General features: G+C 47.5%; 47 protein-coding genes. 38 read left to right on the forward strand and 9 right to left on the reverse strand.

Annotation, left to right across the window (positions count from 1 at the left end; all coding sequences use genetic code 11):
- Nucleotides 1-98: 98 nt before the first annotated feature.
- Nucleotides 99-1,019: an allose kinase gene (gene alsK / locus ABC831_RS07915; protein WP_343247672.1), complete on the reverse strand. Its 921-nt coding sequence runs from the start codon at nt 1,017-1,019 to the stop codon at nt 99-101.
- A gap of 340 nt (nt 1,020-1,359) precedes the next feature.
- Here alsK and ABC831_RS07920 point away from each other — a divergent pair, with 340 nt between their 5' ends.
- The 13 genes from ABC831_RS07920 (at nt 1,360) to ABC831_RS07980 (ending at nt 15,318) form a co-directional block, all read left to right on the forward strand.
- Nucleotides 1,360-2,340 (forward strand): 1-phosphofructokinase family hexose kinase, encoded by a 981-nt coding sequence (locus ABC831_RS07920; protein ID WP_343247673.1) that lies wholly within the window; start codon nt 1,360-1,362, stop codon nt 2,338-2,340.
- Between the two features lie 24 nt (nt 2,341-2,364).
- A complete protein-coding gene (locus ABC831_RS07925) occupies nt 2,365-3,426 on the forward strand; it encodes a sugar ABC transporter substrate-binding protein (protein WP_343247674.1) in 1,062 nt (353 codons plus the stop codon).
- A 154-nt stretch (nt 3,427-3,580) separates the two neighbouring features.
- Nucleotides 3,581-4,549 (forward strand): ABC transporter permease, encoded by a 969-nt coding sequence (locus tag ABC831_RS07930; protein ID WP_343247675.1) that lies wholly within the window; start codon nt 3,581-3,583, stop codon nt 4,547-4,549.
- A 22-nt stretch (nt 4,550-4,571) separates the two neighbouring features.
- Nucleotides 4,572-6,092, forward strand: a complete 1,521-nt coding sequence (locus ABC831_RS07935) for a sugar ABC transporter ATP-binding protein (protein ID WP_343247676.1) — start codon at nt 4,572-4,574, stop codon at nt 6,090-6,092.
- A complete protein-coding gene (locus tag ABC831_RS07940) occupies nt 6,092-7,072 on the forward strand; it encodes an ABC transporter permease (RefSeq protein ID WP_343247677.1) in 981 nt (326 codons plus the stop codon). The genes ABC831_RS07935 and ABC831_RS07940 overlap by 1 nt, the downstream gene beginning before the upstream one ends.
- Nucleotides 7,073-7,128: 56 nt before the next feature.
- Nucleotides 7,129-7,923 carry a DeoR/GlpR family DNA-binding transcription regulator gene (locus ABC831_RS07945; protein ID WP_343247678.1) on the forward strand — a complete coding sequence of 265 codons (795 nt, stop codon included), beginning with the start codon at nt 7,129-7,131 and terminating at the stop codon, nt 7,921-7,923.
- Nucleotides 7,924-7,957: 34 nt separating this feature from the next.
- The gene (locus tag ABC831_RS07950) at nt 7,958-9,436 is read left to right on the forward strand and encodes a rhamnulokinase (RefSeq protein ID WP_343247679.1); all 1,479 of its coding nucleotides are present in this window, start codon (nt 7,958-7,960) and stop codon (nt 9,434-9,436) included.
- Nucleotides 9,437-9,730: 294 nt separating this feature from the next.
- Nucleotides 9,731-10,705: a sugar phosphate isomerase/epimerase family protein gene (locus ABC831_RS07955; protein ID WP_343247680.1), complete on the forward strand. Its 975-nt coding sequence runs from the start codon at nt 9,731-9,733 to the stop codon at nt 10,703-10,705.
- A 20-nt stretch (nt 10,706-10,725) separates the two neighbouring features.
- Nucleotides 10,726-11,811 carry a M24 family metallopeptidase gene (locus ABC831_RS07960; protein ID WP_343247681.1) on the forward strand — a complete coding sequence of 362 codons (1,086 nt, stop codon included), beginning with the start codon at nt 10,726-10,728 and terminating at the stop codon, nt 11,809-11,811.
- A 48-nt stretch (nt 11,812-11,859) separates the two neighbouring features.
- Nucleotides 11,860-12,720: a shikimate dehydrogenase gene (gene aroE, locus ABC831_RS07965; protein WP_343247682.1), complete on the forward strand. Its 861-nt coding sequence runs from the start codon at nt 11,860-11,862 to the stop codon at nt 12,718-12,720.
- A gap of 20 nt (nt 12,721-12,740) precedes the next feature.
- Nucleotides 12,741-13,199, forward strand: a complete 459-nt coding sequence (gene rpiB / locus ABC831_RS07970; protein ID WP_343247683.1) for a ribose 5-phosphate isomerase B — start codon at nt 12,741-12,743, stop codon at nt 13,197-13,199.
- A gap of 102 nt (nt 13,200-13,301) precedes the next feature.
- Nucleotides 13,302-13,979, forward strand: a complete 678-nt coding sequence (locus ABC831_RS07975) for a class II aldolase/adducin family protein (protein WP_343247684.1) — start codon at nt 13,302-13,304, stop codon at nt 13,977-13,979.
- A gap of 85 nt (nt 13,980-14,064) precedes the next feature.
- The gene (locus ABC831_RS07980; protein ID WP_343247685.1) at nt 14,065-15,318 is read left to right on the forward strand and encodes an L-rhamnose isomerase; all 1,254 of its coding nucleotides are present in this window, start codon (nt 14,065-14,067) and stop codon (nt 15,316-15,318) included.
- A 175-nt stretch (nt 15,319-15,493) separates the two neighbouring features.
- On the opposite strand, the gene ABC831_RS07985 is transcribed toward ABC831_RS07980, so the two are convergent.
- On the reverse strand, nt 15,494-15,733 hold the full coding sequence (locus tag ABC831_RS07985; RefSeq protein ID WP_343247686.1) for a hypothetical protein: 240 nt from the start codon (nt 15,731-15,733) through the stop codon (nt 15,494-15,496).
- Nucleotides 15,734-16,201: 468 nt separating this feature from the next.
- Between ABC831_RS07985 and ABC831_RS07990 the strand changes: the two genes are divergently transcribed.
- A complete protein-coding gene (locus tag ABC831_RS07990; RefSeq protein WP_343247687.1) occupies nt 16,202-17,029 on the forward strand; it encodes an aldo/keto reductase in 828 nt (275 codons plus the stop codon).
- Between the two features lie 90 nt (nt 17,030-17,119).
- Here the strand turns inward: ABC831_RS07990 and ABC831_RS07995 are convergent, their stop codons facing one another.
- Nucleotides 17,120-17,743 (reverse strand): thiamine diphosphokinase, encoded by a 624-nt coding sequence (locus tag ABC831_RS07995; protein ID WP_343247688.1) that lies wholly within the window; start codon nt 17,741-17,743, stop codon nt 17,120-17,122.
- Nucleotides 17,744-18,420: 677 nt separating this feature from the next.
- Here ABC831_RS07995 and ABC831_RS08000 point away from each other — a divergent pair.
- The 4 genes from ABC831_RS08000 to ABC831_RS08015 all read left to right on the forward strand — a co-directional run bounded on the left by ABC831_RS08000 (nt 18,421) and on the right by ABC831_RS08015 (nt 23,343).
- On the forward strand, nt 18,421-19,230 hold the full coding sequence (locus ABC831_RS08000; RefSeq protein WP_343247689.1) for an AAA family ATPase: 810 nt from the start codon (nt 18,421-18,423) through the stop codon (nt 19,228-19,230).
- Nucleotides 19,231-19,410: 180 nt separating this feature from the next.
- Nucleotides 19,411-20,583, forward strand: a complete 1,173-nt coding sequence (locus tag ABC831_RS08005) for an iron-containing alcohol dehydrogenase (protein ID WP_343247690.1) — start codon at nt 19,411-19,413, stop codon at nt 20,581-20,583.
- A gap of 55 nt (nt 20,584-20,638) precedes the next feature.
- On the forward strand, nt 20,639-21,391 hold the full coding sequence (yaaA, locus tag ABC831_RS08010) for a peroxide stress protein YaaA (protein ID WP_343247691.1): 753 nt from the start codon (nt 20,639-20,641) through the stop codon (nt 21,389-21,391).
- Nucleotides 21,392-21,615: 224 nt separating this feature from the next.
- Nucleotides 21,616-23,343: a glycoside hydrolase family 35 protein gene (locus tag ABC831_RS08015; protein ID WP_343247692.1), complete on the forward strand. Its 1,728-nt coding sequence runs from the start codon at nt 21,616-21,618 to the stop codon at nt 23,341-23,343.
- 134 nt (nt 23,344-23,477) lie between these two features.
- Here the strand turns inward: ABC831_RS08015 and ABC831_RS08020 are convergent, their stop codons facing one another.
- Both ABC831_RS08020 and ABC831_RS08025 read right to left on the reverse strand, forming a co-directional pair.
- Complete coding sequence (locus ABC831_RS08020) at nt 23,478-24,407, reverse strand: AraC family transcriptional regulator (protein ID WP_343247693.1); 930 nt, start codon at nt 24,405-24,407, stop codon at nt 23,478-23,480.
- Nucleotides 24,408-24,439: 32 nt separating this feature from the next.
- Entirely contained in the window at nt 24,440-26,338 is a 1,899-nt protein-coding gene (locus ABC831_RS08025; RefSeq protein ID WP_343247694.1) for an RICIN domain-containing protein, read from the reverse strand.
- Between the two features lie 131 nt (nt 26,339-26,469).
- Between ABC831_RS08025 and ABC831_RS08030 the strand changes: the two genes are divergently transcribed.
- The 10 genes from ABC831_RS08030 to ABC831_RS08075 all read left to right on the forward strand — a co-directional run bounded on the left by ABC831_RS08030 (nt 26,470) and on the right by ABC831_RS08075 (nt 38,776).
- Nucleotides 26,470-27,825 carry an ABC transporter substrate-binding protein gene (locus tag ABC831_RS08030; RefSeq protein ID WP_343247695.1) on the forward strand — a complete coding sequence of 452 codons (1,356 nt, stop codon included), beginning with the start codon at nt 26,470-26,472 and terminating at the stop codon, nt 27,823-27,825.
- 126 nt (nt 27,826-27,951) lie between these two features.
- Entirely contained in the window at nt 27,952-28,830 is an 879-nt protein-coding gene (locus ABC831_RS08035) for a carbohydrate ABC transporter permease (RefSeq protein ID WP_343247696.1), read from the forward strand.
- 21 nt (nt 28,831-28,851) lie between these two features.
- Nucleotides 28,852-29,694 (forward strand): carbohydrate ABC transporter permease, encoded by an 843-nt coding sequence (locus ABC831_RS08040; RefSeq protein ID WP_343247697.1) that lies wholly within the window; start codon nt 28,852-28,854, stop codon nt 29,692-29,694.
- A 9-nt stretch (nt 29,695-29,703) separates the two neighbouring features.
- Nucleotides 29,704-30,720 carry a LacI family DNA-binding transcriptional regulator gene (locus ABC831_RS08045; protein WP_343247698.1) on the forward strand — a complete coding sequence of 339 codons (1,017 nt, stop codon included), beginning with the start codon at nt 29,704-29,706 and terminating at the stop codon, nt 30,718-30,720.
- Between the two features lie 167 nt (nt 30,721-30,887).
- The gene (locus ABC831_RS08050) at nt 30,888-32,468 is read left to right on the forward strand and encodes a GH35 family beta-galactosidase (RefSeq protein WP_343247699.1); all 1,581 of its coding nucleotides are present in this window, start codon (nt 30,888-30,890) and stop codon (nt 32,466-32,468) included.
- A gap of 343 nt (nt 32,469-32,811) precedes the next feature.
- Nucleotides 32,812-34,074 (forward strand): NEW3 domain-containing protein, encoded by a 1,263-nt coding sequence (locus ABC831_RS08055; protein ID WP_343247700.1) that lies wholly within the window; start codon nt 32,812-32,814, stop codon nt 34,072-34,074.
- 2 nt (nt 34,075-34,076) lie between these two features.
- Nucleotides 34,077-35,093: an ATP-binding cassette domain-containing protein gene (locus tag ABC831_RS08060; protein ID WP_343247701.1), complete on the forward strand. Its 1,017-nt coding sequence runs from the start codon at nt 34,077-34,079 to the stop codon at nt 35,091-35,093.
- Entirely contained in the window at nt 35,083-36,066 is a 984-nt protein-coding gene (locus ABC831_RS08065) for an ABC transporter permease (protein ID WP_343247702.1), read from the forward strand. The genes ABC831_RS08060 and ABC831_RS08065 overlap by 11 nt, the downstream gene beginning before the upstream one ends.
- A gap of 324 nt (nt 36,067-36,390) precedes the next feature.
- The gene (locus tag ABC831_RS08070; RefSeq protein ID WP_343247703.1) at nt 36,391-37,395 is read left to right on the forward strand and encodes an MBL fold metallo-hydrolase; all 1,005 of its coding nucleotides are present in this window, start codon (nt 36,391-36,393) and stop codon (nt 37,393-37,395) included.
- A gap of 10 nt (nt 37,396-37,405) precedes the next feature.
- Nucleotides 37,406-38,776 carry an MATE family efflux transporter gene (locus ABC831_RS08075; RefSeq protein ID WP_343247704.1) on the forward strand — a complete coding sequence of 457 codons (1,371 nt, stop codon included), beginning with the start codon at nt 37,406-37,408 and terminating at the stop codon, nt 38,774-38,776.
- A 148-nt stretch (nt 38,777-38,924) separates the two neighbouring features.
- On the opposite strand, the gene ABC831_RS08080 is transcribed toward ABC831_RS08075, so the two are convergent.
- Complete coding sequence (locus ABC831_RS08080) at nt 38,925-39,704, reverse strand: GntR family transcriptional regulator (protein ID WP_343247705.1); 780 nt, start codon at nt 39,702-39,704, stop codon at nt 38,925-38,927.
- Between the two features lie 790 nt (nt 39,705-40,494).
- Here ABC831_RS08080 and ABC831_RS08085 point away from each other — a divergent pair.
- The 10 genes from ABC831_RS08085 to ABC831_RS08130 all read left to right on the forward strand — a co-directional run bounded on the left by ABC831_RS08085 (nt 40,495) and on the right by ABC831_RS08130 (nt 50,815).
- A complete protein-coding gene (locus ABC831_RS08085) occupies nt 40,495-42,093 on the forward strand; it encodes an ABC transporter substrate-binding protein (RefSeq protein ID WP_343247706.1) in 1,599 nt (532 codons plus the stop codon).
- Between the two features lie 61 nt (nt 42,094-42,154).
- On the forward strand, nt 42,155-43,075 hold the full coding sequence (locus ABC831_RS08090) for an ABC transporter permease (protein ID WP_158348684.1): 921 nt from the start codon (nt 42,155-42,157) through the stop codon (nt 43,073-43,075).
- Nucleotides 43,076-43,094: 19 nt separating this feature from the next.
- Nucleotides 43,095-43,949, forward strand: a complete 855-nt coding sequence (locus tag ABC831_RS08095) for an ABC transporter permease (RefSeq protein ID WP_343247707.1) — start codon at nt 43,095-43,097, stop codon at nt 43,947-43,949.
- A gap of 38 nt (nt 43,950-43,987) precedes the next feature.
- Entirely contained in the window at nt 43,988-44,956 is a 969-nt protein-coding gene (locus tag ABC831_RS08100) for an ABC transporter ATP-binding protein (RefSeq protein ID WP_343247708.1), read from the forward strand.
- A complete protein-coding gene (locus ABC831_RS08105; RefSeq protein WP_343247709.1) occupies nt 44,953-45,996 on the forward strand; it encodes an ABC transporter ATP-binding protein in 1,044 nt (347 codons plus the stop codon). The genes ABC831_RS08100 and ABC831_RS08105 overlap by 4 nt, the downstream gene beginning before the upstream one ends.
- An 80-nt stretch (nt 45,997-46,076) precedes the next feature.
- Nucleotides 46,077-47,867, forward strand: a complete 1,791-nt coding sequence (locus tag ABC831_RS08110) for a hypothetical protein (protein ID WP_343247710.1) — start codon at nt 46,077-46,079, stop codon at nt 47,865-47,867.
- Between the two features lie 73 nt (nt 47,868-47,940).
- A complete protein-coding gene (locus tag ABC831_RS08115) occupies nt 47,941-48,570 on the forward strand; it encodes a hypothetical protein (RefSeq protein WP_343247711.1) in 630 nt (209 codons plus the stop codon).
- Between the two features lie 36 nt (nt 48,571-48,606).
- On the forward strand, nt 48,607-49,140 hold the full coding sequence (locus ABC831_RS08120; protein ID WP_343247712.1) for a hypothetical protein: 534 nt from the start codon (nt 48,607-48,609) through the stop codon (nt 49,138-49,140).
- 138 nt (nt 49,141-49,278) lie between these two features.
- Nucleotides 49,279-50,496, forward strand: coding sequence for an MFS transporter (locus ABC831_RS08125; protein ID WP_343247713.1), 1,218 nt, complete (start codon nt 49,279-49,281; stop codon nt 50,494-50,496).
- Entirely contained in the window at nt 50,489-50,815 is a 327-nt protein-coding gene (locus ABC831_RS08130) for a hypothetical protein (protein WP_343247714.1), read from the forward strand. Before ABC831_RS08125 ends, ABC831_RS08130 begins: the two co-directional genes overlap by 8 nt.
- 20 nt (nt 50,816-50,835) lie before the next feature.
- On the opposite strand, the gene ABC831_RS08135 is transcribed toward ABC831_RS08130, so the two are convergent.
- The 3 genes from ABC831_RS08135 to ABC831_RS08145 are packed head-to-tail and all read right to left on the reverse strand — an operon-like array spanning nt 50,836 to nt 52,833.
- Nucleotides 50,836-51,375: a hypothetical protein gene (locus ABC831_RS08135; RefSeq protein WP_343247715.1), complete on the reverse strand. Its 540-nt coding sequence runs from the start codon at nt 51,373-51,375 to the stop codon at nt 50,836-50,838.
- The gene (locus ABC831_RS08140) at nt 51,366-51,995 is read right to left on the reverse strand and encodes a J domain-containing protein (RefSeq protein ID WP_343247716.1); all 630 of its coding nucleotides are present in this window, start codon (nt 51,993-51,995) and stop codon (nt 51,366-51,368) included. Before ABC831_RS08140 ends, ABC831_RS08135 begins: the two co-directional genes overlap by 10 nt.
- Entirely contained in the window at nt 51,976-52,833 is an 858-nt protein-coding gene (locus ABC831_RS08145; protein ID WP_343247717.1) for a DUF5685 family protein, read from the reverse strand. The genes ABC831_RS08140 and ABC831_RS08145 overlap by 20 nt, the downstream gene beginning before the upstream one ends.
- Nucleotides 52,834-53,147: the final 314 nt, after the last annotated feature.

Raw genomic sequence — 53,147 nt, forward strand, 5'->3', positions numbered from 1 at the left:
CTCATTATGGCATAGAAGAATACGTGTGTCAAGAAATAAATGACCGAATAATATTAAAAACAACATAAAATGTGACCGATTATGTGCAATTGGAAAAATTATGAAATGAGATTCCACATGTAAATTCCGGCGCCGGATACACCGCTGAACGGGTCATCCATTCCGCGGATAAATTGGAGGTTTTGTTCCGGGTAAGGTTTGCGGGTATGAAAATGAATCCGGTCCAAAAGCTGCTCGTAGGGAAAATTTTTCATGCGGATTACGCCGCCGGATAACAGGATTTGATCAGGGTCCAGGATGTTGATTTCCGTTGCGGCGGCGATGGCAATATTGTCCACATATTCTTTTAACAGATCGGAATCCGGGTAGTATCCGAAAAGATCTTCCATGTCTGCTTCAGGATAGTGTTCCCGGTGTATTTGCTCCAGCCTTTTGCCGGCACAGTAGAGTTCCATGCATCCCTGGTTCCCGCACGGGCAGGGATCTTTTTTGGCCATCACCGGAATGTGGCCCAGTTCTCCGGACACTCCGTTTTTTCCATCGAGAAATCGGCCGTGGATATAGAGTGCGTTTCCGAGGCCGGTGCCGACATAGAGCGCGATCACGCAGTCAGAGCCAAAGAGATCAAAGGCCTGCATGTCGTTTGCCAGCAGCAGGATAACGTCATGCTCTACTATGACAGGGATCTGGAACTGTCTTTTTAGTGCTGCGCCGATATTCTGATTGGTGATCACCGGCAGATTCGGACAGGAGAAAACAGTCTGCTTCGACTTGTCGACGGTTCCGGGAAATCCCAGACAGATCCCTCTGCATTTGCCCGCCGGTATTGTTTCCATATAGGAGGAGAGAAAGGAAGATATGGTATCGGCCGGCTGGCCGGAGCCGAATAATTTCCGGCTGCTTTCCCGCCTGCAGTTGCTTAACTTGAAATCTTTCGTAATAGTTCCGATCCGGAAATTCGTGCCGCCGATGTCGATGCCGATTACATAATCAAAACTGGAAAATGAAGAAATTTTCACTGGAAATACCTCCTTTAAATGTAACGTTTGACTTGAAGCATAGCACGTAAAAATCTGAAAAACAATGCAATCAAATACATTTGACAAAGTTCGTGAAATATGATAAATTTAAGAAAAGCGTAAACGTTAACGCAAAGATCGTGGAAATAACAAATTTATTAAAAATGCACAAAAACGGGCATAGCGCCATAGGAAAAACGGGCTTAAATTGCGTAAAATGACCGAATCAACAGAAAATGCAAAATAAATATTGATTTTTAACCCAATATGCGCTACAATAACCACACAAACAAAAAACAAAAATGTGGATTTAGTTGTTTGGTAAGGAGAGAGCGCAACCGTGATTTGTACATTAACAATCAACCCGGCTATTGATAAGCTGCTGTTTGTATCCAGGTTTCAACGGGATAATACGAACAGAATCGTACGCTCCATGGATGTTCTGGGCGGGAAAGGTACTCATGTTTCAACCAACCTTCGTATTCTGAACTGCGATAACCGGGCTTACGGGATCGGCTTCGGAAAAACCGGCCATAAGATTGAGGACATGTTAAAAAGCCAGGGCGTGGATGTGCGTTTCCTGCACTACGAGACCGGGGAATCCAGAACCAATTATGCACTGATCGAGGAGAACCATAAGTGCAGCCTGATCACCGAGCGGGGAGCTATTATCAGTTCCGGAATATGTGAGAAGCTTCTGAATATCCTGGAAGAATCTCTGGAGGACGGTGATGATCTGGTTTTGTCCGGGGATGCTTCCAACACGGAGATACCGTACATATATAATGTGATTATGGAGCGGCTGGCCGCAGGCGGAAAGAAAATACGGATTTATCTGGATACCAGTTCCGGGAATCTGATCCGGGGGATCGAGAAGAAACCGTTTCTGGTAAAACCAAATGTGGATGAATTGTCCCAGGTCGTTGGAAAGGCTATTACATCGGAAGCGGATATCCTGGATGGGATATTTCAGATCGCTTCGAAGGGGATCGAATGCGTCGCGGTATCCAGAGGCGGGGACGGCTCCATTGTAAAGTACAGGGATCTCATCTATCAGGTGGATGCTCTTAAGGTGGATGTGAAGAATACCATCGGCTGCGGGGACGCGTTCCTGAGCGGAATGGTGTACGGATTTTCCCGGGAAATGGAATTTGAAGAGATACTTAAGCTGGCTACCGGAGTCTCTGCGGCCACCGCGGAATCCGAGCTCACAGTGGGGTTTGATTATGAGCGGGCTATGGAGCTGAAAGGGCAGGTCCGGATGAAACGGCTTACGGTACACAGAAACGATGGAAAAGAACAATTACGTTCTTTTTTATAAAAATCAGGAAAAGGAGAAATAGGTATGAGAAAGAGAATGGTAAGTATCCTGTTGGCATGTACGATGGTACTCACTATGGTGGGATGTGGCACGAAGGAAGCGGCGGCTCCGGAGCCGGCAGCAGAACCTGCAGCCAGCGAGGCTCCCGCGAAAGCGGCGGAAGATGACGCTCAGGCGGCTAAGGACGCTGCGGGGAGCGGTGAAGACATCATGATCGGTATTTCCATGTGTGCGATCGAATCTCAGATGTGGGCGGAGTACCAGACTGCTATGCACAAAAAATGTGACGAACTGGGCGTAAAATACACGGAAGTTATTGCAGAAAACGACGTTCAGAAACAGAACCAGCAGATTGAGAACCTGATTTCCAGCGGCGCCAATGCGATTATCATTGCTCCGGCAGACGGCGAGGCCGTAGTTTCCGCGATCAAGAAATGTAATGAAGCAAATGTACCGGTTATCATGGCAAACCGGGCAGCCGGTGAAGGCGCAGAAGTTGCCGGAACGGTTACCTCGGATAATATAGCTATGGTAGAAAGAGAAATGAACTATGTCATGGATCAGGCGAAAAAAGACGGCAAGACTTACAAGGTGATCAAGCTTGTAGGCAGCCTTACCGACGTAAATGCCATCGCCCGTGACACCGGATTCAAAAATGTGGCGGACGCCAATAAGGACATCTTCGACGTGGTAGCTGAAGTTCCCACTGAGTGGAAGGGTGAACTGGCCCTGTCAGGAGTCTTGAGCGCATTTGAAGCAAACCCGGATATCAACATGATTTTCAGTCCTTCCGATGCATTGCTGCCTTCGATTATCTCCGCGTTACAGCAGATCGATAAATTCTATCCGATCGGCGATGAGAAACATGTGACCATCGTAACCTTCGACGGTGCGAAAGACGCAGTGGATCAGATTAAAGCAGGCTATGTGGATATCGTTTCCGTTCAGGATGCCACGAATCAGGGTACTCTGTGTGTGGAAGCTGCTGTAGCGGCTGCCAAGGGGGAACCGGTGGAAGGTCTGGTAGATCCCGGATTTGAAGTAACTCCCGAAAATGTAGACACCGTAGGATTTGCAGGCTATTAATGTCCTCCTTTTAGAAACGGATATCAGATAGAAAAGGGCTGCTGCGGGGAGGCTTTCCTCGGACAAGTGCGTGGGAAGCTTTTCCGCAGCAGGTTTTTTATTTGTTTCCGAAGTAAGCGGACGGAAATCCTAAGTCAGATAGCGAGGTTTGATTATGGAACGGGTGAAAAAGATTTATGAATCGGTAGATGCGATTGTCTGGTTCATTGTGGTTTTTGTCATTGTGGCATTGATCTTTGTACCAAATTTTGCTACCGAGAGTAATATTACGAATATATTCAGCCAGGCCTGCGTTTTGCTGACCGTTGCCTGCGGGGTTCATTTCTCTGTGCTGAACGGAGGAGTGGATTTTTCTTCTACCTCTATTATCGCTTTAACCTGTGTGGTGGGCGCTTCTATTATGAGCACTACTTCCGGCCTGCTGGCCGGCAGATGGTATGCGATACCGGTAGCTTTGCTGGCAATGTTGCTGATCGGCCTGATTTTTGGTGTTATTAATGGATTTGCGGTGACCAGATTTAAAATGCCGTCTTTTATTGTGACGATGGCGACACAGATGATCGGCAGCGGACTGGCCGTGGTCTACACCGGGGGAAGCACGATCTCCGGACTGCCGGATAGTTTTACGATACTGGGAAACGGTAAGATATTTGTGATTCCCTTCGCGTTAATACTGGCGCTGCTGGTGGCGGTGGTGACCCACCTGGTGTGCAGCAAGACTTTATATGGCAGGCAGCTCTATGCGACAGGGACGAACCCCAAGGCTTCCGTTATATCGGGCGTGCCTGTGAAGAAAACGATCTTTAAGATCTTTATTTTCAGCGGTGTCTGTTCCGCGGTTGCCGGTATTATCATGATGGCTCAGATGGAATCCGGCGCGTCCAGTTACGGAAGTACGCTGTTTATTGATATCATGGGCAGTATCATCGTCGGCGGAACCAGCCCGGCAGGCGGCGTGGGCAAGATCCCGAATACGGTGATGGGTGCGTTTCTGATCATTTTAATTAATGTGACTTTAAACTTGTTAAATACTCCATACTTTATCATTACGATCATAAAAGGCGCCATTATCCTGGTGGCCGGCGGTGTGGCGATATTAAAGAAGCGGAACGAAAAGGCGTAAACAAGTATATCATAGATTGGAAGTGAACAAGTTGGCTGAAAACCAGAACTACATACTGCAATTGAAGCAAGTTACCAAATCTTTTGCTTCGGTACAGGTGCTAAAAGATATCACCATTAACCTGAGAAAGGGAGAAATCCTCGGGCTGGTCGGTGAAAACGGAGCGGGAAAATCTACACTGATGAATATTCTGGGCGGAATCTATCAACGGGACAGCGGAGAGATATACTTAAATGAAGCAAAGTTCGAACCGGTTAACCCAAAAGTTTCTCAGAATGCGGGTATCGCTTTTGTACATCAGGAATTGAATCTTTTTACGAATCTGACGGTATTTGAGAATCTGTTTATTACGGACATGGTCAAGAGCAAGGCGCATACCATCGATAAGAAAGCCATGAAAAAGATCGCGGCGGAGAAGCTTTCGGAACTGGGGATCGAAGATTTCGGTGTGGATGAGATCGTAGGGAACCTGCCTATGGGACAGCGGCAGCTGATCGAGATCACCAAGGCGATTATGAAGGATGCGCAGATTATTATCCTGGATGAACCCACCACCTCCTTATCCAACAAGGAGAAGGTAAAACTGTTTGATATCATGCATCTGCTCCAGAAACAAAATAAATCGATTATCTTTATTTCCCATATTCTGGAAGATGTGTTTGAGCACTGCGACGAGATCTCCGTGCTGCGGGACGGAGAGATCATCTCTCAGAACCGTACATCGGACATCAGCACCAACGAGGTCATTAAGCAGATGGTGGGACGGGAACTGAATAAGATCTATCCGACCGTGGAAAAGGAAATCGGCGGGGTGGCTTTTGAGGTTAAGAATATCTGCCAGGAAGGGCGGTTCGAAAATATCAACCTTCAGATCAGGGAGGGAGAGATCGTAGGACTGTTCGGACTGATGGGAGCGGGACGGACGGAACTGCTGCGCTGCCTGTTCGGAATCGATCCGATCACGGACGGCGCCCTGATCTATAAGGGGCAGGAGATCAAACCGATCACTCCGGAGAACTGTATTAAAAACGGGATGGCGTTTATCACGGAGAACCGCAGAGAAGAGGGGCTCCTGATGACCAAGACCGTGAAAGAGAATATCGTGCTGGCGAACTTAAAGGAGATCGCGGCATCCTTAAGCTTTATCAACCGAAAAGAGGAGCAGCGGGAGACCGAGGAGATGGTGAAGGAGCTGAATATCAAAACCTTCGATCCGGCCCGTCAGACGGTGATCAATCTCTCCGGCGGCAATCAGCAGAAGGTGGTATTCGGGAAATGGGTATTGCGGAAACCTCAGATCTTCCTGCTGGATGAACCTACCAGAGGCGTGGATGTGGGTGCGAAATACGAGATTTACAGTATTATCAATGATCTGGCGAAAAACAAATCAACCGTACTGTTAGTTTCCTCTGAGATGGAGGAGCTGATGGGGATGTGTGACCGGATTCTGGTCATGAGCCATAACGTGCTTACCGGCGAGCTTCACAGAGAGGAATATACACAGGAACTTATTATGGAAGCCGCGATCGGAGGTGGGAATTAATGGAAAATTCACAGTCAAGAAAAGGAAAAGTTTTAAGAGGAAAGTTTGTGGACCTGTTTTGTTCCTACGGCTTGTGGATCATCTTTATTATACTGCTGGCTTATTTTGCCATTCAGTCGCCCAAGTTTTTGACACTCAGCAACGCGGTCAATGTCCTGCGCCTGTCCTCCACACTGGGAGTCGCGGTGGTCGGTATGTTCTTCGTACTGATTACCGGCGGAATTGATATTTCGGTTTCCGCCAACATGTATTTTTCAGCCGTGGTGGGAACGACACTGTTGAATAACCTGGGAGTGCCGCTGCCGCTGTGTTTTGCGGGGGCCTGTATAAGCGGCCTGCTGATCGGGTCGATCAACGGATTCTTCGTGGCGAAGCTTAAGATGGTCCCGTTTATCACCACGCTGGCAACCTACAGTGTGGCCAGGGGTTTAGGACTTATGTTTACGAACCAGCAGATGCTCTTCCTGGACAGCGTGGTTATGAAATTTTCGGGGGCAAAATTATTTGGAATCCCGCTGATCGTCTATATGTTCCTGATCGTTGTGCTGCTGGGACATTTTATCCTGACCAGAACCCAGTACGGGCGGCAGCTGTTTGCCTGCGGGAACAACCTGGCCGGTGCGAATAAGCTGGGGATTAACGGAACGAAAACCGTATTTATAGCCTATCTGATCTGCGGCGGACTGGCCGGTATCGCTGGAATGATGAATGCCTGCATCTTAAGCGTAATCAATCCGAACTTTGCCATCAATGACGAATTCGTGGTTATATCTTCAGCAGTTATCGGAGGAGCCAGCCTGTTTGGAGGAAAAGGGAAAATATTGCCGGGCGCCATTATCGGTATCGTTATGGTGCAGGTAATCACCAACGGCCTGACGATTACAGGAGCTTCCGCCTATGCGTTTACGATATTCAGAGGAATTATCATTTTTATCGCTGTTATGATGGACAGTATTAAGTTCAGCGGCGAAATTCGGTAGGACAAAGTATTCGTTTTATGCTATGCTGAAAGAAAAAGCGCGGAAGGTGTTGCAGGATGTTAGAGAGAAAGTATAACATTGAACGAAAATCTGAAGTCTTGAATTTGTTGGAGGAACAGGGAAAGGTAAATGTCAATCAGCTGTCGGATCTGTTAAACGTATCCAAAGAGACGATCCGAAGGGATCTGAAGGAAATGGAGGATTCCGGCCTGATCCGCCGTACCCACGGCGGCGCGGTACTGTCCGACACTTCCAAAGGAGTGAAGGAGTATCCCTATCTGATGCGGGAAGTCCAGAATTATATGGAAAAAGACCGCATCTGCAGGGAAGCGGCCAAGACGATTCTGGACGGTGACACCATATTTATCGACAACAGTTCATCCACATTGAATATGATCCACCATATCCATAAGGATTACCAGGTGACGGTGATCACCAACTCCATCCGTCTGCTGCTGGATGCCTCTTTAATCGAGAATTCCAATCTGACGCTGATTTCCCTGGGTGGTGTGTTCCGGGCGAAGAATTTCTCGCTGACCGGTATTATGGCGAATGAGTGGATCAATAATTTCAGACCCAATAAAGTATTTCTCTCCTGTTACGGGGTATACGAGGGAGAGGGATTCACAGACAGCAGTATCTATGAGATCGATGTGAAACGGCTGATGATGGAGAAGGCCCAGAAGGTGTATGTGCTGGCGGATTCCACCAAGTTCGGGAAAAAGGGAGTGGTATTCCTTTCCGATTTTTCGAAGGTGGATTATATCGTCACAGACCGGGAGCTTTCGCCGGATAAAGCCAGGCTTATCGAATCCCAGGGAACCAGAATCGTGGTGGCCAGGGAGAATTAGAAAGCAGCCGCATCGATGAGTGCGGAGGAATGATATGAAACAGATAGCATTTGATTTGGGTGCCAGCAGCGGAAAGGTGATGCTGGGAGAATTTGATGGAACATCTCTCACCACAGAGGTCATTCATCGGTTTCCTAACCGGCAGATCTGCGTGAGTAATCATCTGTACTGGAATTTCCTGGGGATCTATCAGAACCTCACGGAGGGGCTTTGCAAAGGCTGCGCTGCGGCCGGTGAGCCGCCGGTGAGTATCGGAATCGACGCGTACTGCAACGATTTTGGGCTGATCGGCAGAAACGGGGATCTCATCACTCAGGTCAGATGCTATCGTGATTTAAGGATGGCCAGAAACGAGGACGCGATCTACCGCATCATGTCCAGGCGGGAACTTCATGATCAGAACGGGAATCAAAATGCGCTGTTTAACACGCTGATCCAGCTGGCGGCTATGCGTCTGGAAGGAGACGGGTTCCTGCTGGAGCAGTGTGAGACCCTTCTGCATATCCCGGATCTGCTCACCTATTTTCTGACGGGACAGCGGCATTCGGAATACACGCTGGCCAGTGTAAGCCAAATGTTCCGGTGGGAGACATCGGACTGGGACCCTAAGATTCTGAGCCGGTTCCAGATTCCTGCAAAGCTGCTGGCTCCCATTATTATGCCGGGGACGGTGGCCGGCGTCATGACCAAAGAAGCAGCGGATGAGATCGGAGTGCCCCGCATGAAGGTGACGGCGGTGGGAGAGCACGATACGGCTTCTGCGGTGGCTGCGCTTCCGACCAATGAACCTCATGTGGCATACATAAGCAGCGGAACCTGGTCCCTGATGGGGGTGGAGATCCCGGAACCGGTGATCAATGCGCAGACCTACCGGTACAACATCGCCGTCGAAGGCGGTGTCGGAGGGCGGTACCGGATGCTGAAGAACGTGATGGGCCTCTGGCTGATCCAGGAATGCAGGCTTGAATACCTCAAGATGGGGATTGCATATGAATTTGCGGAACTGGTGGAAATGGCCGGAAGGGAAAAGCCTTTTGTCTCCCTGATTGACCCGGACGATGAAGCCTTCTATATGCCAGGGGATATGCTTCACAAGATCCGGGATACCTGTATCAGAACCGGACAGCCGGTGCCGGAGACACCGGGACAGTTCATCCGGGTCATCGAAGAGAGCCTGGCTCTCAAATACCGCTGGGTGATGGAAACTCTGGAAAAAATACTGGGGTACCGCATCGAGTCCATTTATATTCTGGGTGGAGGCGGCAAGGATACGCTGCTAAACCAGCTCACTGCCAATGCGTGCGGACGGACCGTCTATGTAGGTCCGCAGGAGGCGGCGCTGACGGGGAATTTTCTGATGCAGCTGCAGGCGGCCGGGGCGATCGGGAATCTGGAACAGGGCCGGGAGATCATAGCCAGGTCCACACAGATCGCGGTATATGAGCCACAGGATCAGAAGGCCTGGGAGGAAGCATACGAATATTTTTTGACACTCCTGCCACGATCGGAATAGATCGAGGGTGACAGGGCGGGTAGTTATACGCTATTTTCGGGAGTTATGTAAACCTAAAAAGGGACACCAAAAGGGGACATGTCCATTTCGGTTTGGGACATGTCCAAATCACAAAATCAGTATCCAATATGGTTTCCGGCCGGCAGATCAGGATCAACAATTATTCACCTTATATATTTCGGAAGTAACTGCTAATTGAAGATCAGCTATTTGAAAGATCAGCTAATTAAAAGATTTCTATTATTGAAAGTAACTTTTTAAACCATTCTAAATACAAATCAGGAGGAAAAGAGTATGGCACTAAAATATGCTTGTATAACAGGATCATTAGGAAACCGGGTAGACCGCTTTATGTCAGGAGGCTACAAGGAAGATAACACAGCGGCCGACAGAATCGAGGGGCTGGCAAAAACAGGTGTGGTGGAAGCACTGGAGCTTTGCTACGATCCGGACGGCGATGAGAAAGACCCGGTGGAGATTCAGGCTCTGGCGGACAAATACGGATTCAAAATATCCGGTGTCAATGCACCGCTTAACGGAGATAAGCGTTTTGGTTATGGATCTCTTACGAACACGAACCCGGAATACCGGGCGCTGGCTGTTCAATATTGTAAAGACACCGTAGATTTTGCCAAAAAGGTAAACGCGGAGTTTGTAAACATCTGGATGGGAGAAGACGGTTTTGACTACGTGTTCCAGACCGATTATACCAGACAGTGGAATCTGATGGTGGAAGCGGTACGCGAGATCTGCGATTACGCACCGGATATGAAGATCGCGCTGGAATTCAAGCTTCGTGAGCCGAGGAACCGCTGTACTCTGGATACAGCCGGAAGTACTCTTCTGCTGGCAAAAGACGTGGACCGTAAAAATGTAGGGCTGACCGTGGATCTGGGCCATGTGTTCCAGGCACAGGGAAATGTGGCTCAGGTAGTGGAAATGTGCGCAAATCACGGTATGCTGTATAATCTGCACATCAATGACAATTACAGCGCGTGGGATGATGATATGATGCTGGGAAGTGTCCGCTATACAGAATATATCGAGCTGTGCTACTCCCTGAGAAAAATCGGATATGACGGCTGGACTTCCGTGGATATCTTCCCGTTCCGTGAAAATGGTTTTGCGGCTGCGGCAGAAAGTATCCGCATGATGCAGACCTTCGACCGGGCGGTGGATCTGATCGGCTATGAGAAGCTTACGGAATGTATCAACGGCACGGACGCCACCAAAGTATTCGGCATGATCCGGGAAGCGGTATTTAAATAAGGAGAGTGGTAGTTTTGAGAATGGAAATACAGGAAAAGCTGGCGCGGGTGCGGCAGTACCTGGAGGAAAATGCATACGACGGAGTATTATTTACCACCAATGAAAATTTCTGCTGGATGAGCGGAGGCAAATACGCTTACGTGGATAAAGGAACGGGAGCGGCAGCGTCAAAGCTATTGATTACCATGGACCATCAGTACGTGATCTGTAATTCCAGTGAACAATACCGGGTTACGCAGGAAGAACTGCCGCAGCAGGAATTCGGGTTAATCTCCTTTCTGTGGCATGAGTCGGAGGAAGAAGTGCTAAGACCCTACCTGGAGCAGAAGAAAATCATCAGTGACAGCGGCGCGTTCGGCACACCTGACAAAGGAGCGGAGCTTCAGAAACTGCGCTATGTACTGACCCGGGAAGAGCTGGAGCGGTATCGGATGATCGGGCCGGAGAGTGCCGGGCTGCTGGAAGAATCCTGCCGGCGTATTCAAAGAGGCGAGACGGAATCAGAAATCGCAGGACGTACAACGGGAATGCTGATGGCAGCCGGATATCAGGTACCGGTGTGCCTGGTAGCGGCGGATGACAGACTGCAAAAGTTCCGCCACCCGATCCCCACCCAGCACAGGGTGAGTCAATACGCCATGGTAGCTGTGTGCGCCCAGAAATACGGGCTGACCGTATCCATGAGCCGGATTATTTCATTCGGGACACCGGACGGGGATAAAATGAAACGGATGGATGCGGTGACAAAGATAGATGCGGCTTATATCTGCGGTACAGAACCGGGAGTCCCGGTCAGAGATGTACTGCAGGCCGGTTACGATGCTTATAAGAAACTGGGGTACGAGGAGGATTTTCATCTTCATCATCAGGGAGGCCCGCTGGGGTATCCGACCCGTGATTTCTGTACCACCTTCCGGAACCGGGAAGTGGTGCTGGACAGACAGGCATTTTCATGGAACCCCACCATCGCGGGAGTCAAGTCGGAGGATACCTTCCTGGTTACAGATGACGGCCAGGAGATTATTTCCCATACCGGCGGCTGGGTCTACCGGGAGGTTACCTGCGGCGATAGAGTCCTTCTGCGGCCGGACATTTTGGTACGGTAGTTAAAAAGGGTGAATGACGGCGCAGTAAATGCGCTACTGGAGGTAAATATGGGAAATTGTTATCGGGAAGAGTTAGTCGGCGTGTTCGGATGCCCGATCGATGAAAATCCGACCGTTGTGGTTGCACAGGCGGCCTTTGAAGATCTGGGCATCCCGTATCGGTATCTGACGATTCTGGTGCACCCGGAGGATCTGGGAACCGCCATGAGCGCGCTGAAAGCACTGAATATGAAGGGAATACATCTGACTATACCTCATAAAGTGGAAGTGCTGAAATACCTGGACCATGTGGCTGAAGATGCCCGGATTATGGGTGCAGTCAATACGGTCTATGTAAAAGACAAAGAACTGTATGGGGAAAACACGGATGGAAAAGGATTTTTGACCTCGCTGAAAGAGGAAGGTGTATCCATAGAAGGGAAAACCGCCATGCTTCTGGGGGCCGGCGGAGCATCGAGAGCAATCGCAGTAGAGCTGGCCAATGCAGGAGCAAAAAAACTTCTGATCGCAAACCGCCCCGCATCGAAACGGGGAGAAGTACTGACCGATCTGATCCGGGAAAACACAAAGGCCGAAGCGGAGTATATATGCTGGGATCACACCCTTTCGATACCGGAGGAGGTGGATATCCTGGTGAATACCACGAATATCGGGCTGTATCCGGATACGGACCAGAAGCCGGATGTGGAATATGATACGGTTACCCCGCAGATGACCGTGTGTGACGTGATACCCAATCATCCCCATACGTTGTTTTTGAAGGAAGCCGAGAAGCGTGGAGCCAAGAGCATCGACGGACTGGGTATGCTGGTAAATCAGGCGATCATCAGTTTCCGGTTCTGGACGGGCCGCACATGCAGCGCAGAGGTGATGCGTAAAGCTCTGAGCCGGGAATATGGGATCGAATAACGGAAAGGAGGCGTTCTGCGATGATCGCACTGGCGAGTGACCATGTGGGAATAGAATTGAAACGCTCCATCATGGAATATCTGGACGCGAATGGATATCCCTATGTGGATTATGGGACATATGACACCGTCCGCTGTAATTACCCGGAATATGCGCTGAAAGCGGCTAACGCAGTGGCCAGCAAAGAATGCGACCGGGGAATCTTATGCTGTGGAACCGGAGTCGGTATTTCTATAGCGGCCAACAAGGTGAAGGGAATCCGCTGCGTGGTCTGCAGTGATCCGTATTCCGCGCTTCTCTCCAGACAGCACAACGATTCGAATATGCTGGCGATGGGTTCCCGGGTGGTGGGAAAAGACCTGGCGCTGATGATTCTGGAATGCTGGCTTAACGGAGAGTACGAAGGCGGAAGACATGCGGTGAGGGTTCAGGAGATATCTCAGATCGAGACAACCGGAGAAATTAAAGAGACAGAATAAATAGAAGGAACCGGAGAAATCAAAGAAATCGGATAAATAGACGGAATCGGAGAAATCAAAGGGACCAGGGGGATTTCGCAGGAAAGACGGAACGAAACAAAGATGGTATGGAAAGGTAAGGTTGAGAACATGGAACATCTATCCTATATGGAACTAAGAGAACAGATGGCGAAGGTAGCCCACTATATGTGGGACAGGAGGCTTACAAACGCGGCCGGAGGGAATTTTGCAGTCCTGGCGGAAGAAAACCGTGTACTGATTTCTCCGTCCCTGATGTCGGAGCGGCATTTCTGTGAGATGAAACCGGAGGATTTTCTGCTGATCGATTATGACATGAACATATTGGAGGGCGCTGGAAAATTGTCCCGGGAAGGATATATGCATGTTCTCCTGCTTAAAAATTTTAAAAATATCGGCGCTACGATACATGCACATCCTCAGTATTGTATGGCTTTTGTGGCCCAGAGTAAACCAATTCCCAACATCACAGAGGCCACTATGAAGCGGGGGCCTGTGGAATGTATCCCATATACCCAGGCTTATACAACGAATCTGCATGAAGAGGTATACCGATACTTTGATGCACGCAGGGAACTGGCGGAAAAATATCCCATTGGCGCGATCATGCCGTTACACGGAGTGGTGGTATCGGGTTCGGATCTGTTCATGGCGTACAGTATGCTGGAACGGATAGAAGCCGACGCTATGTGCAATATTTTCCGGGATCAGGTCAACAGCTGTGATTGTGTTACCGGACTTAAGGTTGAGAATGCGCAGTAAATGTGCCGCTGGAGGAAAGGCTGAACCTTTAGAGTTCATCCATACCTGAATGAAAGGCGCAGTAAATGCGCCGCTGGAGGAAAATATGAACGCAGTAGAACTGGCTTATGAAGCTGCCAAAGAGCGCTACGCGCAAATTGGTGTGGATACACAAAAAGCATTGGAAATTCTGGGAAAAACCCGGATATCCTTTAACGCATGGCAATTTGACGATGTAAAGGGATTCCTGAAAAAAGATACGGCTATGAGCGGAGGGATTCTGTCTACCGGAGGCTATCCCGGCGCTGCGGCCAATCCCGATCAGCTGCGGCAGGATGCGGATATGGCGTTTTCTCTGCTGCCAGGAAAACATAAATTAAGCCTGCAGGCGACCCAGGTGGATACGACGGAACAGATCGACCTGGATGAGATTGAACCTAAGCATTATGAGGCTTATGTAGACTGGGCGAAGGAGCGGGGAATCGGTCTGGATTTTAATCCAAGCTGTTATTCCCATCCCAATTCGGAAAATGGATTTACCCTGTCCAGCCGGGACCCGGACATCCGTTCCTTCTGGATCGAGCATTGTAAGCGTTCCAGCCGCGTCGGCGCTTATTTCGGAAAAGAATTGGGGGTCCAGGCAGTTACGAATCACTGGATCTGCGATGGATACAAAGATTATCCGGTAGATCAGGAGGCCCCGAGACGCAGACTGATGGAAAGCCTGGATCAGGTATTCGCCTCCCCGGTGGACCAGAAATTAAATCTGGATACCCTGGAAAGTAAGCTCTTTGGGATCGGGGTGGAAGCCTATACGGTAGGCTCCCATGAATTTTATATGATGTACGCGGCAAAGCGGAACAGAAGCCTGTGCCTGGATGCAGGACATTTTCATCCGACCGAGGACGTGGCCAACAAGATCAGTTCCGTCATGCTGTTCTCACAGGAAATGGCATTGCATGTGACCCGGCCCATGCGTTGGGACAGCGACCATGTAGTATCCTTTGATGATGCGACCCAGGCGATGCTGACGCAGGTAGTACGCGGGGGATGGCTGGAGCGCGTACACATCGGAACAGATTATTTTGACGGCAGTATTAACAGGATTTCTGCCTGTGTGATCGGTATGCGAAACAGTATGAAAGCATTGCTGAAGGCACTGCTGGAACCGGCGGCGTTTCTGCAGGGACTGGAAGAACAGGGGGATTATACGGGACGGCTGTCCTGGCTGGAAGAACTGAAAACCTATCCCTATGCGGCTGTTTGGGACTATTACTGTTATGTGAACAATGTGCCCACCGGTATGGAGTGGATGAAAGAAATACAAAGATATGAAAAAGAAGTGCTGTCTGCAAGATAACAATAATATGGAATCTTATATCTGTCAGTTATTCGGGGACAGTGGATGATAGAACACTGGAATATTATGCTGTCTATCTGCATCTGAACAAAGGACATGGGCCATCGTACCAGCTAAAATGTGTAACTGGTATGATGGCCCTTATTGAGATGCAGTTTAGGTTTAGAAAAGGTTCTTATTCGGATTTCATTAAAATATCGGCAAGTTCGGTATCGGTAGCTTCCGGATACTCTTTCATGATACCTATTACCTTTTGAACATAATCTTCTTCACATTCCAGAAAATCTTTAATTGTGTCGGGAGAGTACCCCTTTGATATTTTCTTGCGTATTAAACCGATTCGCGCTACCTGGATACCTTTTTGCAATCCAATGGCAATGCCGTCTTTAATAAACATCTGTGCCAATACCGTCATAGATATCATCTCCTTTATCGATTCCATTTCCTGATTATTCAGGAATTTATTATAGAGGTAATAACATGCACAGACAATCATTTTCACTTATTATTTATAATTTGTATTTGGTGCATTATATCAATGGAATATATTTGCTTAGAAATAAAGCTTGATTTTATATCACTATCAGAGATATAGATTAGGGACCGGCCAAGATAGCCGGTACCAGCGGATGCATACCAATCGATACACGGCCTTTTTCGTTAATTGTCTGTGAATATATGCTAACATATCTGGAGCGATACCGCAAGAAAAGCTCTTCTTTTAAGGATGCTATTAAGTATCGATCGATTTTGATCAATTTTAGAATCGTGTTTTGATCAATTTTAGAATCGATAATCGACAAGTCAGGCTGTAAGGAGTAAAATAATTTATATCTGTTCGTTAAGATGGGGACAGCTTACATTAGGAAAGGGGATCACAAACATGATAGACCATACAGTGACACTGAATAACGGAGTGAAAATGCCGGTGCTGGGATTGGGAGTATATCTGGCGACGGATGCAAATGAGATGCAGAACGCGGTCAACTATGCCATGGAGGCCGGATACAGGAGCTTTGATACCGCCCAGATGTATCATAATGAGGAGCTGCTGGGGGAGGCGCTTGAACTTAGCGGTGTACCCAGAAAGGAATATTTTTTGACCAGCAAGGTGGATACCTGCAATATGGGGTATGAAAATACCAGACGCACCTTCCAGGAAAGCTTAAAAAAGCTCAGAACCGATTATTTTGACCTGTTCCTGATTCATTGGCCAGGGCAGCGTAAAGAGAGGCTGATCGAGTCCTGGCGGGCGCTTGAGGAATTTTACAAAGAAGGAAAGGCCAGAGCGATCGGCGTGTGTAACTGCCTGCCCCGGCATCTGAACTGGATTATGGAGGAATGCGAAGTGGTTCCGGCGCTGAATCAGATCGAGCGGCATCCGCTGTGGAACCCCACGGAACTGTTTGCGTGGTGTAAGGAGAGGGGAATTCAGCCGGAGGCCTGGGCTCCCTTGATCAGGGGAAGCTTTGATATACCGGCGATTCAGGAGCTGGCTGCGAAATACAAAAAGACAGGGGCTCAAATCATCCTGCGCTGGGACGTACAGAGCGGTTATGTAGTAATTCCAAAATCCGTGCACAAGGAACGGATTGAAGAGAATGCGGATATCTTTGATTTCGAGTTGGAGCAAGACGATATGAAACTGATAGACGGCCTTCACACAGGTTTTACGACCGGATGGGATCTGGAAACCTACGATTATGAATGAGATAGAGTTTCGTATGCGAAACACTTCTGCCTGCGGCTGGATCATCCATTTCCGGAAGTGTTTCGCTTTTGTTCTTATAGTTAGCCAGGTTCAGTCTTTAGACAGGATCAGAAGTGCTGTACCGGTGGCAAAGGTAATCTCCGCCTCCTCAGAGACAAATGCATTGCTGACACCCAGCGGAAAATCGTTTGTCAACGTGGCATTCTGGAGTGGATATTTTAAACCGGTATAATAAATTCCGGTGCAGGCCTCATTGAGGGCGAACAAAGAAAGCTTATACCCCTTTTTTTCTTTCAGATGGTAGGTTCCGGGAGAAAGTACGCGGGCCGTATTCTGAGCATCGGCCATCTCCAGCAGGATGCCACGGTTATGCGCATAGAGCAAAGTCTGAATGTTGGCGATAGTGTGGTCCAAACGCCCACCGATCCCACCGATCATAAGAAAATCCCGGTACCCCAGTTCTATCCCGTATTTCAGGCACAGCAGTGTATCGGTGTCATCCTTTTCTACAGGAACACGAATAATATCCGGGCAGGTTACCTGAGAACGGTCCATGGAATCGAAATCGCCCAATACAGCATCGGGCGTAATATCCTCCTGACGGGCCAGCAGATAGCCGGCATCTGCGCAGATAATAAAATCCTCCGGCATAGGGAGGTAAGAATCTTTTATTTTACCGGTATGATACGCTGTGATGATAATACAGCGGGCCATAAGAATCACAACCTTTATAATAGATTTGTACAATTAGTTTATAGCTTGATTATAAATATGGGTCTTAGCGGCTGTTTTATAGCCGCTTACGTGCGATGCATGAAAAATAGCCATCGAGATTTTTTAACGAGTGCTACTGTTTTTTATAGCTATGAGCACTTAGCGTCTGTTTTATGGGCGCTTACGTGCGATGCATGAAAAATAGTCAGCGAGATTTTTAACGAGTGCTACTGTTTTTTATAGCTATGAGCACTTAGCGTCTGTTTTATAGGCGCTTACGTGCGATGCATGAAAAATAGTCAGCGAGATTTTTAACGAGCGCTACTATTTTTTATTATAGTAACACAGTTTGCGTCTTACGAGAAGCGCAAGTTTATATTTGTGTAGGCGTGTAGGTGTTTCTATGTGCAGGCTTATATGTAACTGCAGTGACAAATATTCGTGAGGAGAGTAAAACTAAGCGGATAACCATATAGAAATCGAAACAATACGGATAGTAAAATATCTGTTTAATATAGGAAAGAACATAGAGAGAGTACATAGAGAGTACATAGATAGTAAATGTAAAGAGAAAACGTAAAGTCAAATCATAAAGAGAGTTCATAAAGAACGAACATAAAAAAGAGAAATTATAAAAGAACCAACAAAAAGGGCCGTTTTCAAAGGAGTAATAGAAGATGATTTATTTGAGAAGTTTTCGTCTGTCTTGTAAAACAGTGAGGGATCCCTACATATATCCGTATCACGTATTCGCAGGCAAGGCAAAGGACTGGATATTATTTGACAAAATCACAATCCTATACGGAGATAATGCTTCCGGAAAATCCACCATGCTGAATATTCTGGCGAACCAGCTGCAGATAGAAGGAAAGGAAAAAGCGACCCATAATCCCTGGGACCCCTATTTTGACCAATTTACAAAGGAATGCGGCTATGGGCTTGGGGAGGATGAATATGGCAGAACCATTACCAAGATTCCTCCCGGCAGCCGCTATATCAAAAGCGAAGATATCATGTATGAGATTAAGAAAATTCAGCAGGAGACCGTGCTTCAGGAAGGATATCTCTATGAACACGCCAAAAGAGGGTGGAGTAAAGAGCAGCGGGACGAGTATAAAAATTCCTGGAAAATGAAACGAGATATGGAAAATATGATCTATTCCCAGGAAAAATATTCAAATGGAGAAACCGCGTTACAAATCTTTGATGATTATCTGAATATGGACGCGCTGTATCTGCTGGATGAACCAGAGGTCTCCCTGTCTCCGAGAAACCAGGTGCGGCTGGCACAGCAGCTAAACGAGGCATCCCGGTTTTTAGGCTGTCAGTTCGTCATTGCAACCCATTCCCCATTCATGCTGGGAACACTGGACGCGAAAATATATAATTTGGATTCCCCGGACCTGGACACCTGCCAGTGGTACGAACTGGAAAACGTCCGGTATTTCTATGATTTTTTCAAACAACATGAACGGGAATTCCTCTGAATTTGGAGTCCGCTCGGCAGTCAGCAAAACTGGTTAGCAAAAGATCTAAGCAAAAGGTCCGGCAAAGGTTCGGCAAAAGGAAGGTTTGGCAAAAGGTTTGGCAAAAAAAGCTTGACTTTCAGTTAACTTTAACGGTTATGATAATGTTAATATAATATTTAAGAAGAGGAGAAGGTATATATGAATAATTTTACGTTTTACAGCCCGACGAAATTTGTGTTTGGTCAGGGAGAAGAAAAAAATGCAGGAAGTTATGTGAAGCAATTTGGCGGCAGCAGAGTTCTGATCCATTACGGCGGCGGTTCGGCGGTCCGTTCCGGCCTGCTGGACCGGGTCAAAGCATCCCTGGACAAGGAAGCCATCTCTTATGTCGAGCTGGGAGGTGTAAAGCCTAATCCCAGAAGCGGGCTGGTGTATGAAGGGATCGAGCTCTGCAAAAAGGAAAAGGTCGATTTCATACTGGCCGTAGGAGGCGGAAGCGTGATAGATTCCGCGAAGGCCATCGGGATTGGAACCCTCTATGATGGAGATTTCTGGGATTTTTACAGTGATAAGGCAGTCGTGGAGAGAACGCTTCCCATCGGTACCGTGCTGACCATTGCGGCAGCAGGAAGCGAAGGGTCTGACGGAAGCGTGATTACTCTGGAGGACGGTATGTTCAAGAGAGCCTGCGGCAGTGATCTGATCCGTCCGAAGTTCTCGATCCTGAATCCCGAGCTGACCGAGACGCTTCCTGCTTATCAGACGGCCTGCGGAGCAGTTGACATTATGGCGCATGTATTCGAACGCTATTTTACCAACACAAAGGATGTGGAGATCACGGACCGGCTGTGTGAGGCTGTTCTGCTGACCATGATCACGGAAGTGCCTAAGGTGATGGCGGATCCAAAGGACTACCAGGCCCGTGCGAATATTATGTGGGCCGGTATGATCGCCCACAATGATATCTGCGGCGCCGGCCGGGAACAGGACTGGGCCAGCCACAGTCTGGAGCATGAGCTGTCCGCGTTGTACGACTGCGCGCACGGAGCGGGACTGGCGGTGATCTGCCCGGCATGGCAGGAATATGTCATGGAACATAATGTAGCCAGGTTCGCACAGATCGCGGTGAGAGTCTGGGGCTGCCAGATGGATTTCGCGCATCCGGAGATTACGGCAAAAGCGGGCATCGATTCCTTAAGGGCGTTCTGGAAATCCATCGGCATGCCTGGGAACTTTGCGGATCTGGATGCCAGAGAAGAGGACATTCAGAAGCTTCTGGATACCCTTCAAATTGACGGAACCACTTTGGGGAATTTTGTAAAACTGAATAGGGATGACTGTGAAGCGATATACCGGATCGCCAGCCGATAGTTCCGTAGGCTGCTGTTAGTTGGCGGCTGCTTATGGGAAGGGAGGCGATAAAGTTGTGAAAATTATCATATCACCTGCGAAGAAGATGAATATCAATACCGATGATATGGAAGTAAAAACAAGCCCTATATTCCTGGACCGGGCGGATGAGCTTAGGAAATGGATAAGGGGCATGACCTATATGGAAGCAAAAAAGCTTTGGGGATGCAATGACAAGATTGCAGCGCTTAATTTTGAGCGGTTTCAGACGATGGATCTGACGCGGGGACTTACTCCCGCCCTTCTGGCCTATGAGGGAATCCAGTATCAGTATATGGCTCCGCAGATTTTTGAATACGATCATTGGGATTATGCAGAGGAACATCTCAGGATCTTGTCCGGATTTTATGGGATACTAAGACCGCTTGACGGGGTTGTCCCATACCGCCTGGAGATGCAGGCAAAAGGCAGTCCGTACGGCAGCCCGGACGGCCGAAACCTGTATGGATTCTGGAAGGACGACATCTACCGGGCCCTGGTTGCGGATACAGACTGTATCGTGAATCTGGCTTCCAAAGAGTATTCCAGATGTATAGAAAACTGGCTGGAGGATGGGATCACCTTCGTGACCTGTGTGTTCGGGGAGGAGAGAGACGGGAAAGTCATTCAGAAAGGGACTCAGGCCAAGATGGCCAGAGGGGAAATGGTCCGTTATATGGCGGAGAGACAGATTACGGACTGGCAGGAAGTAAAAAGCTTTGACCGGCTGGGATACCTTTACTCAGAGAGGTTTTCAAAAAAGGGACAGCTGGTGTTTCTTAAAAGATAAATGGGTAGAAGCAAAGTGGGACATGTCCAAACGAAATGGACATGTCCCCTTCTGTTCTGTCCCCTTCTGTTCTTCGATTTTAAGGTGCCGGAACATCTTGAGAATATAGTTAAACAATTAGAAAATAATTTAAAAGTAATTTAACATACGAACTGATATAATCAGGTATTAATAGCATGCTGTAATGCTGTTTTTCCAGACAAAATACGCGAAAGGACAGAATTATGTTTGAAATTAAAGATGATTTTTATTTGGACGATAATCGAATTAAAATTATATCAGGAGGTATGAATTATTTTCGGGTTCTGCCGGAGTATTGGCGTGACCGCCTTGAAAAATTAAAGGCATTGGGCTGCAATACACTGGAGACCTATATCCCCTGGAATCTTCATGAAAAACAGAAAGGGACCTTTGATTTCAGCGGAATGCTGGATATTGTCAAATATGTTAAACTGGCACAGGAGCTTGGCCTAATGGTAATTCTCAGGCCTTCTCCCTATATTTGCGGAGAATGGGAATTTGGCGGGCTTCCTTATTGGCTTTTGAAGGAAGACGGAATGAAATTAAGGTGTATGTATGAGCCGTACATCCAGCATGTCCGGGACTATTATAAGGTACTGTTTGAAGTGATAGCGCCCTTGCAGATTACCAGGGGCGGTCCGGTAATCCTCATGCAGGTGGAAAATGAATACGGATATTATGGGGATGATGCGGCCTATATGGAATGCATGAAAAATATGATGATAGAAAACGGCTGCGAAGTTCCGCTCGTAACATCAGATGGCCCATGGGGAGAGGCCTTTGATTACGGGAAAGCAGAAGGGGCCCTTCAGACGGGAAACTTTGGGTCTAAGGGGAAGGCCCAGTTTGAAGTCATGAAGAAAAAAATAGGAAATAAACCTTTGATGTGTATGGAGTTTTGGGTTGGCTGGTTTGATTTTTGGGGAGGGGAGCATCATACCGGCGATCTGGACGGACATCTTAAGGATCTGGATGATCTCCTGTCAGAAGGACATATCAATATCTATATGTTTGAAGGCGGCACGAATTTTGGATTCATGAATGGGGCAAATTATTACGATAATCTGGAACCGGATGTGACTTCATATGACTATGATGCGCTGCTGACTGAGGATGGCCGGATAACAACGAAATATAAAGAGTACCAAAAGGTCATAGGTAAGCATATTGCTCTGCCGGAGGTCAGCTTAAGCTGCAAGATAGAAAGAAGGGCGTATGGAACCTTTGAGGTTACAAGAACCGCTGATTTATTCCGGAATCTTGACAACCTGTCTGCCCCTGTGGAAAATCTTTATCCGGTATGCATGGAAAAACTGAACCAGGGATATGGTTATATTTTATATGAAAGTAATCTGCCGGAGTTAAAGAGTCTGGAAAAAGTACGTTTATGGAAAGCGAATGACAGAGCGAATATTTTTTTAGACGAAAAGCCGGTCCTCACACTTTATGACAGGGAACTTCTGGGCGGGCATGAGCTGGAGCATGCGGTGTGTTCCAATGGAAAACTGGATATTTTAATGGAAAATATGGGGCGTGTTAACTTTACGCCTATTATGGAAGAACAGAGAAAAGGCATAGATGGCGGGGTACAGTTAAATGACCGCCTGCATTTCGGATGGACGATCTATCCATTGCCTATGGAAGATTTGACAAATGTGGATTTTTCCGTTCCGGCAATAGCCGGCCTGCCTGGTTTTTATGAATTCCAATTTGAAATTGAGGACCCGGCGGATACGTTTTTGGATACAGAAGGCTGGGGAAAAGGCGTTGTTTTTGTCAATAACTTCAATATCGGGAGGTTCTGGGAGATCGGGCCGCAAAAAAGGCTTTATGTGCCGGCCCCGCTTTTAAAAAAGGGGAAAAATACTTTGGTGGTATTTGAAACGGAAGGCAGAGTATCCGGCTCCATCCAATTCTATGATAAACCTTAAAGATACGAACACTACATAATTAAAACTACATATTAAAACAGGTTCTGAACCGGGACGTATGTTCCGGTCACAAGAACAAGAAAACGCCGGCAGTATAATCGCCGGCGTTTTCTAATGGTATTACACACTAATAGTTACATATTCGCAACAGATTGCTTTAACAGTTTTTTGTATTGACTTGGAGTATAACCCATATTTTTTCGGAAAACGGTCGTGTAATAATTCACGCTGTTATACCCGACCAATCCTGCGATATCGGTTATCGAATAAGTCTTATCCCTCAAATATTCCTGACTTTTTAAAAGCCTGTAATTAGTCAGATACTCAAATGGTGTACAGGAAAAAACACGCTGAAATAGTCTGCTGCATTCGGACTTGCTGATACTGCCGCTTTTTGCGATATCATATAGAGAAATATCATATTTATAATTTGAATGGATAAACGACAATATCCGATTGGTCAGATCCTCATCCTTGGAAGAAGCCTTTGGGCTGCAATAATGGGTATCCTGCACACAGCCATAAATATTGGACCAGATATTTATAAAATGCTTATGTATATCTAATTCATATCTAAGGGAAGGCCTGGATAACAATTGGATCGCGGCTTCAAGCTCCTCCATAATATTTTTTCCATAAGGCGTATCTTTGTTCAGGATCATGAATCCATTTGTTACCGCTTTTATAACAGCGAGATAATATTTATGAAACAAGATGGATCTGTTGTCTCCATAAATGAGCTGCGGGCTGATAATAATCGTCCGATAGATCCCACACTGATCCCCATTTTTTTTAACCTGATGGAGTTTATTAGGAAATATAATATACCCTTCATTTTCGTGTACCGTGACAACATCCTTTTGCACCGTCAATTCAATGGAACCTTTTTGAACAATGGCAAACTCTAATTCAAGCTGCCAATGCCAATCCACAACATGATTGATACATTCATCGATGTTATCATAATAAAGTTCACAGGGAAATCCATATGTACCATAAGGAAAAACTGCCTGGTTGTTGGAAGTAACAGAAACATTTTTTTTGTTATTGCATTCATTTCGCATAAAATCACCCGCTGTAACGATAACTTTTTGTATTATTGGACCGCTTCAAATTTCCACTGCTGGTTGTCATAAGCATGATAATCATATTGGTCAATGTTATTGCCATTCGTCATATCACCATTTTTTACGCCTATTGCCTTGTTGCTGTTTTTGTTAACGATGCTAAAATAGCCATTATTCAGGTCAATCACCTGCCAAAGCTGATTATTATCGCCATTCGGCTGCCATAACTTCAAGCTTGTACTGTTAGCAGTGGATGCACCAGGGACATCCAGCATTTTTGCCGCGTTGGCATTCGCTATGTAATATTCACCGTTATCATTGACGATGAATTTCCAACCCTGGCTGACACTGTTGTTATCCGCATCCATAATAATAATATTCGCACTGTTATCAGGTGAAGAATTCTCTACATCGATCACTTTCGTATTATCACTTCTGTTTATAATTTTGTAAGTAGAATTTCTGTCAAAAACAGGTGCTGTATTAGCAGCAGCATTGCTGATTACATAAGTAGTAATAGATTTCGGGGCTGTGGTAACCTGTAACGTATTGTTTTGAATGCTGATATCATCCAGCTGTGCCAGATCTTCAGTGAGGGAAGTCCGATATGCTTTCGCGCTGCTGCCTACCGTTGAAAATTTGGATAAATCAACAGCATAACTGGTTTGGGAATCAGAATCATTAATGACAACCAGCGTCAGCTCGTTGGTGTTTTTGTTTAACGCGGCCAGCATATTAGAATCATTCGCACCGATGATCGTGGAATCCGGCCTGATAAACTTGGAATAATTAGCCATTCCATAGTATTGCTTTGTTATATCATAAGTCTCTTCCCCTTCGAAGCTTGCGTGGATAAAGCCCCAATTATTCACATTGAATTCTTCTTCAACAGCCTGCCAATATACCCAGGTCTCGACCTGCATTTCCCGAACATCATCCCGGATTTTATGTGCCAGCTCTAAAGCGCTTTCAATCGCGTTATGGTCATGGTCCCCTACACCCAGACCGTATTCGGATTGGGATATCCGTTTGTCATTACATAATGCGATGGTATTGAGATATAGACGTTCTGTTCCGTAATAGGAATGGGTATTGATTTTATCGATGCTGGATTTCGCAGCACTGTCATAGGAATTCCAGGATGATAACGTGGAGTTGAACTCAAATCCCTCCGGCCCGGCAAGCGTAACATTAGATAAGCCTTTCGCGTCAAAGGTCTCGGCTAACACTTTAAAGAAATCATTCTGTTCCTGCTGTGTATAATGACAACCCTCCTGCCTGTTGTTTATTTCCCACCAGGGTCCGTTCGGTTCATTAATCGGGGAAATAGAATCGAAGGTAATATTATATGTATCTTTGAATAACAGGTATACCTCCGCTAAATAATCGGCAAAGTCGTCATAATATTCAGGCTTTAAATTGCTGGCTCCATCCACATTCCCGGCAGAGCAGCCGCTATAGGTCATCCAATGAGGCGGGGTTTTTGCGAAGCCTTCCACGATGTTGACACCACGTGCAATAGCTTCGTTTAATACATAGCGCTGGGTTTCATCAGCAGTATAATCCCATACTCCAGGTTCAGGCTGATAACCTTCCAGGTTCGCGCCATTGCGCATATGGGTATGTGTCGGGTCATCGCCTCCGCCGATGTTATATCTTGCTACATTGAAGCCTAATCCGTCAGTTTCATCAAATATAAGGTCCAGAATTTCGCTTTGCTTTGTAGTATCCTGCCATCCGCCGATGGCATTTCCCCACCAGGATAGAGAAGTTCCCCAGCCTTTAAAGGTTTGAAATTCAATCTCAGGACTAATCGTTACTGTGTTCTGTGCTGAAGCACCGGAACTGGCTGCCGCACTGGAAATCATGGTAGTGGTTAACAGTACAACCATAAGCAGGAAACAAAATCCTTTTTTCACATTATGCACAATATTACCCTCCTTTTTATTAACATTACGTACATTTTGACAATCCATATTGACACCTGGAAATTTCTATGCTACAATGTAAACGTTTACAAATCCTGGTAAAATTATACTATATAATGGAGGTCATGTCAATGTCACGATTTAAGAAAATGAAAGTATTTATGATCGCGGCAGCAATGATGCTGGTGCTGTCGGCTTGTGGATCATCTTCAGATCAAACAAAAGAAACAAATGCTCCGGAGAGTAATACAGAGAACAAAGAGAGCAGTGCCAATACGGCGGAGGAGTCAGGCAGTGAAAAAGTGGAATTAAGATTTTTGTTATGGGGGAACCAGGAGGAAATTGACAGAAAAACACAGTGGACCGAGGAATTCAATGCTTCCAATGATTCGATCCATGTGAACCTGGAAGCGATTCCGGAAGGTTTCCATGAAAAATTAACGGTACAGATTTCATCCGGGACCTTAGCCGATCTGGTACAGATTGCCGGGGATTTCGGTGGTGAATACTTCAAAGACGGTATACTTGCCCCGCTGGATTCTTACATAGAAAAAGATGGGCTGCAGGACGCCTGGGTTGACAGCTTAATGACCGGATTGTCATATAATGGGAGTGTGTATGCAGCGCCCACGACCTTCTATTCCGGTTTTATTATCTATAACAAGACCATGTTCGAGGAGAACAATATCCCCCTTCCGACAAATGACTGGACAGAGGAAGAGTTCTTAGCAGCTGCGAAAGCTTTGACAAAAGGCGAGGGTGACGACAAGGTTTGGGGAGTCGATTTTTCATCCTGGTGGGCATATTCACTGGCCAGAAACCTGTATGACGGCTACAAAGCCTGGGAATGGGAAACCGGAACCATGACGGCGGATACCCAAGGATTTAGAGACGGTGTTCAGTTTATCACGGATTTATACCAAGTGCACAAAGTATCACCGACTCCGACCATGGCTGGTGATGTTGGCGGGACATTTGAAAATGGTAAATTTGCAATGACAATAGGGGCTTCCTGGGATATGGCAAGTTTCAACCAGGCAATCGGCGATAATTTCGAATGGGATATTGTAACATTTCCGACGAATTCCACCTATGGACAATGGAGGTCGCCGCTGTGGACAACCGCTATCGGTATGTCGGCAGATACGCCATATAAAGATGAGTGCTGGGAGTACATAAGCTATATGTCTGCTCAGGATAAGGTACAGGGGGAAATGGAAATCATTGGCCTGCCTGCTCTGAAATCGATCAGTGAGGACAGCGAATTTATCAACACGATACCCGAAGGCTGGAAACCGTTTAATAAATCCGTATTTTTCGATGCGCTTGATTACGCGGTAGACGGTGTGGTTCTCAATGAAATTCAGGATGAAATCATAAAATATGAATTGGAATTACTGTTTGCAGGGGAACAAGATATGGATACCACATTAGAAAATATCCAGACAAAGGGTCAATTAAAGTTAGACCGTATGAAAGAAGAATAATCGGAATTAATTTTGTACGCCGGGAGGAAGCTGCAGCGATGGCTGCAGCTTCTGCCGAGGCTTTTGTAATTTATTAACTGAGTAGCCTTTCCAGGCTACACCATTAGGATACTGGGATGGATAAGTATGAAATCTAGAAGAAAAGAAGCAAAGTATTTTTATATGTTTATTTCTCCGTGGTTAGTGGGTTTTTTCCTATTGACTCTTATACCGCTGGTATATTCTTTGTATCTGTCACTGACACAATATAATGGAAGCTCCGCGCCGAAATTTATCGGTCTGCGAAATTATGTTGACATTATATTCCACGACGATTTATTCATAAAAGGTCTGACCAATTCTTTTCAATATGCAATCATAGCAGTGCCGACAAGTTTGACGCTGGCTTTAATCATAGCAATTTTACTTTCAAAAGAATCAAAAGTAAGTAATTTCTTTCAAATCGTTTTCTATTTTCCTTCCATAGCAGCAGGCGCGGCAGTATTTACGGTCGCAAAATTCCTGCTAAAGGGTGAAGGGGGATTAATCAATTATATTTTATCGATTTTTGGAGTACAGGGGCCGTATTGGTTAACCGATTCGAAGTGGGCCATGATAGCGCTTGTACTGGTTAATCTGATCTTTTGCGGTTCCCAAATGCTGATCTTTTTAGCGGGTATCAAGCAGATACCGGTTTCCTATTATGAAGCTGCGAAAATCGATGGAGCAAGCAATACCAAGTGTTTCTTTAAGATTACATTTCCTTTAATTGCTAATGTGTTTGTATTTAATCTGGTAATGGGAATCATCAACGCTTTTCAGATCTTTGTACAGCCATTGATTATGACAGGCGGGGGACCGTTTAAAAAAACTTATATGTATGGAATGTACATATATGACAGCGGCTTTAGTTTTGGCAGATTCGGATACGCCGCGGCCCTGGCCTGGATTATGTATTTAATCATATTGTTCATCAGTATGGTGGTTTTAAAATCGCTGCAAAAGCATATGAATTACGAAGATTAAGAAGGGGGGAGTCAGGTATTTATGTTAAAAAAGAGTAGATTTGTAGCCTGGGTTATCGTATGTATCATATTGGGCACGATATTTTTACTGCCTTTCATCTGGATGTTGTCTACCTCTTTAATGAGTACGGAGCAGATAGTTAAATATCCGCCGGAATTAATTCCGTCACCGGTCACGCTTCGGTCTTTTGAATATATTTTTAAAAACAGTGATTTTTTTACATATTTTAAAAATAGTAGTATAATAACTTTGTTAAATATTTTCGGCACCTTAATCAGTACGACGCTGGTCGCTTACGGGTTTGCAAAATATGATGCCCGTCTGAAGGGCTTTTGGTTTGCGCTGTTGATGTCCACCATGATGGTGCCGTATTTTGTAACGATCATACCTTTATATAATATTTATGTGAAATTTAAAATGATCAATACTTTTGTACCGCTGATCTTACCGAACATGCTGGCGGGAAGCGCTTTTAGTATCTTTTTGTTACATCAGTTCTTTAAAACATTTCCGAAAGAAATAGAGGAGGCTTCCAGGATCGATGGATGTAGCGAATTAAAGATTTTGTTCAAAATAGTGATTCCGAATTCAAAAGCAGTATTATTTGTGGTCGCAATTTTTATGTTTGTATGGACGTGGAACGATTACTTTGGACCTGTCATATTTTTAAATGACCAATCTAAATATACATTGGCCGTGGGGTTGGTATTTTTAAATTCATCCATCAGCGGATACAAAGATGCCCTTGATCAAGGTCCGGTAATGGCAATGTCATTGCTTACGGTATTGCCGATTATTATACTATACGTATGTTTCCAAAAATATTTTATTAAAGGTATAGTGAACAGTGGATTGAAAGGATAAGATAGTTTAATGAGTGAGAAGATAACAATTGTTGAAATAGCGAAGCTGGCGAATGTTTCAACAGCTACGGTGTCCAGAATCATCAATAATACGGGAAAAGTGAATGATGACAAACGGAAAAAAGTCTTGGATTTGATTGAAAAATATGATTATAAACCTAATCTGATTGCAAAAGCATTGCAGTCCAGTAAATCAAATACAGTAGGCTTTATTGTTCCGCACATTAACAGTCCCTATTATGCTCAACTATTTTACGAGACAGAGCTTATCGCTCAAAAGCAGGGCTTTACACTGATGTTATGTAATTCAGAATCAGATAAACGCCTGGAGAGCAATATTCTCGATGCATTTATATCCGCGAATGTCCGCGCGATTGTATTTATGGGCGGACGTCTTGACGATGTGGAGAGCAGGAAAAAATATCTTTGTGAAATAGAAGAGGTGAATAAAAAGATACCGGTTATCTCATGTGTTGATGTGCCGAATTTAGGCTGCATACAAATATATCAGGAGCAGAAAAAAAGCAGTAATCAACTATTAGAACACTTATCCGGCTTAGGATACAGGGATGTTGCGTTATTGGGCGGATATTCCAACGTCAGAACTACAATAAAGAGACGGGAAGAGATCATAGATAATGCTGAGAAGTATGGAGTAACCATACGCAGGGAAATAATCGAAAGTGATTACTCGGTAGAAGGCGGGAATATCGCGATGCAGGAAATGCTGAAATGCGATAAATTACCGCAGGCTATCATATGCATCAATGATCTGGTTGCAACAGGGGTGCTGAGCGAGGCATACAAAAATAATATGAGTATTCCCAAAGATATCGCGATTGTGGGATACGATAATCTCGATATATCACAGTTTATTTATCCGGGAATTACCACAATAGCATGTAATTATAAGGAATATTCCAAGGCGATCGTGGATGCAATACAGAATGTGGATACGATGGATAACAATACGAAAATTGCAGTTCAAACAGACTTGATTGTCAGAGGTACAACACAATATAATTAGAAATGCGTAGAACGCATACCTGAATTAAGCCGCAGTAATATGCGGCATTGGAGGAAATGCGTAGAACGCATACCTGAATCAAGCCGCAGTAAATGCGGCACTGGAGGAAATGCGTAGAACGCATACCTGAATCAAGCCGCAGTAATATGCGGCACTGGAGGAAAAGTATGGAAAATTTGCCCAGAATTGATAGAAGGAACGGCGGTTTTTCTTTTCTGATAGGCGGCAGGCCTTATATCATGTTAGCGGCTGAGGTACATAACTCAGCATGTACCTCACGTACCTATATGCAGCAGGTGTGGAGAAAGGTAAGGGAATTAAATTGTAATACGGTTTTGGCTCCGGTATACTGGGAGTTCATTGAGCCACAGGAAAACCATTTTGATTTTAATCTGGTTGAACAATTAATATCAGACGCAAGACGACATAATATGAAATTAGTTTTACTATGGTTTGGAAGTTGGAAAAATGGACTTTCGACTTATGCCCCAAACTGGGTTAAGACGGATTTGACAAGATTTCCGAGAACAGAAGATGAACATGGAGTGAAAACGAAGATTCTTAGCATGTTCCAAAGTCACCTGTTAACGGCAGAACTTAATTCCTTTTCAAATTTTATAAAATATGTAAAGCAGTTCGATGCTGATGAACAGACCGTTATAGCGGTACAAGTTGAAAACGAAGTAGGCATTTTAGGTTCAGCAAGAGATTATTCATCCGGCGCGAATAAAGAATTTAGTAAAAATGTTCCGGATGAGCTACTGGAATATTTAAAGAACGTGGGAGATAATGGTTTCATCAACGGAATGTATGATTATGAAGATGCTTCGGACCGGTCATGGAGCAATGTTTTTCAAAAATATGCGGATGAAGCATTTATGTGCTGGCACTACGGATTACATATAAATAAACTGGCAAAATCCGGTAAAGAGTGCTATGCGCTGCCAATGTATACAAATGCCTGGCTGAAAGAATCTGAGGATGAAAGGCCAGGTTTTTATCCGAGCGGCGGACCGCTGCCAAAGATGCTGGATGTTTGGAAGTGCGCCGCCCCTGATTTAGATGTATTGGCTCCTGATATTTATACATTTCAATTTGTAAAAGCCGCAGATTTATATAAAAGAAGCGATAACCCCTTATTTATACCGGAAACCCGCAGGGATAAATGGGCGGCTGCTCATTTGTATACGGCCGTAGGTACCTATCATGCGTTATGCTATGCACCGTTTGGAGCGGAAAGTATTGGTGAGGATAAGTCATTTATCACGCAGATCATACATACAAATTCGGAAGATAAAAATGTATCCAGTGAAACAGTAAAGGAATTTCTGACACAAAGTTATAAATTGTTCGGAAATATGATGCCGGTTATTACAAAATGCTATGGAACAGATAAAATGATAGGATTTAACCAGGATTGCGGCCATATGACGAAACATCTGAGACTGGGCAAATATCAGATAGCCATAGAATTTTATCATCCGGTCCAAGATGATAACGGATATATCCCGGGAGCCGGAATAGTAATACAAAACAGCGAAAATGAATTAATCTTTGCAGGTTTTGGATACAGGGCTTATCCGGAAACGATAAATGCCGGTAAGCAGTTAGATTTTTTATCATTGGAAAAAGGTACGTATGATGAAAATGGCAATTGGATTAGATCTATGTATTTGAACGGGGATGAACAATATATACGGATGGAGGAAGAACCGGCAATATTAAAGGCTTTGTATTATGAATTTTAAAATTGTACTTTCTGAGGGGCTGTAAAATAAGGCCAAAATAGGGAAACGACAGTTCCGGCAAAATGCCGGTTTTGTCGTTTCCCCATTTTAATATATATAATATTTCTATGCCTTTTGTTTTGGAGTGTTGAGGGAAGAGGTCTTAATAAATCACCAACAGATTTTATATTTGAACACAAAATTTTGACAAATTAAACATAAAATGATCATAAAAAATTTGTAAAATATTGGTATCAGCTGAGGCCAACGAGATTACATAAAACGGGTAAAGCCCATATAGGTAACTGGAAACAAAAAGGAGACAGGTTCGAACCGAAAGTATCATGGATGGAGAGGAAAAGACATGTTAGAAGAATTCGGTAATCCACGTGAAAAAATATGCCCGACCGGGCATCCCTGCGCCCATGCCCAAAAGATGAATGTCCGGCAGCCGGCGTTTGAAAAGGTTTGGCTTTTTATTCTGCTCACCATGGCAGTGACTGTATTTTTGCTTGCCTCGCCTATGAAGGCCTGGGCAGCAGGCGGACTGGAGATGAGCACCAGCTACCCGGGGATCACTGCGAAACCGGGAGAAAACTTAAGTTTTTCCGTAGTGCTTGAGAATACCCTGGGTTCCCCTCTGAATGCGGATCTGAGTGTGACTTCCATCCCGGACGGATGGGAGGGATATTTTAACGGCGGAGGCAATCAGGTCAGCCGGGTTCATGTGGGCACCGGTGATGAGGGCGCCACGGTAACGTTTAACGTAAAGATACCGGATGATGTGGCGGAGGGCACGTATCCGATCAGCCTGCAGGCGGACGCAGGGGAAGGGATCGTATCCGCTATGGATCTGGTGATAAATGTAAATGAGGCGGCAGTGGGACAGAGTAGTTTTACGTCCCAGTATCCGGAACTGCAGGGATCGCCGTCGACCAGCTTCAGCTTCAATACGACTCTGGCTAATAACGGGGCCACCGATCAGTCCTACAGCCTGTCTGCGCAGGCGCCTGATGGCTGGCAGGTACAGTTTAAACCCTCCGGCGAAACGAATCAGGTAGCCAGCCTGAACGTGGAGGCAGGACAGAGCCAGGGGATCGCTATTACGGTAACTCCGGCGGCGAATGCCACAGCCGGTGACTATAAGATTTCCTGTTCCGCGGCATCAGCGGGTGAGACTCTGTCCACGGATCTGACCGTGACAATCACAGGTACCTATGATCTCAGCCTGTCCACACCCAGCGGAAGGCTCAGCCTGGATGCCTATGCAAATAAGGAAACACCGATTACCTTGTCCCTTACCAATAAAGGCAGCGCGGATCTTCAGAATGTGAGCCTGACCTCATCCGCTCCGGATGGCTGGAATGTCCGTTTTGAAACTCCGACGGTTGAGACACTGGCCGCCGGGAGCACGCAGGAGGTAACTGCCTATATTACTCCCGGCTCAGACGCCATAACTGGTGATTATGTCACTTCGATAAGCGCAGGCAGTTCTGAGACATCTGCCCAGGCCGACTTAAGAGTCTCCGTGAAGACCCATACGGTATGGGGATTCGTGGCAGTGATCATCATGATTGCCCTGGCAGGCGGCCTGGTTTATGTATTCCGTAAATATGGGAGAAGATAGCTATGGCTGATAATCATGCGATCATACAAATGAATGGTCTGACCAAAAAGTATGGCGAAAAAGCAGCGGTGAATCAATTAAACTTAAAAATCGCCCGGGGAGAAGTGTTCGGCCTGCTGGGACCAAATGGGGCAGGTAAGACGACCACTACCCTGATGCTGCTGGGGCTGACGGAGCCCAGCGGAGGCACTGCCTTTATCGACGGCAAAGACTGCACCAGGAATCCCATCGAGGTGAAACGCATCGTAGGCTATCTGCCGGATAATGTAGGCTTCTACGCGGACATGACCGGCCGGGAAAACCTGCGGTTTACGGGACGCCTGAACGGAGTTGGGGAACAGGAACTGGAAGAACGGATCGACCAGCTGCTCAAACGGGTAGGCATGACAGAAGCGGCGGATCAGAAAACGGCGACTTACTCCAAAGGGATGAAGCAGAGACTGGGAATCGCAGACGTACTGATGAAAGACCCTCAGGTGATCATACTGGATGAACCCACCAACGGCATTGATCCGGAAGGGATGCACGAACTGCTGATCCTGATACGGGAGCTGGCCGAAAAAGATAAACGTACGATTATGATATCCTCCCATCAGCTCTACCAGATTCAGCAGGTCTGTGACCGGGTTGGGATATTTGTCCAGGGTAATCTGATCGCCTGCGGGCGCATCGAAGAACTGGGGAAACAGATTCTGAAGGATGGTTACTACCGGTTGGAGATTAAGGCAGAACCTGAGGATGAACGGCTGCTGGAACTGATTCAGAGCGTGTATGGAGTGGAAGAGATCGAGAATAGTGCGGATGGACTGATCGTGCGTTCCAATCAGGATATCCGGGAACAGATCTCCAGGATAATCGTATTAAACGGCTATAAGCTGCTTCATTTACGCCAATGCGGTCAGGATCTGGATGAAATCTACAGACGCTATTTTGAGAAGGCAGGTCAAAAGAATGGAGACAATAGAAACAAAAAGAAAATTCGGAAAATTATGTCCCTGGGCCGGCAGGATGGCGAATAGAGGAAAGGACGGGGCCCATGCGGAAAGCAGGAGCAGCGGGCTTATGGTGCTCTACCGCAAAGAGATGTCGGATCACATGCACAGCAAAAGGTTCCTGATCATACTGCTGCTGATCCTGATCACGAGCCTTGCCAGTCTCTACGGCGCTTTGTCCGGCATACAGGATGCGATCAAGGACAGCAGTGATTTTATTTTCCTTAAATTATTTACAACCAGTGGAAAATCCATTCCTTCCTTCGTATCCTTTATCGCGCTGCTGGGGCCTTTCGTGGGGCTTACGCTGGGCTTCGACGCCATCAATAACGAGCGGACCAGCGGGACGCTCAACCGCCTGGTCTCCCAGCCGATCTACCGGGACGCTGTGATCAACGGAAAATTCCTGGCCGGTTATACGGTTATCGTAATTATGGTTTTCTCTATGGGAATTCTGATCGGTACTGCGGGCCTGGTCAGCACGGGAATCGCTCCCAGCGGGGAAGAACTGGTCAGGTTGTTTGTGTTCCTGATTTATACCACAGTTTATATCGCTTTTTGGCTGGCGTTAGCGATTCTGTTCTCTGTGCTGTGCAAGCATGCGGCCACGTCCGCTTTGGCAGTGATCGCGATATGGCTTTTCTTTGCTATTTTCATGAGCCTTCTGGCGGGAATTATAGCAAACGGGCTGTTCCCAACGGAGAACGCCACTTCCATGCAGACGGTTATACAAAATTATACCTGGAATCAGAATCTGAACCGGCTGTCCCCGTATTATCTCTACAGTGAAGCGGTATCCACGATCCTGAATCCCAGTGTGCGGACCGTCAGTGTCGTCACGGTCAATCAGCTGTCTGGAGCCGTGGCAGGATACCTTCCTCTGGGACAGAGCCTGCTTCTGATCTGGCCGCATCTGGTGTGGCTTCTGGCGTTGACAATGATTGTGTTCGCCATCTCTTATGTTTGCTTTATGCGGCAGGAGATCCGGTCGGGTCAGTAGAGAAGATCAATTCAAAGAATAGCATGCAAGCCTTTAAAGCTTGGATGCTATTTTTTGATGCCGGAAATGGGCTTGGATACATATTTTTTTCTTGCAATTCTTAATTTCTTGTAATATAATAATGACATGACATAGTGACAAAAGAAAAAATGTACATAATGCAGGAAAAATATTCGACAGATATTCGCAGGCATTAAAATTAGCAGCCTCGAAATGCCTTGCGGACTATTTTTACATGCTACACAGAAGCGGCAAGAAACTACCCCTAAGTACTCATAGAGATCATAATTATTGAAAAATAAAAACCCAGGAGGTAAAGAAAAAATGACAGAAAGTATAGCATCAAGAAAAGTCACCAGAATCCCGCTGAGTGTAGGTGAAGCATACTTAGACGCAGCGTGGCTCAACAATCTGCGGGAAAACAACAAGACAAAGAAAATCTACGATGTGGACCCCTTCGTGGAGGTCTACCAGTTCCGTGAGAACTTCTACGGCCTGCTGACGAATCTGCTGGATGGGCATAACAATTTCGTGTGGATGTACCTGATCATAGGTCCGGAAAAAGCCATGTTAATCGACACCAGCTTCGGCCTTGGCAACTTAAAAGGCCTGGTAGATGAGATCAGCGGAGGAAAGCCGGTGATTCTTGTGAATACCCACTGCAGCTGTGACCATTCTTATGGAAACTGTCAGTTTGACAAGGCATATGGTCATGTGGACCTGGTGGATGATATGAACTGGAAGCAGGACCCGGGCATCTGGGATTATTTGTTTGATGACAACGGAAAGAGCATCTGGGTAGATTTTGACCGCAAAGATATTATACCTTTTAAGAAATATGAATTTGTAGGCGTTCCCGACGGCTACGTGTTCAACCTGGGGGAAGACTATGACGTGGAGCTGATCTGGCTTCCGGGACATCAGCCCGGACATGCAGGCTACCTGGATAAGAAGAACCGTATCCTGATCGCAGGGGATGCAATCTGCGGCAGCGGCGTGGGCTTAAGCGGCGGCAGTGATTTCTTCGCGGATGAGCATCATGCGCGTGACCGGTTCCAGGGCAGCACGATCCCTTCCGAAGATTCCCGCAGAACCGTGACGGCATACCGGGATTCCCTGGTGAGAACGGCGAAACGTATGGATGAATTTGATTATATTTTCGGAGGCCATGGAACCAACGACCTGGATAAAAATATTCTCCTGTCTATTATCGAGGCATGTGATAAGATAATCGCTGATCCGGCCTGCTACGATTATAAGAATGGGGACCGGCTTCAGAAGATGGTCAGAGGCTGGGCTTCTATCGGGTACTATGAAAACGGGATCTGATATTAAATTTATGAAAAATCAGACAGATACAAAAAAGTGGGGCCTTGATCTTACAGAGGGCCCTATTTTTAAAAGTCTGGCCGTGTTCACCATACCGATTATAGTATCGGGCCTGATTCAGCAGCTGTATTCGGTGGTGGATCTGATTATTATCGGGATGTTTTTGGGGAACGCGGGGACTGTGGGGGTTTCGGCGGGAGGTGAGGTATCTGATCTTGTGACACCGGTGGCGCTGGCTTTTTCGAGTGCAGGACAGATCTACATTGCCCAGATCACCGGGGGAAAGATGGAAGAACGAATCAGGAGCGCGGCGGGAACGCTTTTGTCTGTGATGCTTATATTGGCATGTGGTTTTATGTTGATAAGCCTGGTTTTTCATAAGCCGATTTTGACGCTGCTGAACTGCCCGGAGGATGCAATGGGGCAGGCGGCTGCCTATATGTGGATTACAGCACTTGGGATACCATTTATTTTTGGGTATAATGCAGTCTGCGGTATTCTGCGGGGGATGGGGGAGTCGAAAAGTCCGATGTATTTTATTGTTATAGCGGCTGTTGTGAATATTCTGCTGGACGTACCTTTTGTAGCAGTTTTTCATTGGGGAGCGGCCGGGACCGCGGCGGCGACGGTTATCGCGCAGCTGCTTTCTTTTCTGGCGGCTGTTTTCTTTCTGTACCGGCACGAAGATCAGCTGGGACTGGAGCTTGATGTCTCAGCTTTTCGGATTAACCGCCGGGATCTCAAGGTTCTTCTGGCTCTGGGAATCCCTCAGGCTGTTCGCTCTTCCCTGGTACGGGTTTCCATGTTCTGGGTGAACAGGAATGTGAATGCTTATGGGGTTGTGGTGTCGGCAGCCAACAGCATCGGCAACAAACTTCTGAAATTTACGGATATATTTTCCGGAGCGCTTCAGCAGGCGGCGGCAGTCATCATAGGCCAGAATCTGGGGGCCGGAAAACAGGAGCGGGTTAAGAAGTTTGTATGGTGTACGTTTACCTCAGCATTTGGGATCGCCGCGCTGATATCCGCCGTGTTTATACTGTTACCAAAACCGATCTTCGGGATTTTTACCGGGGACAGGGAAGTGCTGGAGCTGGGTGCTGTATATTTGCGGATTATGGCAGCTCATGTTTTGTGGTCGGCGGCGATTGCCGCGTTTCAGGCGGTGGTGGTAGGAAGCGGTTTTGCTTCCCTTAATTTTATGATTGGTATATTGGACGGAGTGTTATGTAAAGTGGGGTTAAGTGTTTTGTTTGTCTATGGAATGGGACTGGGCGCTGTTGGCTTTTTTGCGGGAACCGCCTGGTCACGCGCACTGCCTACGGTTATATGTTTTCTGTATTTTTGCGGAGGACGCTGGGCACAGAGGAAGCTGTTGTGACGGAAATGGCTTGAGCCTGGTTTTTTGATGGGAGGAAAGAAAGGACTGTTCATAATGGAAAAAGGCTGTCGTGCCAGCTGAAATGTGCTGGTCGGCAGCCTTTTGGCTCAGAATGGAATAATCTTCTATAAAGGATGCGGACAGTCAGTTACGAATGTTCCGCTGAATTCTGATCCAGTATAATTTCAAAATGCAGACGGCTCTGGTCCCCGCGGCAGTAAGCGTTGGAATACTCGACCACTTCCCCGCGGCTGTTGTAGCCGATATTGGTAAAGAAATGAATGGGACTCCCCTGCTTCACCCCCAAAATCTCCACATCGGCCAGGTCGGCGGGGATGGCCTCGCAGGTCCGTGATATCCGGCAGACCCGGGTATCCTCATGCAGCGCCAGCACTTCATGCAGCCCTTCCTTCATGAAATCGTGCTCCAGAACATAGCTGCAGCTGCCGATGGGCAGGTATGTAATAACACGGACGATGGGTTTACCGTCGGCACAGCGTTTCCGGTAGAGGCATACGGCCCGGTCGCTGGAAGCAGCCGGATAGAATTTGGCGATATGCTGCGGCATCTGCACCACGCTTAAACTGATCACTTCGGTGCTGGGAACCCGGCCGCTGCGTATGATTTCTTCATTGTTGGGAGCATTGAAGGATTGGGCGCGCCGGACATAATCCTGATCAATTTTGGGTTTTGACACAAAGGTTCCCTTACTTTTAATACGGTATAATTTACCTTCCTGTACCAGTTCGGTAATAGCCTGGCGCACTGTGGTGCGGCTGATACCGAACATCTCGATCAGTTCATTTTCGGTGGGAATCATGCTGCCGACCGGAAAGGTCCCTGCTTCCATTTCTTCCAATATCATCTTCTTTAACTGGAAATAAAGTGGGACGGGAATCGATTTGTCCAGCTGTTTATCCTTTAGCATATCCAATCACTCCTGATTTAATATCGTTATTTACGATTAATATTATTATAGCGGACCGGAATAGGGTTCGCAAGTTTTTAGTTACGGGTGTGTTATGAGTATGAGTGATATGTTCTGCACATAGTAGCTCCACTATGTAAAGAACGATTTACCATTTACTATAAGGTCTTATCATACTTTGATATAATGTAATAACAAAAGACCTTAAAGTTATTTTATCACAGTTGATTTTAATGTCAAGTTTTAATATAGAAAAGCTTGAAATTCAAGTTACCATTCACCGCCATTGGGAGGGGACTGGCATCTTTCGGCAGTAAAGCCAACTTTTACAGCAGCTGCGCGGAGAAAAGGGCCTGTCCCCGGATGCCGGTCTGTTCGAGGAAAATAAGCGCCTTCTTCCCCGGATGCCTAACGATACCGGCTAACATCCGGGGACAGGCCCCTTTCTCCCCGCAGCTGCTGTAAAAGTTTTAAACATTTAGCTCTTTTGCATAAAAAGCCAAGGCCGGTTTTGTAGAAAACAGCAAAACGGATAAAAGGCATTGCATTTCCAAAAACCATATGATACAATGTCATTACATAAGAATAAAGCGATATAAATAAAGCGTTATAGGAAAGGCGTTACGATAAAAAAATCGTAACAGGTTAAGACAAAAACGCTTGTAAGGAAAGAAGAGGGAACATACTCCGGCAGGTTATACGTTAGCCGGCAGTCCCCTTGGAAATATAAGGTTCTATGAAACAAGTGCCCTGTATGGCACAATTAAATAAAAATGGGAGGTACCTTATAATGAAAATGAAACGAGTATCAAAACTGTTCACCTGCGTGCTTTCGGCAGCAATGATCCTGTCAATGTCCGCCTGCGGCAGCCCGGACAACCCTGCGAAACCGGCAGAGGGGGACCAGGCCGCGTCCGCCTCATCCAAAACCGTGGACACTTCGGGCAAAGTAACCCTGACCATAGGGAGCAATGCGGACCAGGTCAGTACCCTGGACCGTTTCGTCAATGTCGGCTATGGCTGTGATGACCTGGACTACCTGATCTTCGATCCCCTGGTAAATTCGGACCACATGGGGACCTACTCCCCCGGTCTGGCCACAGAATGGACCCAGGCTGATGACTATCTCTCCTATACCTTTACCCTGAGAGAAGGGGTAAAATTCGCGGACGGCAGTGACTTCACATCCGCAGATGTGGCAGCTACCTTTGAACGGATCCGGGATGACAAAACCCTGACGGACACCGGCGCCTGGGGGGATCTGGAATCAGTGGAAACCCCGGATGAGAAGACGGCAATCATCCATCTGGCGAATCCGATGCCTACTTTCTACGATGAATTGTATCGTGTGCCGATTATCTGTAAAGCAGCACTGGAAGCAGATCCGGAAGGATATTTCCTGGCGCCCGTCGGAACAGGAGCCTTTACCCTGGACAGCTTCGACCAGCTGACCGGACAGTGCATTATGAGCCGCAATGACAGCTGGTGGGGCTGGGATGAGATCGATAATACCAAAACCAATGTGGATATCATCGATTATCAGTTCATCGGCGAGGATACCACCCGGGCATCCGCACTGCGTTCCGGCGATATGGACATCGTATTACAGTTGAGCGCGGATTATAAGAAAGACCTGGAAGCGGAAGGATTCCCGATGCTGGAAGTGGCTTCCGACACCCACATACATATCGAGTATAACTGCGGGGAGAACTCTGCGTTTAACAATAAGGACTTAAGAATCGCACTGTCTGAAGCCATTGACCGTGAAGCGATCGTAACCAGCGTCATCGGAAACGGAAACGCGGCGACCTGGCCCTGTCCGGAAGGAAATGTAGGTTATAAAGCAGACGCGGAGGGTTACAAATATGATCCGGAACATGCGAAATCATTGGTAGAGGCTTCCGGTTATGACGGATCTGAGATCTCTATGGTGTATACCAGCTCCAGCTTTATCCGTGCGGATGAAGTGGCTCAGGCAGTACAGTCCATGGCGGCGGAAGTTGGCCTGAATGTGAAGCTGGAACCCCTGGAGCAGGCTGCTTTCACAGACCGCCGTTCCTCCGGAACCTTTGATATCATCCTCGGCGCGTTCGCTTCCACGGCCGGAGACACCCAGACGGAAGTCGCGGTTATCATTGGCTTTGATGTATTCGGTTCCCAGTATGTGAATCAGGAAATGTCCGATCTGTGCGCCCAGGTACGGACCTGCGGTGACAAAGAAGAGCGTACGAAACTGATAGAGCAGGTATTCCAGATCGAAATGGATGAGATGGCGCCGTTCTCCTACCTGTACTCCCCTTCCTATCTGTGCGCCAGCGCCAGTAACGTATCGAACTACAACGTCTTTGCGGATGGTTCCGGTGAATATCGTTTCGTTCAGATGAAATAACGGGAAGATTCCCTGATTATTTCTCAATGACTGTGAATCGAAAGTTATAGGAGGATTCCAAGTGTTAAAGAAAATTCTACGCCGGCTGGCGCTTACCCTGATCGTTCTTGTCGGTGTTACGATAATCGCATTCGCACTGGTACGGCTCGCCCCGGGCGACCCGGCCGTGCAGATGCTCCCGGCCACGGCGACACAGGAACAGATCGATAATATGCGTACCCGTATGGGATTGGATCAATCCTATGTGGTCCAGTACTTCATGTACATAGGAAATCTTCTGAAGGGTGATCTGGGATATTCCTTCCACTTCAATATGGACTGTGGTCCCCTGATCCTCTCCAGGCTGGTTAATACTGCCAAAATTACGGTGATCGGTGTCATCATCGCGCTGATCATCTCGATTCCGCTGGGGCTGGTGGCCGGAATCAAGAGAGGTTCCGCGCTGGATACCTGCGCCACTGCCTTCGCGCTCTGCGGTCAGGCCATGTCTCCGGTATGGCTCTGCCTGCTGATGATCCTGATCTTCAGTGTGGGCTTAAAGTGGCTGCCCACCCAGGGCGTGGGCAGCTGGAAGAATATGGTGATGCCTTCCCTGTGTGTGGGATTCGCGTTCTGCTCCCTGGTTACGAGAATGCTTCGTTCCAGCATGATCGACGTACTCCAGGAAGAGTACATAACCGCCACCCGTGCCCGCGGAGTCAGCAAATTTCAGGTCTATGTCAAATACGCGTTTAAAAATGCGATCCTTCCGATCGTTACCATATCGGGCGCGCAGCTGGGCATCCTGCTCTGCGGCTCCATGGTAATCGAACAGATCTTTAACTGGCCGGGTCTTGGCCAGTTGACGGTTACCGCGATTTCCTCCCGTGATTTCCAGCTGGTGCAGTCGATCCTGCTGATTGTGGCTGTGATCATGGTAGTCTGTAACCTGATCGTCGACATTTTGTATACGTTCATTGATAAACGTATTTCCTTTAACTGACAGGGGGGGAGAAAAGAACATGAATCGAAAAGATTTTACGCGCCGGATGTGGAAAAGCAAGCTGTTTTTGATCGGGCTTGCCGGCATCCTGGTAATCGCTGCGGTCTGCTTTTTATCGCCCCTCTTCGTCCAGTTCGATCCTCTGAAAGCTGAGCTTTCGAACCGGCTGGCGGCTCCGGAAGGGATCTTCGGCGGACTGTCCAGACATATCTTCGGCTGTGACCCTATGGGGCGGGACGTATTGACACGTCTGCTGCTGGGAGGCAGGACTTCGCTGCTGATCGCATTCAGCGTGGTACTGATCACCACCATACTCGGCCTGATCATCGGCCTGCTGGCCGGATACTACGGCGGCATCGCGGATCTGGTCCTGATGAGAATCTGTGATATCATGATGGCGCTGCCGACCCTGCTGCTGGCGATCTGCGTGGTGGCTGTCATGGGTTCCAGCATCACGAATCTGGTCGTCGTGCTGTCCATCACCGGCTGGATCATGGTGGCGAGAGTGGTGCGGAGCACGGTTATGAGTATCCGTGACTGTGAGTATGTAAAAGCTGCCCGGGTACTGGGTATTCCGAATTCTCAAATTATTCTGAAAGAAGTATTGCCTAACGTGATATCTCCTGTCATCATCACCGCCACACAGGCATTCGGCGGCATGATCCTGACGGAAGCCAGCATGAGCTATCTGGGTCTCGGTGTTCCGGCCCCGTCCCCTTCCTGGGGAGCCATGATTTCCGATGGACGGGAATACATCGCCACGGCCCCGTGGGTCGTCATCGTACCCGGTATTGCGCTGATGCTGACCGTACTGGCGTTTAACTTCCTGGGAGACGGTTTGAATGATATTCTTAATCCGAAGAACAAGGATTAAGGGGCTGATGATTCCACTATAGAAAGCGAGTTTAAGATATGGAAGAAATATTAAAAATTTCAAAATTAAGCGTGGAATATCGTTCCGGTGATACGGTGGCCAAAGCAGTGAATGGATTAAACATGACGCTCTATAAAGGGCAGGCCATGGGTCTGGTCGGGGAGAGCGGCGCCGGTAAGACGACCACGGCGCTGTCCGTCATGGGACTTCTGCCCGATAAGATCGGTTATGTCACCCACGGAGACATCGAATACAAGGGACAGTCCCTGCTGAAAATGAAGGAAAAAGAGCTGAATACAATCCGGGGCGGAAAAATTTCCATGGTATTTGCCAACCCGCTGTCCTCCCTGAATCCTGTGTTCACGGTGGGGCATCAGATCACAATGGTATTGCGACAGCACAGGCACATGACGGAAAAGGAGGCCCATGCGCAAGCCGCGAAATTCCTGCAGATGGTGGGAATACCGGAATATCGTATGGACGACTATCCGCATCAGTTCTCAGGCGGGATGCGTCAGAGGGTGGGGATCGCGGCAGCACTGGTCTGTTCACCCGAGATCCTGATCGCTGATGAGCCGACCACCGCATTAGACGTAACGATTCAGGCGCAGATCCTGGAGCTTATGAAGGATCTGCAGAAGACCATGGACAGTTCCCTTCTGATGATCACCCACAATCTGGGAATCATCGCGGAATTGTGCCAGACCGTAGCGATCATGTACGGCGGCGAGATCGTGGAATACGGTTCGGTCAGGGAAGTATTTGAGCATCCCATGCACTGGTATACGATCGGTCTGCTAAACGCCGTACCCAAGCTGACCGGCAAACGGGAACGCCTGGCTTCGATCCCGGGCAATGTGGCCAACGCGCAGATGCTGCCGGGGGGCTGCAAATTCCATCCCCGCTGCAAACAGTGTTCAAAAGTTTGTGAGACAAAGCAGCCGGAAATGATTTGTGTCAATGAAAATCATTATGTGCAGTGCTGGGAACATGGAGGCAACCTATGACCGAGAGAAATAAAGGAAATAATACGAAAGCCGGGACATCCGGACACAGTACACAGAAACCGCTGCTGCGGGTGGAGCATTTAAAAGAATATTTCAAAATTCCCAGTAAGGGCTATCTTCATGCAGTCGATGATATCACCATGGATATCATGCCCAACGAAACCCTCGGTCTGGTGGGGGAGAGCGGCTGTGGAAAAAGCACGGTCGGCAATGTGCTAATGCGGTTATTAAAGCCCACCGGCGGAAAGATTTTCTTCGAAGACAAAGACGTGACGAAACCATCGAAAAAGGAAAACCTGGAGCTCACGAAAAAGACGCAGATGGTCTTTCAGGACCCCTATTCATCCCTGAACCCCAGAAAACCCATCCGCAGTATCCTATCGGAGCCCTTTAAGATTAATAAAACCGCTGAAGGCAGAGAGCTGGACGAAAAGGTGCAAAAGCTGGCCGAACGTGTGGGACTGGAACCTTACGTACTGGATCAGTATCCCCATGAGCTGGACGGCGGGAAGCGCCAGATGGTGGGAATCGCCAGGGCGCTGGCCATGCAGCCGAAATTCATCGTCTGCGATGAACCGGTGTCTGCTCTGGATGTATCGGTGCAGGCGACGATTATCAACCTGCTGATCGATATGCAGAAAGAGATGGGGCTTTCCTATCTGTTCATTTCCCATGACCTGAGTGTGGTGCGGCATATCTCGGACCGTGTGGCGGTCATGTATCTGGGTCAGATCGTGGAAATCGCGCCCACCGACACGATTTTCTCAAATACCCTTCATCCTTATTCCATCGCGCTGCTGTCGGCCGTGCCGAAGATAGATTTTGAAGAGCAGGAGAAGAGGATCGTTCTGACCGGGGATGTACCAAGCCCTATGAATCCGAAGCCCGGATGCCGTTTCGCCCCCCGCTGTTGGATGGCCTGCGAGGAGTGTAAGAATAAGGAGCAGGAACTGACCGAAGTTGAGCCGGGACATTTTGTGGCGTGCGGCCGCTGGAAGGAATCCAGGGAGATGGAACTTAAACTGGAACGGGAGAATTAAATATTCCCATACCGGATTCGTGCGGGAAGATGTTCCCCCATACCTGAATGTGCTTAAAAGATGCACAATTGGAGGAAAGTATGAACCGATTTTGTAAATATGAAAATATTGACCTGTGGGATGAAGCGAAATGGCAGATAAAAACCAGTCCGATCTATGAGCTGGTGCGCTGGATCACAAACCAGGAGAATCCCTGCGTTCCCAATCGGGCGGAGGCCATCGATGACAGCCTGTGGAGGGGATATGAGAATCCGCAGGATTACCACAGCAAGACCGGCAGCATGAATGTGCCGGCTGTGATGGAGAAATGGAAGAACCTGGGCTTTTATTATGAGGACCGCGAACTGGGGCATGTGCGCTGGATCGTGATGGCTTCGAAGGAAGCTCTTGAGAATCCGGAGGAAAAACTTCCCGCGCTGATGGTTCTGGAGAAAACAGATTATACGAATCCATACTGGGCGATGGAGATGCTGGAGCATTACCAGGCTTACAGCAGGATGGCGCTCAGGGAGCATATGATGATGCTGTATGTGGCCATGGAACAGGTGGATGAGAGTATGATGTATTCAAATATCCTCCTGGAAGCCACATCTATCTTCCCAGCGGACCCCAAGAGGCTGTACCTGGATCTCTCTTCCGTATACGGTTCCGGCTATAAACTGTCGGACATCAAAGAATTTACGCTAAAGACACCCGGGGGTAAAGCCGTAACGGATGCGGATGCCAGGGTGGAACACATTGGCTCCCTGAAGCTGCCGGCGCTGAATATAAGCGGTCTCTGGGCCAACAATAAAACCAATAACTTCTTCCAGATTACCCAGTGCGGGAACGCAGCTTATGACAAGGACCGGCTGCTCTATAGTGAGATGGGGAAAAAGCTGGCGGAGGGGATGTATTTTGAATACACATATGACCGGCTGGAGGATGCCGGACTTCAGGAATATCTGCATAAAAACGGCTTGATTTGTAAAAATCATGACAGAGCCGGCAGCCGGTGGACCTTCGCAGCTCCTGAAGCTGCAGGCAAAGACGGACGGAAGCTGCCGGTGGTATGTATTTTCCAGGAAGTCAATTATTCGAACGACCATCTGATTCCAGCCGCGCTCGGGATCTATCTGGAGTATGTGAAACTGGCCGCGTTCGGTGAGCTGTGCGTCCTGTTCTTCGCAGCGGAGCATCCCGACGACAATGATCTGCTGTGCGGGATTATAAAGGACGCCTCAAAACTATATCCGGTGGATCTGGACCGTGTCTATGTAACGGGACATTCCCACAACGGACACTTTACCAGGGAATTCGCTTACCGGCATCCCGATGTGGTGGCCGCCGCGGCGCCGCTGGGCAATTTCCCGGGCCTGCCGCGTCCGGAGGAGAGCGGGGAAGCGGTGCTGGTACCGGATGAAAAGATAGAGGCGATGAGTAAGATCGATATGCCCCTCATTAATTTCAGCGGTTACAGCGAGTGTGGCTGCATGTACCCGTTAAATCAGGCGGCGGACCATCTGCTGCCCGGGCAGGAATTCATGTGTCCGTTAAGTTTTGAAAGCCGCGCGGGAAGCTGGCAGAGGCGGTTAAAAGCCTCCGGCTGTCCGATGAAGACATTGGAGGAGATCCGGGCCACGGCGGTGAGCGAGGACTTTGTAGCGAGAAAGCTGGGTATTCCCTGTGACAAGAGCGAGGTTCTGTTTATCGATGGATTCGAACATTATATGGCGGATGTGAAAAACAGCGCAGGGAAATATCATCTGCGCATGGTAGGAATTGAGAATATGCCTCATATGCCGCTGCCATCCATGGTGGGGCTGTCCTGGTCCTTTATGCGGCGTTTTGCAAGGAACCGCAAGACACTGGAAGTCGTAGAGCTGTATTGATGGTTAAAAATCAGTGGAATTTAACCTGTTATATGAATGAAATAATAAAAGAAGTCAAGGAGGTTATAAATATATGGGTAAATATGAAAAAAACTGCATTCAAATGCTGCTGCGTGAAGACAGGCCCCGCCGTCCCGGGCGTGCAGGGACCTGGATTCTCGGACAGGAGTATCAGGGACAGGAATATTTTGAGGACGCGCCGAACATGGTGGAGATCCTGATGATCACCGGGAATTACATGATGATGAACGGCTTCCCGGAAGGATTCGAAAAGAGAACCTATAACATGGGTGACCACAAGGGAGGGCCGTTCCCGAAATACAATAAGGGCTGTGATAAGACGATGATCTTCTCCGGCACCAACATGGAGGATCTGAATGACCTGGGCGCGCATGTGGAATTCCATCTGGGTGAGGGAGAAGATGAGGTGGTATTCGAGTTTGATTCTCCCCGCGCCGTATTTATCCCTCAGAATGTGCGCTACGGCCCGATCTACATTACGGATTTCCATAAGGATGTGATGGTCACCAACGTCTATACGGTGAACAGCAAGGCAAAGGCCGACGTTGTCAACGACTTCGAGTTCATCGGGGATGACACGAAGATCAAAGCGGTGATCGGAGACGATATGGAGGCTTATAAGAAATTTTACGGCAGTGATCCTGTGGATCCCATTGGAAATTTTGAAAAACAGCTTGCGTAAGAAGTATATGTTAGTGATAAATGGAGGTACCGCACGATGAATTCAGCGGATAAATATTGTATCAAAATGACCCTGAAAACGGACCGGGAACCGATCCGGGGTAAATCCCCGGTCTATATGTTCGGCAAGGAACATCTGGATCAAGCGGCAAACTGGGTGGAGATCATGACGATTACGGATGACTTCATGATGATGGAGGGAACGTCCAAAGAGGAAGAAAAAATCGTACATATCGGTCCTGACGGCCACAAAGGCGGACCCTATCCGAAATGGATACATAATGCAGACAAAACTTTCTTTTTCTACGGCACCGACCCGGACCAGCCGGAGGATCTTGGAGCTCATGTAGAATTCCATCTGGGCGAAGGGGAGGAGGAACAGATACTGTCCTTCGACGAACCGAGAGCCGTCTTCGTTCCCAAGGGCCTGCGCCATGGTCCCGTCTATGTGAATGGATTCAGAAAAAATCTGATTATCTTCAGCGTTCTGGGGGCTCCGACCCGGGAGGAAGCCGGTATCGTGACGGACTTTGACTATGTGGCGGACGAAGAGAAATTGAGCCGGAATTAAGATAGTATTTAATGTGTTTGAACTGTTTTGAAGTATTTTCACTGACAGCCTCCGATGACTTGCAGCCTTTCCTGCTTATGAAAATGGCTGTAGTTGCCGGAGGCTGTGTATTTTGTATACGAAATTTGGAGGTAGATAATGAGGAATAAACGAATGAAACCGGCCTTCGGCGGCCGTTCCAAAATATGGAACCGGGTGTATACCTGTGTATTTCTGGCAAATGCAATGCTGTTCCTGGGGATGCAGATGGTAAATACGCTGGTTGCCAAATATGCGGATCATCTCGGCGCGACGGCCACGATTGTGGGACTGGTGTCCAGTCTGTTCGCTTTGACTGCGCTGATATTTAAGATTGTATCCGGCCCTTCCATCGATGCATTCAACCGGAAATATATTCTGATGGGGGCCATCGCCGTGATCGCGGTTTCCTTTTTTGGCTTTAGCATCTCCGACAGCGTCCCCATGCTGATCGCGTTCCGGCTGCTTCAGGGCTGCGGCCAGGCATTTACGGCTACCTGCTGTCTGGCTCTGGCGGCGGATTCCCTTCCGGCTGACAAATTCGGGATCGGGATCGGTACCTTTACGTTGGCCCAGGCGGCCTGCCAGGCTATTGGCCCCACCATCGGGCTGTCACTGGCCCAGTCCATCGGTTACCAGCCCACATTCGTGATCGCCGGATGCTGCACGATGGGCGGCGTGCTTGTCGTGTCTCTGATTAAGAATCCCACCCGGGAGAAGAAGAAATTCCAGGTGTCCGTCAAGAACATCTTTGCGAAGGAAGCGGCTTTGCCGGCCGTCTTGCTGTTCTTTTTGCAGATGACCTTTATCAATATCAATTCCTTTCTGGTGATTTTCGCAAATAACCGCGGAGTCATGAATATCGGACTGTTCTATACGGTGTACGCGGTCTCCATGCTGTTCGCCCCCACTACGGTCGGAAAGCTGGCGGACCGGTTCGGGGCTGTGAAGGCACTGATACCGGCTATGTGCCTGTTTGCCCTGTCCTTTCTGATTATCAGCTTTTCCGGCAGCCTGCCGTTATTCCTGATCGCTGCTGTGGTGTCCGCCTTCGGATACGGCGCGGCCCAGCCGGCGGTCCAGACCTTGTGTATGAAATGCGTTCCGGAGTCCAGAAGGGGTTCCGCCAGCAGCACCAGCTATATTGGACAGGATCTGGGGAACCTGGCCGGTCCGGTGCTGGCCGGGGCGATCGCTGAACGGGCGGGTTATGCAGTCATGTGGCGCACGATGATCCTCCCTGTTATCATCGCTATTGTCCTGGTCATCTTGTTCCATACGAGGATTACCGGTGTGGAAACTGAGTTTAAGGAAAGGGCTGTTTCCAGGGATGACTAGCACGCATACAACTTCCGCTGCGGAAGAAGGTATGATTGATCAGATCGGTGTTCCCATACAGAAACAAACGGTTTTGATCCGCAGGGAATTGGCTGCCTTTTTCTTTATTCCGCTGGTACTTCCCTTAATCGTAATCACGGTTCTGATCATAGGTGCGCAGAAAATGTTCGGGGACTATGTCCTGCAGGAAGGCCTGATACCGATATATGGAATAATCACTTTGCTTGTATTTGCTGTGATCTATATCAGTTATTTCGCCGCTACCTGTTCTGTGTTCAAACATACAGTTCTCAATCAAAATGGACATGTCCCAAACTGAAATGGACATGTCCCCTTTTGTTATTTATCCAGTTTTAGGTGTTTCCGTAGTTTACCCCAGACTGCAAATTGGAAATATTCATAAGCGCGGTCATATACAAATAAGATTACCTGCCCGATGACTAAAGCGATCCAGAGATAGGATGAGGTATGCTCCTGCTGGAACAGAAGACGCGGAAACAGAAACAGGATCGGAATATAGATGAGATTAAAAATAAGGTATTTCGCTGCCCAGAATAATGCTTTCCGGTTACGGGCAGCCTTTGCCTTACCTAACTGTCTCCAGACGATCTCCACCATCAGGATATAGAAACCCATAGCGGCGAAGGTTACACAGTGAAGCTTATTAGGCGCCACCATGAAGCTTAACAGGATGGAGGCCGCATAGAACGCGGCGCCTAAACCCATTCCAAATTCACGGATGACGATTCCCACAAAGAAGGAAGCGGCTCCAAGCAGAAATAAAGTGTTAAACTTCAGAATACCGCTCAGTATCATTAAAAGGACTGTAAGTGCCAGAGAAACGCCTGTAAAGGCCATCTGTCTTGCGTTTACATGCATGAACAAAGATCTCCTCCCATACATTCACAACAGCTGTCCGCGATCCATAAGTCACAGCAGCAGTTTCCGGTGGTGGGCAGGCCCCCGCCCCGGTTGCTGTAACCGCCCTGCTGGTAGCGCTGGCTGTTCCACTGCAGCTGGTTTAACAGCTGGTTATACTGAGGATTACCGGGTTCCATATTGACCGCCTGACGGGCATGGTCCACGGCTACTACGTTGTTGCCGACACCGGCGTTGGCAGCGGCGCTGCAGTAATACCATCGCGCGCTGCGGTTCTGCATTCGGGACAGCAGATTCAGGGCTTCCTGATAATGGCCGGAGTTAACAAAGTTGACTGCCGCGTTTAATTCTACATCATCCTGGGAACCGCCGTAGGTCTGCTGGCTTTGCTGTGTACCGCCGTAACTGTTATAACCGCCGTACCCGCCTTCCCGCTCTTTCATGATCTGGTCGTAGGCCTCCTGGACTTCCTTGAATTTTTCCTCCGCCAGGCCGGAGAGAGGGTTGCCTACATAGGAATCCGGATGATATTTGCGGAGCTGCTCCCGATAAGCTTTTTTAATTTCATCGTTAGAGGCGTTTCTGTTCACGCCCAGTATACTATAGGGATCTGTTATCATTGTCTTGTTCTTTTTCTTCCTTTCGCTTTTTCTGTATCTTGTTGTATTTCGCCCAGACACCGGAATAGAGAATATTACGCAGAATATCCGCATCCAGCAGACAGGGAAGTTTCTCGAATTCAGCACTGCACTCGCCCATCATCATGAGCATCATCTGATAACACCGCTCTTCATAATCTTCCTGTTCACAGATCGCCCGCAGAGGATTGTAATGATTTCCTTTCAGATCCTCCGGCAGATCTTCATAGGCGTCCATGAGATATATGAATTTACCCAGGTAGAATCCCAGTCTTCGAAGAGTGGGTTCCCAATGATCCTTGCGATAGAGGAACAGCTCTTCCATCAGCTTTCCAAAACAACCGGAAACCAGGTCGATATCAGTGGACTGCTCCGCCTCATACTGCTGAAGCTGTCTCAGAGAATTCCGGATCGCGTCACTTTGTACAGGGTACTGACGGATAATGTTCCTGACTTTCCGGTTCAGCAGGGTGGAACCGGCCAGACCGGGCAGGCTCTTATCATCCTTCCAGTCATCTTCAAAATGATAGCAGGCCAGTATGACATTCATGGCGGCCGTGTATTCGGTGATCTCATTTTGAAGCATCTCATGCTTTTGTACAGGATGAACGATGCAATGATGTTTTGATAAAGTCGTCTCGCTCTCATACAAAGAGGTCAGCAGCACAATCGCAAACGTCATATCATAAGTCAGCGTCATCTGCCCGAGAAAACCATACCTCTCTTTTAACATCCGGCAAAGGCCGCAATAATATGCTTTATATTTATAATAATCCTTCACCTTAAGTTCCGGTTTATCTATCATCACATATCCAAACATGGTATCTTCTCCGCTAAACTCCTGATATGCCCATGATTATACTACATCTTGCGGGGGATTTCCAGGGGAAGTGGAATCCTTCACATAATGTTCGCAATTTTTGTTACTAATTCACGGCCAACTTTGGTAAATGGGGATTTAGAGAGGGGACTGGCACTTTTCGGTAGGAAAGCTAAATTTTCAAGTAACTGCGTGGAGAAAAGGGCCTGTCCCCGGATGTTGACTGTAATGGTCCATCCTTCTCGGGAAGCACTCGCTTTATTTCCCCGGATAAGCCAACATCCGGGGACAGGCCCCTTTCTCCACGCAGTTAC

It is taken from the genome of Diplocloster hominis, assembly GCF_032380655.1.
GTDB classification, from domain to species: Bacteria; Bacillota; Clostridia; order Lachnospirales; family Lachnospiraceae; genus Diplocloster; species Diplocloster hominis.

Bases quoted from the DNA above. Each gene is read 5' to 3' on its own strand.
- ABC831_RS07990 (WP_343247687.1), top strand. From the start codon at position 16,202: ATGATAGACCATACAGTGACACTGAATAACGGAGTGAAAATGCCGGTG.
- ABC831_RS08045 (WP_343247698.1), top strand. From the start codon at position 29,704: ATGAGTGAGAAGATAACAATTGTTGAAATAGCGAAGCTGGCGAATGTT.
- aroE (WP_343247682.1), top strand. From the start codon at position 11,860: ATGGGAAATTGTTATCGGGAAGAGTTAGTCGGCGTGTTCGGATGCCCG.
- ABC831_RS07975 (WP_343247684.1), top strand. From the start codon at position 13,302: ATGGTATGGAAAGGTAAGGTTGAGAACATGGAACATCTATCCTATATG.
- ABC831_RS08030 (WP_343247695.1), top strand. From the start codon at position 26,470: ATGTCACGATTTAAGAAAATGAAAGTATTTATGATCGCGGCAGCAATG.
- ABC831_RS07960 (WP_343247681.1), top strand. From the start codon at position 10,726: ATGGAAATACAGGAAAAGCTGGCGCGGGTGCGGCAGTACCTGGAGGAA.
- ABC831_RS08095 (WP_343247707.1), top strand. From the start codon at position 43,095: ATGAATCGAAAAGATTTTACGCGCCGGATGTGGAAAAGCAAGCTGTTT.
- ABC831_RS07945 (WP_343247678.1), top strand. From the start codon at position 7,129: ATGTTAGAGAGAAAGTATAACATTGAACGAAAATCTGAAGTCTTGAAT.
- ABC831_RS08075 (WP_343247704.1), top strand. From the start codon at position 37,406: ATGAAAAATCAGACAGATACAAAAAAGTGGGGCCTTGATCTTACAGAG.
- ABC831_RS08015 (WP_343247692.1), top strand. From the start codon at position 21,616: ATGTTTGAAATTAAAGATGATTTTTATTTGGACGATAATCGAATTAAA.
- ABC831_RS07950 (WP_343247679.1), top strand. From the start codon at position 7,958: ATGAAACAGATAGCATTTGATTTGGGTGCCAGCAGCGGAAAGGTGATG.
- ABC831_RS08080 (WP_343247705.1), bottom strand. From the start codon at position 39,704: ATGCTAAAGGATAAACAGCTGGACAAATCGATTCCCGTCCCACTTTAT.
- rpiB (WP_343247683.1), top strand. From the start codon at position 12,741: ATGATCGCACTGGCGAGTGACCATGTGGGAATAGAATTGAAACGCTCC.
- ABC831_RS07930 (WP_343247675.1), top strand. From the start codon at position 3,581: ATGGAACGGGTGAAAAAGATTTATGAATCGGTAGATGCGATTGTCTGG.
- ABC831_RS08125 (WP_343247713.1), top strand. From the start codon at position 49,279: ATGAGGAATAAACGAATGAAACCGGCCTTCGGCGGCCGTTCCAAAATA.
- ABC831_RS08000 (WP_343247689.1), top strand. From the start codon at position 18,421: ATGATTTATTTGAGAAGTTTTCGTCTGTCTTGTAAAACAGTGAGGGAT.
- ABC831_RS08135 (WP_343247715.1), bottom strand. From the start codon at position 51,375: ATGCATGTAAACGCAAGACAGATGGCCTTTACAGGCGTTTCTCTGGCA.
- ABC831_RS08105 (WP_343247709.1), top strand. From the start codon at position 44,953: ATGACCGAGAGAAATAAAGGAAATAATACGAAAGCCGGGACATCCGGA.
- ABC831_RS08040 (WP_343247697.1), top strand. From the start codon at position 28,852: ATGTTAAAAAAGAGTAGATTTGTAGCCTGGGTTATCGTATGTATCATA.
- ABC831_RS08055 (WP_343247700.1), top strand. From the start codon at position 32,812: ATGTTAGAAGAATTCGGTAATCCACGTGAAAAAATATGCCCGACCGGG.
- ABC831_RS07940 (WP_343247677.1), top strand. From the start codon at position 6,092: ATGGAAAATTCACAGTCAAGAAAAGGAAAAGTTTTAAGAGGAAAGTTT.
- ABC831_RS08115 (WP_343247711.1), top strand. From the start codon at position 47,941: ATGGGTAAATATGAAAAAAACTGCATTCAAATGCTGCTGCGTGAAGAC.
- ABC831_RS08060 (WP_343247701.1), top strand. From the start codon at position 34,077: ATGGCTGATAATCATGCGATCATACAAATGAATGGTCTGACCAAAAAG.
- ABC831_RS08120 (WP_343247712.1), top strand. From the start codon at position 48,607: ATGAATTCAGCGGATAAATATTGTATCAAAATGACCCTGAAAACGGAC.
- ABC831_RS08065 (WP_343247702.1), top strand. From the start codon at position 35,083: ATGGCGAATAGAGGAAAGGACGGGGCCCATGCGGAAAGCAGGAGCAGC.
- ABC831_RS07980 (WP_343247685.1), top strand. From the start codon at position 14,065: ATGAACGCAGTAGAACTGGCTTATGAAGCTGCCAAAGAGCGCTACGCG.
- ABC831_RS07955 (WP_343247680.1), top strand. From the start codon at position 9,731: ATGGCACTAAAATATGCTTGTATAACAGGATCATTAGGAAACCGGGTA.
- ABC831_RS08020 (WP_343247693.1), bottom strand. From the start codon at position 24,407: ATGCGAAATGAATGCAATAACAAAAAAAATGTTTCTGTTACTTCCAAC.
- ABC831_RS08050 (WP_343247699.1), top strand. From the start codon at position 30,888: ATGGAAAATTTGCCCAGAATTGATAGAAGGAACGGCGGTTTTTCTTTT.
- ABC831_RS08005 (WP_343247690.1), top strand. From the start codon at position 19,411: ATGAATAATTTTACGTTTTACAGCCCGACGAAATTTGTGTTTGGTCAG.
- ABC831_RS07985 (WP_343247686.1), bottom strand. From the start codon at position 15,733: ATGACGGTATTGGCACAGATGTTTATTAAAGACGGCATTGCCATTGGA.
- ABC831_RS08035 (WP_343247696.1), top strand. From the start codon at position 27,952: ATGAAATCTAGAAGAAAAGAAGCAAAGTATTTTTATATGTTTATTTCT.
- ABC831_RS08130 (WP_343247714.1), top strand. From the start codon at position 50,489: ATGACTAGCACGCATACAACTTCCGCTGCGGAAGAAGGTATGATTGAT.
- ABC831_RS08145 (WP_343247717.1), bottom strand. From the start codon at position 52,833: ATGTTTGGATATGTGATGATAGATAAACCGGAACTTAAGGTGAAGGAT.
- ABC831_RS08100 (WP_343247708.1), top strand. From the start codon at position 43,988: ATGGAAGAAATATTAAAAATTTCAAAATTAAGCGTGGAATATCGTTCC.
- ABC831_RS08085 (WP_343247706.1), top strand. From the start codon at position 40,495: ATGAAAATGAAACGAGTATCAAAACTGTTCACCTGCGTGCTTTCGGCA.
- ABC831_RS07925 (WP_343247674.1), top strand. From the start codon at position 2,365: ATGAGAAAGAGAATGGTAAGTATCCTGTTGGCATGTACGATGGTACTC.
- ABC831_RS08140 (WP_343247716.1), bottom strand. From the start codon at position 51,995: ATGATAACAGATCCCTATAGTATACTGGGCGTGAACAGAAACGCCTCT.
- ABC831_RS08110 (WP_343247710.1), top strand. From the start codon at position 46,077: ATGAACCGATTTTGTAAATATGAAAATATTGACCTGTGGGATGAAGCG.
- ABC831_RS08070 (WP_343247703.1), top strand. From the start codon at position 36,391: ATGACAGAAAGTATAGCATCAAGAAAAGTCACCAGAATCCCGCTGAGT.
- ABC831_RS07995 (WP_343247688.1), bottom strand. From the start codon at position 17,743: ATGGCCCGCTGTATTATCATCACAGCGTATCATACCGGTAAAATAAAA.